General features: G+C 71.3%; 39 protein-coding genes and 1 tRNA gene (2 of these 40 running past the window's edge). 29 read left to right on the top strand and 11 right to left on the bottom strand.

Annotated elements, in window-relative coordinates:
- Positions 1-274 carry the end of an MBL fold metallo-hydrolase gene (locus JEQ17_RS25635; RefSeq protein WP_200397399.1) on the top strand. The gene continues 566 nt to the left of window position 1, outside the view, so only the last 274 of its 840 coding nucleotides appear in the window; its start codon lies beyond the left edge, outside the window; its stop codon occupies positions 272-274.
- 46 nt (positions 275-320) lie between these two features.
- Here the strand turns inward: JEQ17_RS25635 and JEQ17_RS25640 are convergent, their stop codons facing one another.
- Entirely contained in the window at positions 321-1,127 is an 807-nt protein-coding gene (locus JEQ17_RS25640; RefSeq protein WP_200397400.1) for a nucleotidyltransferase domain-containing protein, read from the bottom strand.
- Between the two features lie 202 nt (positions 1,128-1,329).
- Positions 1,330-2,004: a Crp/Fnr family transcriptional regulator gene (locus JEQ17_RS25645; RefSeq protein WP_016642758.1), complete on the bottom strand. Its 675-nt coding sequence runs from the start codon at positions 2,002-2,004 to the stop codon at positions 1,330-1,332.
- Between the two features lie 388 nt (positions 2,005-2,392).
- Here JEQ17_RS25645 and nth point away from each other — a divergent pair, with 388 nt between their 5' ends.
- The 3 genes from nth (at position 2,393) to JEQ17_RS25660 (ending at position 5,743) form a co-directional block, all read left to right on the top strand.
- Positions 2,393-3,667: an endonuclease III gene (nth, locus tag JEQ17_RS25650; RefSeq protein WP_200401714.1), complete on the top strand. Its 1,275-nt coding sequence runs from the start codon at positions 2,393-2,395 to the stop codon at positions 3,665-3,667.
- 52 nt (positions 3,668-3,719) lie between these two features.
- Entirely contained in the window at positions 3,720-4,424 is a 705-nt protein-coding gene (locus tag JEQ17_RS25655) for an NUDIX hydrolase (RefSeq protein ID WP_200397401.1), read from the top strand.
- 119 nt (positions 4,425-4,543) lie between these two features.
- On the top strand, positions 4,544-5,743 hold the full coding sequence (locus tag JEQ17_RS25660) for a MarP family serine protease (RefSeq protein ID WP_200397402.1): 1,200 nt from the start codon (positions 4,544-4,546) through the stop codon (positions 5,741-5,743).
- A gap of 72 nt (positions 5,744-5,815) precedes the next feature.
- Here JEQ17_RS25660 and JEQ17_RS50165 read toward each other — a convergent pair whose 3' ends face one another.
- The 6 genes from JEQ17_RS50165 to JEQ17_RS25685 form a co-directional block, all read right to left on the bottom strand.
- Positions 5,816-5,995 (bottom strand): hypothetical protein, encoded by a 180-nt coding sequence (locus JEQ17_RS50165; RefSeq protein ID WP_079053496.1) that lies wholly within the window; start codon positions 5,993-5,995, stop codon positions 5,816-5,818.
- Positions 5,996-6,160: 165 nt separating this feature from the next.
- Positions 6,161-7,111 (bottom strand): alpha/beta fold hydrolase, encoded by a 951-nt coding sequence (locus JEQ17_RS25665; protein ID WP_189843225.1) that lies wholly within the window; start codon positions 7,109-7,111, stop codon positions 6,161-6,163.
- On the bottom strand, positions 7,108-7,596 hold the full coding sequence (locus JEQ17_RS25670) for a phage holin family protein (RefSeq protein WP_200397403.1): 489 nt from the start codon (positions 7,594-7,596) through the stop codon (positions 7,108-7,110). The genes JEQ17_RS25665 and JEQ17_RS25670 overlap by 4 nt, the downstream gene beginning before the upstream one ends.
- Positions 7,597-7,740: 144 nt before the next feature.
- Positions 7,741-9,177 (bottom strand): Na+/H+ antiporter NhaA, encoded by a 1,437-nt coding sequence (gene nhaA / locus JEQ17_RS25675; RefSeq protein ID WP_407700082.1) that lies wholly within the window; start codon positions 9,175-9,177, stop codon positions 7,741-7,743.
- 211 nt (positions 9,178-9,388) lie between these two features.
- Entirely contained in the window at positions 9,389-11,386 is a 1,998-nt protein-coding gene (gene acs / locus JEQ17_RS25680) for an acetate--CoA ligase (RefSeq protein WP_200397404.1), read from the bottom strand.
- A 417-nt stretch (positions 11,387-11,803) separates the two neighbouring features.
- Positions 11,804-14,173 (bottom strand): bifunctional SulP family inorganic anion transporter/carbonic anhydrase, encoded by a 2,370-nt coding sequence (locus tag JEQ17_RS25685; RefSeq protein WP_200397405.1) that lies wholly within the window; start codon positions 14,171-14,173, stop codon positions 11,804-11,806.
- A 326-nt stretch (positions 14,174-14,499) separates the two neighbouring features.
- On the opposite strand from JEQ17_RS25685, the gene JEQ17_RS25690 reads away from it, so the two are divergent.
- A complete protein-coding gene (locus tag JEQ17_RS25690) occupies positions 14,500-15,804 on the top strand; it encodes a polysaccharide deacetylase family protein (RefSeq protein WP_200397406.1) in 1,305 nt (434 codons plus the stop codon).
- A 23-nt stretch (positions 15,805-15,827) separates the two neighbouring features.
- On the opposite strand, the gene JEQ17_RS25695 is transcribed toward JEQ17_RS25690, so the two are convergent.
- Positions 15,828-16,820: an ATP-binding protein gene (locus tag JEQ17_RS25695; RefSeq protein WP_200397407.1), complete on the bottom strand. Its 993-nt coding sequence runs from the start codon at positions 16,818-16,820 to the stop codon at positions 15,828-15,830.
- A 94-nt stretch (positions 16,821-16,914) separates the two neighbouring features.
- On the opposite strand from JEQ17_RS25695, the gene JEQ17_RS25700 reads away from it, so the two are divergent.
- Entirely contained in the window at positions 16,915-17,766 is an 852-nt protein-coding gene (locus JEQ17_RS25700) for a Fic family protein (protein WP_200397408.1), read from the top strand.
- 374 nt (positions 17,767-18,140) lie between these two features.
- On the opposite strand, the gene JEQ17_RS25705 is transcribed toward JEQ17_RS25700, so the two are convergent.
- The gene (locus JEQ17_RS25705; protein WP_200397409.1) at positions 18,141-18,965 is read right to left on the bottom strand and encodes an HAD family hydrolase; all 825 of its coding nucleotides are present in this window, start codon (positions 18,963-18,965) and stop codon (positions 18,141-18,143) included.
- A gap of 583 nt (positions 18,966-19,548) precedes the next feature.
- Here JEQ17_RS25705 and ssd point away from each other — a divergent pair.
- The 7 genes from ssd (at position 19,549) to JEQ17_RS50895 (ending at position 25,328) form a co-directional block, all read left to right on the top strand.
- Positions 19,549-20,652 carry a septum site-determining protein Ssd gene (ssd, locus tag JEQ17_RS25710; RefSeq protein WP_200397410.1) on the top strand — a complete coding sequence of 368 codons (1,104 nt, stop codon included), beginning with the start codon at positions 19,549-19,551 and terminating at the stop codon, positions 20,650-20,652.
- Between the two features lie 266 nt (positions 20,653-20,918).
- Positions 20,919-22,247 (top strand): TadA family conjugal transfer-associated ATPase, encoded by a 1,329-nt coding sequence (locus tag JEQ17_RS25715; protein WP_407700083.1) that lies wholly within the window; start codon positions 20,919-20,921, stop codon positions 22,245-22,247.
- Positions 22,248-22,279: 32 nt separating this feature from the next.
- The gene (locus tag JEQ17_RS25720) at positions 22,280-23,119 is read left to right on the top strand and encodes a type II secretion system F family protein (RefSeq protein ID WP_200401716.1); all 840 of its coding nucleotides are present in this window, start codon (positions 22,280-22,282) and stop codon (positions 23,117-23,119) included.
- Entirely contained in the window at positions 23,116-23,955 is an 840-nt protein-coding gene (locus JEQ17_RS25725; RefSeq protein ID WP_200397411.1) for a type II secretion system F family protein, read from the top strand. Before JEQ17_RS25720 ends, JEQ17_RS25725 begins: the two co-directional genes overlap by 4 nt.
- A gap of 119 nt (positions 23,956-24,074) precedes the next feature.
- Positions 24,075-24,311 carry a DUF4244 domain-containing protein gene (locus JEQ17_RS25730; RefSeq protein WP_200397412.1) on the top strand — a complete coding sequence of 79 codons (237 nt, stop codon included), beginning with the start codon at positions 24,075-24,077 and terminating at the stop codon, positions 24,309-24,311.
- The gene (locus tag JEQ17_RS25735; protein WP_200397413.1) at positions 24,298-24,696 is read left to right on the top strand and encodes a TadE family type IV pilus minor pilin; all 399 of its coding nucleotides are present in this window, start codon (positions 24,298-24,300) and stop codon (positions 24,694-24,696) included. The genes JEQ17_RS25730 and JEQ17_RS25735 overlap by 14 nt, the downstream gene beginning before the upstream one ends.
- A complete protein-coding gene (locus JEQ17_RS50895; RefSeq protein WP_200397414.1) occupies positions 24,693-25,328 on the top strand; it encodes an Rv3654c family TadE-like protein in 636 nt (211 codons plus the stop codon). Before JEQ17_RS25735 ends, JEQ17_RS50895 begins: the two co-directional genes overlap by 4 nt.
- A 149-nt stretch (positions 25,329-25,477) precedes the next feature.
- Here the strand turns inward: JEQ17_RS50895 and JEQ17_RS25745 are convergent, their stop codons facing one another.
- The gene (locus JEQ17_RS25745; protein ID WP_234048370.1) at positions 25,478-28,054 is read right to left on the bottom strand and encodes a DEAD/DEAH box helicase; all 2,577 of its coding nucleotides are present in this window, start codon (positions 28,052-28,054) and stop codon (positions 25,478-25,480) included.
- Between the two features lie 81 nt (positions 28,055-28,135).
- Here JEQ17_RS25745 and bldG point away from each other — a divergent pair, with 81 nt between their 5' ends.
- From bldG to JEQ17_RS25825, 16 genes are all read left to right on the top strand, one after another.
- Entirely contained in the window at positions 28,136-28,477 is a 342-nt protein-coding gene (bldG, locus tag JEQ17_RS25750) for an anti-sigma factor antagonist BldG (protein ID WP_003975386.1), read from the top strand.
- Positions 28,478-28,626: 149 nt separating this feature from the next.
- On the top strand, positions 28,627-29,070 hold the full coding sequence (locus JEQ17_RS25755) for an ATP-binding protein (RefSeq protein ID WP_200397415.1): 444 nt from the start codon (positions 28,627-28,629) through the stop codon (positions 29,068-29,070).
- A 376-nt stretch (positions 29,071-29,446) separates the two neighbouring features.
- On the top strand, positions 29,447-31,852 hold the full coding sequence (locus JEQ17_RS25760) for a sodium-translocating pyrophosphatase (RefSeq protein WP_200397416.1): 2,406 nt from the start codon (positions 29,447-29,449) through the stop codon (positions 31,850-31,852).
- A 215-nt stretch (positions 31,853-32,067) separates the two neighbouring features.
- A complete protein-coding gene (locus JEQ17_RS25765) occupies positions 32,068-32,658 on the top strand; it encodes a small secreted protein (RefSeq protein WP_200397417.1) in 591 nt (196 codons plus the stop codon).
- Positions 32,659-32,866: 208 nt separating this feature from the next.
- A complete protein-coding gene (locus tag JEQ17_RS25770) occupies positions 32,867-34,387 on the top strand; it encodes a DUF7059 domain-containing protein (RefSeq protein ID WP_200397418.1) in 1,521 nt (506 codons plus the stop codon).
- A gap of 440 nt (positions 34,388-34,827) precedes the next feature.
- Positions 34,828-35,025: a hypothetical protein gene (locus JEQ17_RS25775; RefSeq protein ID WP_200397419.1), complete on the top strand. Its 198-nt coding sequence runs from the start codon at positions 34,828-34,830 to the stop codon at positions 35,023-35,025.
- A 369-nt stretch (positions 35,026-35,394) separates the two neighbouring features.
- Complete coding sequence (gene topA / locus JEQ17_RS25780) at positions 35,395-38,223, top strand: type I DNA topoisomerase (protein ID WP_200397420.1); 2,829 nt, start codon at positions 35,395-35,397, stop codon at positions 38,221-38,223.
- Between the two features lie 177 nt (positions 38,224-38,400).
- Complete coding sequence (tmk, locus tag JEQ17_RS25785; RefSeq protein ID WP_200397421.1) at positions 38,401-41,730, top strand: dTMP kinase; 3,330 nt, start codon at positions 38,401-38,403, stop codon at positions 41,728-41,730.
- Between the two features lie 195 nt (positions 41,731-41,925).
- Positions 41,926-43,131, top strand: a complete 1,206-nt coding sequence (locus tag JEQ17_RS25790) for a DNA polymerase III subunit delta' (protein ID WP_200397422.1) — start codon at positions 41,926-41,928, stop codon at positions 43,129-43,131.
- A gap of 199 nt (positions 43,132-43,330) precedes the next feature.
- The gene (locus JEQ17_RS25795; RefSeq protein ID WP_200397423.1) at positions 43,331-44,935 is read left to right on the top strand and encodes an alpha/beta hydrolase; all 1,605 of its coding nucleotides are present in this window, start codon (positions 43,331-43,333) and stop codon (positions 44,933-44,935) included.
- A 102-nt stretch (positions 44,936-45,037) separates the two neighbouring features.
- A tRNA-Thr gene (locus JEQ17_RS25800) sits at positions 45,038-45,111 on the top strand.
- 307 nt (positions 45,112-45,418) lie between these two features.
- Entirely contained in the window at positions 45,419-46,822 is a 1,404-nt protein-coding gene (locus JEQ17_RS25805) for an MFS transporter (protein WP_200397424.1), read from the top strand.
- Complete coding sequence (locus JEQ17_RS25810) at positions 46,767-50,207, top strand: type I polyketide synthase (RefSeq protein WP_200397425.1); 3,441 nt, start codon at positions 46,767-46,769, stop codon at positions 50,205-50,207. The genes JEQ17_RS25805 and JEQ17_RS25810 overlap by 56 nt, the downstream gene beginning before the upstream one ends.
- Positions 50,208-50,503: 296 nt before the next feature.
- A complete protein-coding gene (locus tag JEQ17_RS25815; RefSeq protein WP_234048371.1) occupies positions 50,504-56,146 on the top strand; it encodes a MupA/Atu3671 family FMN-dependent luciferase-like monooxygenase in 5,643 nt (1,880 codons plus the stop codon).
- Positions 56,143-57,447, top strand: coding sequence for a M18 family aminopeptidase (locus tag JEQ17_RS25820; RefSeq protein ID WP_200397427.1), 1,305 nt, complete (start codon positions 56,143-56,145; stop codon positions 57,445-57,447). Before JEQ17_RS25815 ends, JEQ17_RS25820 begins: the two co-directional genes overlap by 4 nt.
- A 45-nt stretch (positions 57,448-57,492) precedes the next feature.
- Positions 57,493-57,671, top strand: the 5' portion of a protein-coding gene (locus JEQ17_RS25825; RefSeq protein ID WP_200397428.1) for a thioesterase II family protein. 604 nt of this gene lie beyond the right edge of the window; only the first 179 of its 783 coding nucleotides appear in the window; it begins with the start codon at positions 57,493-57,495; its stop codon lies beyond the right edge, outside the window.

Genomic DNA, 57,671 nt, shown 5'->3' on the forward strand with positions numbered 1-57,671 from the left:
GTCCCTGACGGTCGACGACGGCGTGCACACGGTCCTGCCGGGCCACGGGCCCGTCCTGGAGGACGCCCAGGGAGCCGTCGAGTTCTATCTCGCCCACCGCGCCCACCGCCTCGCCCAGGTCGAGACGGCGGTCGAGGACGGCTACACGAGCCCGTCCCAGGTCGTCGCCCACGTCTACGCCGACGTCGACCGCTCCCTGTGGCCAGCGGCGGAGCTGTCGGTGCTGGCGCAGCTGGACTATCTACGGGAGCACGGGCTCATCGGGGAGGCCTGAGAAGCCGGAAACGGCCCTCCTAGGGCACGGTTCGAAAACGCCCTCCCTAGGGGCGCGGTTTCTTGATGCCGTGCACGCGCGCGTACTCCTCGGCGAGCCACGGACCGAGATCGTCGACGTACGACCGCAAGGCAGCGGCATCGCCCCTCGGCTCGTACCCGAGGGCGGCCGCCTCCCGCAGTTGCGCCGCCCGCTCCGGGTAGTATGCGCCGAACGCCTCGGCCATCTCCGCCAGATCGCTCGTCCAGCCGTTCCAGCGGGGCATGACGAGGGTGAAGCCGGTGCGGACGAGATGACGTGACATGTGGCGCGCGAGGGGCCGCAGAGCCTCCTCCGAGTCGCCGGCCTCGGCGATCCGCTCACGCCACCGGGCGAGGAACAGCGTGAGGTCGCCGTTCGTCTCGCGGGCGAGGAGAGAGTCGGGCCGGTAGCGCGGCAGGTCCTCGGCGAGGTCCTCGCCCAGCAGTGGCGTACAGAGGCAGGCGACGAACCAGCCGAGATCGTGCCTCTCCAGGTCGCTCAGCACCTGCGCCCGGCCGACCAGCAGCGTCCCCGACCCGTCGATCTGCGGGAACTCCTTGTCGAGCGCCTCGTCGAGCGAGCGGGCGTCCGTACGGTCCGCGTCCGTGGGCTCCTCGCGCAGGGCGAGCAGCAGGTCGAGGTCGGAGCGGCCCACGCGCGCGGTGCCGCGCGGAATCGACCCGTACAGGTACGCGCTGTGCAGCCGCGCCCCGAAGACGTCCAGCACCCGGTCGCGGGCCGTGGCCACCACGGGCCGGAACGCGCGCGGGATCAGCCCCAGAGATCCCTCGCGTTCGATGTATCCCCGGGCGTCGAGCCCCTTGTTCGGCATGGGAACACTCTGCCTGGGCTGGGCCGCGGGTTCATGTCATTTCCAGCGGAACACGCGCGGCGGGCGGACGGAACGTGCCTCCGCGCGGACCGCGGCGACGCAGTCCCCGGCCGCGGCACCACCCGATGGGTCCCGTCCCGCGACGACAAGAAGGGCCCCACCGTGTGGCAGGGCCCTTCTTGAGAAGACGTAACGGCTGCGGTTAGCGCGAGCGCTTCGCGAGGCGCTCCACGTCCAGCAGGATGACCGCGCGGGCCTCCAGGCGGAGCCAGCCGCGGCCCGCGAAGTCGGCGAGCGCCTTGTTGACCGTCTCTCGGGAGGCGCCGACGAGCTGGGCCAGCTCCTCCTGGGTCAGGTCGTGCACGACGTGGATGCCCTCCTCGGACTGCACGCCGAAGCGGCGCGAGAGGTCCAGGAGCGCTCGGGCCACTCGGCCCGGCACGTCGGAGAAGACCAGGTCGGACATCTGGTCGTTGGTCTTGCGCAGACGCCGGGCGACGGCACGCAGCAGGGCGGCGGCCACCTCGGGCCGCGCGTTCAGCCAGGGCTGGAGGTCGCCGTGGCCGAGGCCGAGCAGCTTGACCTCGGTCAGCGCGGAGGCGGTCGCCGTGCGCGGGCCCGGGTCGAACAGCGACAGCTCGCCGATGAGCTCGCCGGGGCCGAGGACCGCCAGCATGTTCTCGCGGCCGTCGGGGGATGTGCGGTGGAGCTTCACCTTGCCCTCGGTGACCACGTACAGGCGGTCTCCGGGGTCGCCCTCGTGAAAGAGCGCGTCTCCGCGCGCGAGGGTCACCTCACTCATGGAGGCGCGGAGCTCCGCGGCCTGCTCGTCATCGAGCGCCGCGAAGAGCGGGGCGCGCCGCAGAACGTCGTCCACGAGTTCTCTCCTTGTCGACCTGCTCAGGGGATCTTGCTCCCCCGTGTGCCGGGGACCGTGTTCCCCATTTTGCCGGACGGTCCAAACAGTGTGATCAGTCACAAGTCTGCCGTACAGGTGTGTCCCACAGTGCGGCAGGGGGCCAATTGGGGGCCGATCTCCGAGGGCCGGGGCGGATGTCACTGGTGGGCTTTAGGCTGGCCGGGTGTCCAAATCGCCGGTGAGAGCACAGGCCAAGGGGGCTGGACGGGTGGTTGCACGTCGCGATTCCGCTGTGGGCGAACAGGACCCCGACGGAGCGAAGAAAACGACAAAAGCGGCAGGGGGCGGGCCGGCCAAGCGGTCGGCCGGAGCCGCCGGGAAGGCCGCGGGGGTCGCGGCCTCGGAGATGGCCGCGACCGCGAAGAAGGCTGCCGCCGTCAAGAGAGCCGCATCCGCCAGGAAGGCCGCCGCCCCGAGCCGGAAGACCGCTGCCGCGAGCAAGAAGGCGGCCGCCTCGAAGGGGGCCGCCTCGAAGGGGGCCGCCAAGAAGACCGCACCGGCGAAGGCGGTGGCCAAGAAGAGCTCGCCCGCGAAGGCGGCCGGCAGGAAGTCCACGCCTGCCGAAAAGCTCGCGCCCGCCAAGAAACCCGTACCCGCGAAGAAAGCCGTGCCCGCCGCAGTGACCCCCGCCAAACGCGCCCCCGCAAAAGCCACGCCCGCCAAAGCAGCCAAAGCGGTACCCGCCAAAGCCACCCCCACCAAAGCCACCCCCACCAAAGTCGCCCCCGCCAAGCCTCCCCGGAACGAGTCGCACACGGCTCTCGTCCGGCGGGCGCGGCGTATCAACCGTGAGCTCGCCGAGGTGTACCCGTACGCACACCCGGAGCTGGACTTCGAGAACCCCTTCCAACTGGTGGTCGCCACGGTCCTGTCGGCGCAGACGACGGACCTGAGGGTGAACCAGACGACGCCGGCCCTCTTCGGGAAGTACCCCACGCCCGAGGACCTGGCCGGGGCGAACCCGGAGGAGGTCGAGGAGATCCTCCGGCCGACCGGGTTCTTCCGGGCCAAGACCAAGTCGGTGATAGGGCTCTCCAGGGCCCTGCGGGACGACTTCGGGGGCGAGGTCCCCGGCCGCCTCGAAGACCTCGTCAAACTGCCCGGCGTGGGCCGCAAGACCGCCTTCGTGGTCCTCGGCAACGCCTTCGGCCGCCCCGGCATCACCGTGGACACCCACTTCCAGCGGCTCGTACGACGCTGGCAGTGGACCGACCGGACGGAGCCCGACAAGATCGAGGCGGCCATCGGCGGGCTCTTCCCGAAGAGCGAGTGGACGATGCTCTCGCACCACGTGATCTTCCACGGCCGCCGTATCTGCCACGCCCGCAAGCCCGCCTGCGGTGCCTGCCCGATCGCCCCGCTCTGCCCGGCGTACGGAGAGGGTGAGACGGACCCGGAGAAGGCCCAGAAGCTTCTGAAGTACGAGAAGGGCGGCTTCCCGGGCCAGCGCCTCAACCCTCCGCAGTCGTACCTCGACGCGGGCGGCATCCCCGCACCCCCGCTGGGAGCGACCATGCCAAGCGCCTCCGCGCCCAGCGCACCCGAGTCCGCCGCCTCCGCCCCCGGCGCACCCTCCTCCGCAGCCCCCGCGCCCGGTTCACCCGTGCGGGAGGTCGGATGACGGAACGATCTGTGGACCCGCGGGCGTTGAGAGCAGCAGAACGGGGGTGGCGATGACGCGCGCGAGTCGTACGCACGACATGCAGGACGGCGATCTGGTCCTGACCAAGGACGGCCTGCCGGGCTGGCTGGACCCGGTGGTGCGGGCCGTGGAGACGGTCGAGCCGCTCCAACTGAGCCGCTTCCTGCCGCCGGAGGACGGTGGCGGGCGCCAGTCGGCCGTGCTGATCCTGTTCGGTGAGGGCGAGTCCGGCCCCGAACTGCTGCTCATGGAGCGCGCGAGTTCGCTCAGGTCGCATGCCGGGCAGCCGTCCTTCCCCGGCGGCGCCCTCGACCCCGAGGACGGCGACCCGAAGGCCGACGGGCCGCTGCGGGCCGCTCTCCGCGAGGCCGAGGAGGAGACCGGGCTCGACCCCAGCGGTGTCCAGCTCTTCGGCGTGCTCCCGAAGCTCTACATCCCGGTGAGCGGCTTCGTGGTCACCCCGGTGCTCGGCTGGTGGCGCGAGCCGACACCGGTCGGCGTGGTCGATCCGGCGGAGACGGCCCGCGTCTTCACGGTCCCCGTGGCGGATCTCACGGACCCCGGCAACCGCGCGACGGCCGTGCACCCGCGCGGCCACGCAGGTCCGGCATTCCTGGTCGAATCCGCCCTGGTCTGGGGCTTCACGGCCGGAATCATCGACCGCCTCCTGCACTACGCGGGCTGGGAACGACCTTGGGACCGCGACAAGCAGGTCCCGCTCGACTGGCGCGCATGACAGGGTGGCACCCGTGCTGTGTCTTCCCGGGGGCCGTGACATGAGCGGCTGCGCCGGGTGTCCCCGGACCCCCGGCCGAGGCACGGCCACCGCAAAGTGATGAGGCGAGGCTTGAAGCAGTGAACGTGCTGGACATCCTGTTGCTGGTCGCCGCCGTGTGGTTCGCGATCGTGGGCTATCGCCAGGGGTTCGTCGTAGGCATCCTGTCGGTGATCGGATTCCTGGGCGGCGGTCTCGTCGCGGTCTACCTCCTGCCGGTCATCTGGGGCGCGGTGACGGACGACGCGGAGGTCGGCACGACCGCGGCCGTCGTCGCCGTGGTCGTCGTGATCGTCTGCGCCTCGGTCGGCCAGGCCCTCACCACCCATCTCGGCAACAAACTGCGCCGGTACATCACCTGGTCCCCGGCCCGCGCCCTGGACGCCACGGGCGGCGCCCTCGTCAACGTCGTGGCGATGCTCCTCGTCGCCTGGCTGATCGGCTCGGCCCTGGCCGGTACGACACTGCCGACGCTCGGCAAGGAGGTCCGCGGCTCCAAGGTGATGCTCGGCGTGGACCGGGCTCTGCCCAACCAGGCCGACACCTGGTTCGCCGACTTCTCCTCGGTCCTCGCGCAGAACGGCTTCCCGCAGGTCTTCAGCCCGTTCTCGAACGAGCCGATCAACGAGGTGGATCCCCCCGACCCGGCCCTCGCGAGCAGCCCGGTCGCCGCACGCGCCCAGCGCTCCATCGTCAAGGTCACCGGCACCGCCCAGAGCTGCGGCAAGGTCCTCGAAGGCACCGGCTTCGTCTTCGGCCCGCGCCGCGTGATGACCAACGCCCATGTGGTGGGCGGCGTGAACGAGCCGTACGTCCAGATAGGCGGCGAGGGCAAGCGGTACGCAGCGAAGGTCGTGCTCTACGACTGGGAGCGCGACATCGCCGTACTCGACGTGCCCGATCTGAACGCGCCCGCCCTGAAGTTCACCACCGAGGAAGCGACCAGGGGGGACGACGCGATCGTCGCGGGCTTCCCGGAGAACGGCTCGTACACGGTCAACCCGGCGCGGGTGCGCGGCCCCATCACGGCCAACGGCCCGGACATCTACCACCGGGGCACCGTGCAGCGGAAGGTCTACTCCGTGTTCGCGACCGTGCGCCAGGGCAACTCCGGCGGCCCGCTGCTCACCGCGAAGGGCGAGGTGTACGGCGTGGTGTTCGCGAAGTCCCTCGACGACGAGAACACGGGGTACGCGCTGACCGTGGACGAGGTCCAGGAGGACATCACCAAGGGTCGTACCGCCAACCAGCAGGTGGGCAGCGACAGCTGCGCGCTGTAGTCCGGGGCGCGGAGGGGCTCGGCCGGCGGTAGTCACGCGGGCGAGGTCCGAGTGTTCCGGCCGCGCGCGTCCTCAGTCGCGCGGGTGACGCAGGCGCGCCGAGACCCAGCGGGCACGGCGCTTCAGAATGTGCGGGATTCCCAGCCGAGGATCCGTGCCCTGCAGCTGCGGGGCTCCCCTCTGGTGGGAGCTCAGGCCACTGGCCGAGCGGCGGTTTCGTGCTGCGTCACTGTAGTCGTGCGTCCAGCCCATACCCCGACGTCTGCCCCTGCCCCAAGGTCGATAACCGCCCCCACGCCCCCCAATCGGCCTATGCGTCGGGCAATTGGCCGTTCGTAGAACAGGCGTTCCCGAGACGGGTGTGGCGTGTGGTGCCAGTGCCTCGCCGAACGGCCCCCGACCTGCGGCGCGATGCCCTCAGCGGTCCGGCTCGGGGTCCTTCAGCCAGTTCACCAATTCGGTGGAGAAGGCCACGGGATCCTCCTCGTGGGGAAAGTGTCCGAGCCCGTCGAACAGGCGCCAGCGGTACGGCGCTTCGACGTACTCCCCGGACCCCGCGGCACTCCGCGTGCGCATCACCGGATCGAGCGAGCCGTGCAGATGCAGCGTCGGCACCCGCACCGGCCGCTTCATCCGGCGGTTGAACTGGATACCGTCCGGACGGGCCATCGAGCGGACCATCCACCGGTAGGGCTCAAGCGAGCAGTGCGCCGTCGACGGGATCAGCATCGCCCGCCGGTACGCCTCCACGGCCTCGTCGTCCGGCAACCGCGGCCCTGACCAGTCCCGGATGAGTTCGCCGACCAGGGCCCCCTCGTCGGCGAGCAGTTGGCGCTCGGGGATCCAGGGCCGCTGGAAGCCCCAGATGTAGGAGCCGGCCGCGGTCTGCTTCATGTCCGAGAGCATCGCGGAGCGCCAGCGCCGGGGGTGCGGCATCGAGGAGACCACGAGCCGGCGGACCAGCTTGGGCCGCATCACGGCCGCGGTCCACGCCAGATAGCCGCCGAGGTCGTGGCCGACCAGCGCGGCGTCGGGCTCACCGAGGGACCGTACGACGCCGGTGATGTCGAGGGCGAGGTTCGCGGGGTCGTAGCCGCGCGGGGTGCGGTCGCTGCCGCCGATGCCCCGCAGATCCATCGCGACCGCGCGGAAGCCCGCGTCGGAGAGCGCCACCAGCTGATGCCGCCAGGTCCACCAGAACTGCGGGAAGCCGTGCAGCAGCAGGACCAGCGGCCCGTCGCCCATCTCGGCGATGTGGAAGCGCGCGCCGTTGGCCGCGACATCCCGGTGGGTCACCTGTTTCCCGCCGGGAACGTCGAGCCGTACGACCGAGGTGGGTTGCGCCGAGGATGAGGCGGGATCCGTCATGAGGACGAGCGTGCCACAGCCTTGACGGTGTCACCGACCGGGTCGGCCGCGGTCACCTGACGGGGGTGCGGCTTCACGTTCTGCAGTACGGCCGCCGATTCCTTGACCGAGGCGGCCGTCTTCTGCGGTCCCTGGCCCTTCTTGGCCTTCTTCGCGAAGACCACGCCGATCAGCGCGAGGACGCCCGCGACCACCACGTTCGCGGCGAACGACAGCAGGAAGCAGACCGCCAGGTTCCAGTCGCTCCAGGTGCGGATGCCGTACGCCAGGGCGAAGCTCAGCATGGGCAGGGAGAAGATCAGTACCGCACCGGCGGCCGCGAACGCGCCGCCGCCCACCGCTCCGCGTTTGACGTCCCGCTTGAGCTGCGCCTTCGCCAGTGCGATCTCGTCGTGCACCAGCGCGGACATCTCGGTCGTCGCCGAGGCGAACAGCTGGCCGATGCTGCGTTCGGCGCCGACCGGGCTGCCGTCGGGTGCGCTCATCGCGTTCTCCCTGTTGTCTTGTCGCCGTTGTCTGTGCTGTCCGGCGGTCTGTCGTCGTGGAGCTGTGCGCGTTTTGGGTACGTCTGGACCGTACGTGCCGGACCGGGCGTATCGGAACGTGCGTAACGGACCGTGCGTGTCAGATCATGCCGGACCGTCGTTCTCCTCGCTTGCCCCGCCCGTCACTTCGGCAAGCCTCCGGTGCTCGGCGGCCTTGCGCTCGTGGATCTCGGCCATCCGCAGGTGGTAGGCGGGGTTGTCCTGTTCGTAGATGTCGGGGATGCCGTCGAGGTCTTCGTCGCGCTCCTCGTCCTCCCACAGCCTGCGGTACTTGGCGTTGCGTATCTTCAGCAGGACGCACGACAGGACGGCCGCGATCAGGGAGCCCAGCAGGACGGCGGCCTTGACCTCGTCGGTGAGCGCCTTGTCGCCCGCGAAGGCGAGTTCCCCGATGAGCAGCGAGACGGTGAAGCCGATGCCTGCGAGCGAGGACACCGCGAAGACGTCGGGCCAGGCCAGGTCGTCGGAGAGCGAGGCCCTGGTGAAGCGGGCCGTCAGCCAGGTGCCGCCGAAGATGCCGACCGCCTTGCCGACGACCAGACCGAGCACGACACCGAGGGTCTCCGGCCGGGTGAACACATCGCCGAGCGCGCCGCCGGACACCGCGACCCCGGCGCTGAACAGCGCGAACAGCGGTACGGCGAGGCCCGCCGACAGGGGGCGTACGAGATGCTCGATGCGCTCGCCGGGCGAACGCTGCTCGCCTTCGTCCTTGTGGGTGGTGCAGCGCAGCATCAGACCCATCGCGACACCGGCGACCGTGGCGTGGATGCCGCTGTTGTACATCAGCCCCCAGATCACCAGGGCGAGCGGCACGTACACGTACCAGCCGCGTACGCCCCCGCGCAGCAGCAGCCAGAAGACGACGAGGCCGACGACGGCGCCGCCGAGCGCCGCGAAGTTCAGGTCCTCGGTGAAGAACACCGCGATGATCAGGATCGCGAAGAGGTCGTCGACGACGGCGAGCGTGAGCAGGAAGGCACGCAGGGCGCTCGGCAGCGACGTACCGATGACGGCGAGGACGGCGAGCGCGAAGGCGATGTCGGTCGCGGTCGGTACGGCCCAGCCGTCGAGCGAGCCGCCGCCGGTGACGTTGACCAGGGTGTAGACGAGCGCGGGCACGGCCATGCCGCACAGCGCGGCGACGACCGGGAGCGCGGCGGCCCGCGGGTCCCTGAGGTCACCGGCGACCAGCTCGCGCTTGAGCTCGATACCGGCGACGAAGAAGAAGACCGCGAGGAGGCCGTCGGCGGCCCAGTGCTCGATGGAGAGGTCCAGGCCGAGTGCGGCGGGTCCGACGTGGAACTCCCTGACCGACTCGTAGCTCTCCCGGATCGGGGTGTTCGCCCAGATCAGCGCGGCGATCGCGGCGGCGAGCAGGAGGACGCCGCCGACCGTCTCGGTGCGCAGCGCGTCCGCGACGAAGGTCCGCTCGGGCAGGGAGAGCCGTCCGAGGACCTTGTGGTTCTTGCCGGGCGCGGGCACGAGATCGACCTCCGGTCGGTAGGCATCACTGAGCACTTGCCGACCAGACTTCCCGGCGCACCTTTTGAGATCTCTGGGATCTCTGGGTTCTCTTTGTCGCGTTTCTCTTGTCGCGTTGTTTACGCGCTCCTCAGCCTACCCAAGATGCGGCCGGACCCATCCGGTGATCATCAGGCTAGACGCGGGAGGGGCACCCGGCGCAGGACGCGCCGGGTGCCCCTCTTCGAGCCGTACGTCAGCCCGTACGTCAGTCCTCGCTGGGCGCCGCCGGGAGCTTCGACTGGATGAGGTCCATCACCGTGGAGTCGGTGAGCGTGGTGACGTCACCGAGCTGACGGTTCTCCGCGACATCACGCAGCAGCCGGCGCATGATCTTGCCCGAACGGGTCTTGGGCAGCTCGGCCACCGGCAGGATCCGCTTCGGCTTGGCGATCGGGCCCAGCGCCTTCGAGACGTGGTCGCGCAGGTCGCCCACGAGGCTGTCGGTCTCCGACGCCGTACCGCGCAGGATCACGAAGGCCACGATCGCCTGGCCGGTCGTCTCGTCGGCCGCGCCCACGACCGCCGCCTCGGCGACCGACGGGTGCGAGACGAGCGCCGACTCGACCTCGGTGGTCGAGATGTTGTGCCCGGACACGAGCATCACGTCGTCCACCCGGCCGAGCAGCCAGATGTCGCCGTCGTCGTCCTTCTTGGCGCCGTCGCCCGCGAAGTACTTGCCCTCGAAGCGTGACCAGTACGTGTCGAGGAACCGCTGGTCGTCGCCCCAGATGGTGCGCAGCATCGACGGCCACGGCTCGGTGAGCACGAGGTAACCGCCACCGCCGTCGGGCACTTCGCGCGCCTCGTCGTCGACGACGGTCGCCGAGATCCCCGGCAGCGCGCGCTGCGCGGACCCCGGCTTGGTCTCGGTCACGCCCGGCAGCGGCGAGATCATCATCGCGCCGGTCTCGGTCTGCCACCAGGTGTCCACGATCGGCGTGCGGTCGCCGCCGATGTGCTTGCGGTACCAGATCCACGCCTCGGGGTTGATCGGCTCACCGACGGACCCCAGCACCCGCAGGCTGCTGAGATCGAACTTCGCGGGGATGTCGTCGCCCCACTTCATGAACGTACGGATGGCCGTCGGCGCCGTGTAGAGGATCGTCACGCCGTACTTCTGCACGATCTCCCAGAAGCGCCCCTGGTGCGGGGTGTCCGGCGTGCCCTCGTACATCACCTGTGTCGCGCCGTTCGCCAGCGGCCCGTACGTGATGTACGAGTGGCCGGTGACCCAGCCGATGTCGGCCGTGCACCAGTAGACGTCGGTCTCCGGCTTGAGGTCGAAGACGGCGTGGTGGGTGTACGCGGCCTGGGTGAGGTAGCCGCCGGAGGTGTGCAGGATGCCCTTCGGCTTACCCGTCGTCCCCGAGGTGTAGAGGATGAACAGCGGGTGCTCGGCGTCGAACGCCTCGGGGGTGTGCTCGGCGGACTGCCTGGCCGTGATCTCGTGCCACCAGACGTCACGGCCCTCGGTCCACGCGACGTCCTGGCCCGTACGGCGCACGACGAGCACCTTGTCCACGCCGTCGACCCGGGAGACCGCCTCGTCGACGGCCGGCTTGAGCGCGGAGGGCTTGCCTCGGCGGTAGCCGCCGTCGGAGGTGATGACCAGCTTGGCGTCGGCGTCCTGGATGCGGGTGGCGATGGCGTCGGCCGAGAAGCCGCCGAAGACCACGGAGTGCGCGGCGCCGATGCGGGCGCAGGCCAGCATCGAGACGACGGCCTCGGGGATCATCGGCAGGTAGATGGCGACCCGGTCGCCCTTCTCGACCCCGAGTTCCGTCAGGGCGTTCGCCGCGCGGGAGACCTCGTCCTTCAGCTCGGCGTAGGTGATGGCGCGGCCGTCACCCGGCTCGCCCTCGAAGTGGATGGCGACCCGGTCGCCGTTCCCCGCCTCGACGTGCCGGTCCACGCAGTTGTACGCGACGTTGAGCTTGCCGTCCTTGAACCACTTGGCGAACGGCGGGTTCGACCAGTCCAGCGTCTCGGTCGGCTCGGTGGCCCAGGTCAGCCGGCGGGCCTGCGCGGCCCAGAAGCCGAGCCTGTCAGCCTTGGCCTGCTCATACGCCTCCGCGGTGACGTTGGCGTTCGCGGCCAGGTCGGCGGGCGGCGCGAACCTGCGCTCTTCCTTCAGCAGGTTGGCCAGGCTTTCGTTGCTCACGACATCTCCCTTTCCCAGGGTGTCCGTTGTGTCCCAGGCCACAGCTCATCAGACGCGGACCCCTGGTGACAAGGGCCGTCCGGGAATTGGTTTAGACCTGTGGGCAGGATCATGTGTGCGTGCGGCTTCCCGCGGACACGGGGGGCCACACGTTCTCACGGACGGGGAAGGGCCGCGGTTCAGGCTCGCGGGCGGGAGGGGCCGGTGGCGGGGGTCCGGACGGCCCTGTGGGCGGGCGTCGAATGAACCCGCGGCGGGGCGCCGAACGGCCCCATGGCGGGGCGTCGAACGAACCCGTGGCAGGGTGCTGGACGGGCCTCCGGGAGTGGGGCCGCGGACCCTCGGGAGTGGCCTGCGGCTCCCAGGAGTGGCCTGCGGCTCCCGGGAGTGGCCCACGGACCGCCGGGAGTGGGCCCGCGGGCTTCTGGGAGTGGGCTCGCGGGCCCCGGAACGGGTGGTTCAGGCAGGTGTGTCGTGCAGTGCCGTCGCCGCGACCCGGTCGAAGACCTCGCCGTCCGGCTCCTCGTGGTGAACGCGCTCGTTGAGGAGGTACGCCTGGGCCTCGCCCACGTGGAAATACATCCCGTGCAGTTCGAGCGCGCCCTCCTTCAGCGCCCGGGCCACGGAGTCGTGCGCCCGCAGGTGCTCCAACTGCTGCACCACGTTGGTCAGACAGAGCTGCTCGACGGCGTCGGCGGGTGCGCGTCCGGCGATGCGCGTCCAGGGCCGGTCCTTGGCGGCCATCCGCTCCAGACTCGGCAGCCCGTGCCGCAGCCACCGCTTCAACGGCGTCTGCGCGCCACCCGGTTCGGTGTTCATCAGCGCCTGCATCGCCCCGCAGCCGGAGTGCCCACACACGGTGATGGACCGCACCTGCAACACCTCCACCGCGTACTCGATGGCGGCCGCGACCGAGTCGTCGGCGCTCTCCTCGCCGGGGGGCGGTACGAGATTGCCGACGTTCCGTACGACGAAGAGGTCGCCCGGGCCGCTTGAAGTGATCATCGACGTGACCAGCCGGGAGTCGGCGCAGGTCAGGAAGAGCTGGGAAGGCTGCTGCCCCTCCCGCGCGAGCCGGGCCAGCTCGCCGCGCACGAGGGGCGCGGTGTTGCGCTGGAACGAGCTGATGCCGCTGGCCAGTTGATGCCCGCTCCGACGCCCGCCCTGCGGGGCGCTCTCGGGGCGCTCGCAGTGGTGGTTGCGCCAGGGCGTCCAGGGCCGGCAGTGGCAGTGCGAGGTCTCTCCGGTGCCCCCCTGGACGTGGGGCGCGGCCAGCCGGGCCCCGGTGCGTCCGGTCAGCTCGACGGAGCCGCCCTGCGCGAGGTGCGTGCTCTGCCAGTCGTGCAGCGATTCGTACGCCGCGTGGTCCATGAAGGAGCCGTCCAGCTCGACCACGGCATCGGCGCTCTGGGGCACGAGATGCAGGGTCCGGCTGAGGCGCGGCACGGCGAGGAACGTCAACTGCCCGCGTACGCGGACGTGGTGGACGCCCGCCGAGTCCACGTCGTGGGTGATCCGGGTGCGGGTGAGCCGGTGAAGGGCGACTCCGACGGCCACGGCGACGCCCAGCAGGACGCCCTCCAGCACACCGAGGACGACGACGCCGAGGGTCGTGACCGCGTACACCAGCACCTCTCGGTGGCGGGTGACCGTGCGGATGTGGTGCAGGGACACCATCTGGATTCCGACGGCCATCACCAGGGCGGCGAGCGCCGCGAGGGGGATCAGCTCCAGGACCGGGACCATCAGCAGGGCGGCCACCACCACCCAGACGCCGTGCAGCATCGTGGAGTTCCGGCTGACCGCTCCGGCCTGCACGTTCGCCGAGCTGCGCACGGCCACGCCCGCGACGGGGAGCCCGCCGAGCGATCCGGAGACGATGTTGGCGGCGCCCTGTCCGAGGAGCTCGCGGTCGAGGTCGGAGCGCTTCTGCTGGGTCGGCCGCCCGGCCGTGAGCTTGTCCACGGCGACGGCGCCGAGAAGCGACTGGACGCTGCACACCAGCGTGACGGTGAGCACGGCGGCGGTGATCCCGAGCGCCGGGCCCTCGGGCAGCCCGGCGAGCGCGTGGCTCCGCCAGGACGGCAGGTCGACCTTGGGCAGGGTGAGCCCGGCGAGCACCGCCGTCGTCGTGGCCGCGGTGACGGCGACGAGCGCGGCGGGCACCTTGCGAAGGGCCCGGCCCACGCGTCCGGGGATCCGGGGCCAGGCCAGCAGGAGGGCCAGCGTCAGGGCGCTCATGGACAGCGCCGCCACCTGGGGGTGGGCCAACTGTCCGGGCAGCTCCCGCATGTTGGCGATGACGGAGCTGCGCGGGGAGCCGCCGAGCACGATGTGCAGCTGGGCGACCGCGATGGTGATGCCGATGCCGGCCAGCATGCCGTGCACGATCGCGGGGCTGACGGCGAGGGCGGAACGGGCCACTCGCAGGAAGCCCAGGCCGAGTTGGGCGAGCCCGGCGAGGACGGTGATGGCGCAGGTCGTGCGCCAGCCGAACTTCTGGATGAGATCGGCGGTGACCACCGTGAGCCCGGCGGCGGGGCCGCTCACCTGGAGCGGGGCGCCGCCGAGGCGGCCGACCACCAGTCCGCCCGCGGCGGCGGCGACGAGCCCCGCCTGCAGCGGAGCCCCGGTGGCGAGGGCGATGCCCAGGGACAGCGGAAGGGCGATCAGGAAAACGGCGATCGAGGCGGACAGATCGGCGCCGGCGATCCGAGGGATGTGGGGGAGCCGGGGCGTTCGGCGGCGGCGCTCGGGCGGGCTGTGCGGCCGCCCCTCCTCCGGCATGTGCGATGAGTCGTCGGTGCGGGTGGGGACGCAGGCAGGCATGGTTCCCGTCTTCCTCCGGGGCTACGCGGTCGCTTGGGGCGCGGCCGTGGGTCACGGCGTACAGCGGCGGGATTTCTCAACGCTCGGTAAATGAATCGTAATGGAGAGTAAAGGATGTGTGCGAAAAAGTGGCGCAAATGGGTCAGTAATTCACTCCAGGGAGTGATTAATCATTTTGATCGGCTTGTCGTACTAATTCATTCCCGAAACCCCTGAGATCTTGGGGGAGCTGTCGGTTTCTGTCCGTTTTCTCGGGGTTATCCGGGATTCCATCGCACGGAGTCCCTTCCGCTTTGGCCCGACTGAAGGAAGAAGGTGGGCGAAACATGGCCGCCACTCAGAGGATCGCCGCGGGCGTCACGGCCGCCGCGGCCTGCGCTGCCGCGCTCGCCGGCTGCGGTATCGGTGACACCGACGTCGAGAAGGGCGCGCACGGTGACGGCGCCCGCGGCGCGACGAAGGCCGCGGGCGCCCCGGCACCCAAGAACGCGGTCCGTCTGATCGGCGACGGCTCCACCGCCTTCACCGGCGAGCAGCCGCACCTGCCGCGGCCCGAGAAGCTGAACCCCGGTCAGAAACCGCCCCAGTTCGTGGTCTTCTCCTGGGACGGGGCCGGCGAGGACAGCCAGCGGCTCTTCTCGCACTTCCGCAAGGTGGCCAAGGCCAACAACGCGACGATGACGTACTTCCTGAGCGGTGTGTACATGCTGCCGGAGGCGAAGCGTGAGCTGTACCGGCCGCCGCGGCACTCACCGGGCCGCTCCGACATCGGCTTCAATGACGAGCAGGGCATCAAGGACACCGTGCGGCAACTGCGCGGCGCCTGGCTCGAGGGCAACGAGATCGGCACGCACTTCAACGGCCACTTCTGCGGCGGCGGAGGCGGCGTGGGCCAGTGGTCGGTCGAGGAGTGGAAGGACGAGATCGCCCAGGCCAAGTTCTTCGTCAAGTCCTGGAAGAGCACCACGGGTACGAGGAAGGCCTCACCGCTGCCCTTCGACTACGACAAGGAACTCGTCGGCGCCCGCACGCCCTGTCTCGAGGGCCGGAAGAACTTCATGCGCGCCGCCCGGGAGCTGGGCTTCCGCTATGACACCAGTGGCGTCAACAACCAGGTCTGGCCCAAGAAGGAGAAGGGCCTGTGGGACCTGTCGATGCAGCTCGTCCCCGTCCCGGGGCGCGCCTTCGAGACGTTGACCATGGACTACAACTTCCTGGTCAACCAGTCGGGCGCCACCACCCGGGGCAACCCGGCCAAGCACAGATACTGGGGCGACCAGATGCGTGACGGCCTGCTCAAGGGCTTCGCCCGCGCCTACAAGGGCAACCGCGCGCCCCTGATCATCGGCAACCACTTCGAGTCCTGGAACGGCGGCACGTACATGCGCGCCGTCCAGGAGACCATCGAGAGTGTCTGCACCGAGCCCGAGGTGCGCTGCGTCTCGTTCCGTCAACTCGCCGACTGGCTCGACGTCCAGGACCCCAAGACCCTGGAAAAGCTCCGCACCCTCAAGGTGGGCCAGGCCCCGAGGGACGGCTGGACGTCGTTCCTCTCCGACTTCTCTGCCCTCTCCGAGCCGCCCGCCCCGGCCCCGAAGGGCGTCCCGGGGGCACCGGCGGTCATGCCGTAGCCCCCAGGGCGGGGTGGTCGGCCTCAGGCGTGCTGGGGCAGCGGCGCCTGCTCGCGCAGGACGAACTCGGGGTCGACCTGGGCGGCCAGGTCGGCGCCCGTTCGTTCGTTGCCCCAGGACTGGGCGTTCTTCAGATGGAAGTGGACCATCTGGCGCGTGTAACGCTCCCAGTCGCGCTGATCGTACGTGGCGTCGGCGGCGGCCTGGAGGGCGCGCAGCGCGCGGCGGTTGCCGTCCTCCAGCTGCTCGAACCTGGGCGGGCGGCCTTTCTCCATGGCGCGCACCCAGTCCGAGTGACCGACCGTCAGCAGCAGGTCGTCGCCGACCTCGCCCCTCAGGAAGTCGATGTCGTCCTGCCCCTGCACCTTGTTGCCGACGACCTTCAGGGTGACTCCGAAGTCTCGCGCGTACTCCTTGTACTGGCGGTAAACGGAGACTCCCTTCCGGGTCGGCTCGGCGACGAGGAACGTGATGTCGAATCGGGTGAACATGCCGGACGCGAAGGAGTCCGAGCCCGCCGTCATGTCGACGACGACGTACTCGCTCCGGCCGTCGACGAGATGGTTCAGGCAGAGCTCCACTGCACCGGTCTTGGAGTGGTAGCAGGACACTCCCAGGTCGGCCTCGGTGAACGGGCCGGTGACCATCAAACGGACAGCGTCGCCGTCAAGTTCCACCGGCCTCGCGCAGGCCTCGTACACCGGGTTGTCCTCGCACACCCGCAGCAGACGGGAGCCCTCGCCGGGCGGGGTCGTCTTGATCATCGTCTCGGTGGACGTGATGCGGGGGTTGGAACCACGCAGGTAGTCCTTGATGAGCGCGAGCCGGTCGCCCATGGCGGGCAGCCGCTGGGCCTCCGCGTCGTCCAGGCCGAGCGCGGGCCCGAGGTGCTGGTTGATGTCGGCGTCCACCGCCACGACAGGCGATCCGGTGGACGCGAGGTGGCGCACGAAGAGCGAGGACAGGGTGGTCTTGCCGCTGCCGCCCTTCCCAACGAAAGCAATTTTCATGTTCATTAAGGTACCGGCGCGGCGAGGTCCGAGGGCCGCCACACGTGAAGAAGACCACTCATTAGTGGGGCGCGGGCCTGGTGTGCGTAGGGTCGTACTCATGAGTACGACAGGTGGGAACGCCGACCCGCTCGCGGCGCTGGGGTCGCTGCCCGGCGTGGCCGAATCCGTGGAGTCCGTGCGCAAGGCCGTGGACCGGGTCTACGGGCACCGCATCATGCGGCGCCGCAGCAACGCGATCACCTCGGAGGCGGCGCTGCGCGGCGCGCGCGGTTCCGCGGCGCTGTCCGGTGCCGACTGGGCGCTCGAAGAGGTGCGCCGGCGGGCCGACTTCAGCGGCGACGACGAGGCGCGCGTGGTGGGCTCCGCTCTCAGGCTGACCGCCGAGGCGGGCCAACTCCTGTCCATCTGGCGACAGTCGCCCCTTCGGGTACTGGCGCGGTTGCACCTGGTGGCCGCCGCGGACAAGGGGGACGTGGTCGGGCGTCCACGGCGGGACGGCGAATCCGTCATCGAGACACCCGCGGCCGCCGCCGCGGGACCGCCGTTGATCGGGCTTCCGCTGCCGGACGCGGCCGAGGTCGAGGGCCGTCTCGACGGCCTTGCGCGGCTGGTGATCGCGGGGGGTTCCGCACCCGCCCTGGTGACCGCCGCGATCGTGCACGGCGAACTCCTCGCGCTGCGCCCCTTCGGTTCCCACAACGGCCTGGTCGCGCGCGCGGCCGAACGCATCGTCCTGGTCGGCAGCGGCCTCGACCCCAAGTCCGTCTGCCCGGCGGAGGTCGGTCACGGGGAACTGGGCCGCGCGGCCTACGCCTCGGCCCTCGAAGGCTATGTCTCCGGCACTCCGGAGGGTGTGGCGACCTGGATCGCCCACTGCGGCAGGGCGATCGAACTCGGCGCCAGGGAGTCGACGGCGGTGTGCGAGGCGCTTCAGCGAGGGGCGGCGTAGGCCTGTGGCCCTTTGATGGGCCGGCTCTGAATACCCCTGAACAGGGTTGCGGCGGTACGGGGTCCGTACCGCCGCTGGCATGTTCACCCGGTTACCAAGCGTCCTCGAGATATTGCCCATCAGGTCGGGAACTGTTGCCCGTCGCCTGGTGCGGCTGGCCCGTAATCGACGGGTCGACGTCGCGTGGGTGCCCGGTGTTCATGCGCGGTCCGTGGGGCCTCGGTTGCGTTTGAAGGTGATCCTCTCGGATGTCCTTGGTCTCGCGGGCCGTTAACCCCTTTGTACTCCAGGTCCGGAGGAAGCGGAACCCCTCGCTGTACTTCTTTACTTTTGGGCGCAAAGGTAGCGAATCGGGCGCGCTCGCGGCCCGTGGATCACACGGTTGCCGCGCGCCGACGGCTCGCGTACCAGACCAGACCCGCCGTGGCCGCCGCCGCCCCTATCGCCGCCGCGGCGACGAGGGCCGGTCGCGGCGGCACCGACAGCCGCTGCTTCAGCCGGACCGGGTGGTGGAAGTCGAGGATGGGCCACGCGCGCGCGTTGGCCTCGCGGCGCAGCGCGCGATCGGGGTTCACGGCGTGCGGATGGCCGACCGCCTCCAGCATCGGGATGTCGGTCGCCGAGTCGCTGTAGGCGTAGCAGCGCGAGAGGTCGTACCCCTCGGACGCGGCCAGCTCCTTGACGGCCTCGGCCTTCGTCGGGCCGTACGCGTAGTACTCCACCTCGCCCGTGAAGCAGCCGTCGTCGCCCACGATCATCCGGGTCGCCACCACCCGGTCCGCGCCGAGCAGTTCGCCGATCGGTTCGACGACCTCGGCCCCCGACGTGGAGACGATCACGACGTCCCGTCCGGCGATGTGGTGCTCCTCGATGAGGGAGGCGGCCTCGTCGTAGATGATCGGATCGATCAGGTCGTGAAGGGTCTCGGCGACTATTTCCTTCACTTGTTGGACGTTCCAGCCGCGGCACAGCGCTGACAGGTACTCGCGCATCCGCTCCATCTGGTCGTGGTCGGCGCCGCCCGCGAGGAAGACGAACTGGGCGTATGCGGTGCGCAGCACGGCCCGGCGGTTGATCAGACCGCCTTGGTAGAACGACTTGCTGAAGGTGAGCGTGCTCGACTTCGCAATGACCGTCTTGTCCAGGTCAAAGAAGGCCGCTGTGCGGGGCAAGGAGTGGTTTTCCACGGGGTCGAGCATATGCGCCCGCCATTCGGGCTAGTGTGGGGCGCGTGGGTTTGCCTGAGAGGGCTCTCGGGTACACCATGGAAGTCACGGATCGTTCGCGACCGTGCTAACCCGGTCCGGCTCCTCCCCCCCCGAGTCAGACCGTGGGGACGACCCCCGCTCTCCCCCCCGGCGGGGGTCGTCGCATGTCCGGGTGGGTTTTCAACCTTACTTTTTCGAACGCCGGGCCCTGTTGTACGGGCACCGGCGTTCCTCTGTGTCTGCACAGGATTCGTAACTGTCGGTAGTCGTCGTGCTGCTCTAAGAGAGTCGTACAACACTCACTCATCGGTCACTGGTTTGGGTGAAGGCGATATTCACAACCGTCGAGTTGTCCACAGTTATCGACCAAGATCCACACGATTTCCCGGATCGCTGCACCGTGATTCCAACGCGCACCGCTCGCGGAAGTTCATGGCCGGTTCCGATTGTCCGGCGGCTATGGCCGGTTCGTATCGGCGGTTCATATGGAGGGCCGGTTGCCGGTTCTTCGCGCGGGCGGGAATCGCGGGGCCGCAGGGGCGCCGCGAGGAAGCAGCGAAGGGGGCTGGAGATCGTGGCGGGAGCCATCACACACGACCGGCTGTCGGCCGCCGAGGGGCGGCAGGGCGGACCGTTGATCGTCACGGAGGACGTGGATCTGCTGGACGACCTGCTGCGGCTGTGCGCCGCGGCCGGCGCCAGGCCCGAGGTCCACCACGGGGTGCCGGAGCGCGGCGGTGGTTGGGAGACGGCGCCCCTGGTGCTCGTCGGTGACGATGCCGCGCGGCGGGTGCGTGGAGCCGCGCGCAGACGCGGAGTGGTCCTGGTGGGGCGGGATCAGGACGATTCCGGGGTCTGGCGGAGGGCTGTGGAGATCGGCGCCGACCATGTTCTGCTGCTGCCGGATGGCGAACAATGGTTGGTCGACCGGATCGCCGACGTGGCCGAGGGAGTCGGCCCGCCCGCCCTCACCGTCGGCGTGATCGGCGGTCGCGGCGGCGCCGGATCCTCCACGCTCGCCTGCGCGCTCGCGGTCATCTCGGCGCGCCAGGGAAGGCGCACGCTCCTCGTCGACGCGGATCCGCTGGGCGGCGGACTCGATGTACTCCTCGGCGGAGAGGCCGCAGAGGGGCTGCGCTGGCCGGACTTCGCCGCGTCGCACGGCCGGGTCGGCGGTGGCGCCCTGGAGGAGTCGCTGCCCTCGCTGCACGCCCTCCGAATCCTCAGCTGGGACCGCGGAGACCGCGTCACCATCGCACCCGAGGCCGTCCGGGCCGTGCTGGCCGCTGCCCGGCGCCGAGGTGGGGCGGTGGTCGTGGACCTGCCGCGCCGGATCGACGAAGGCGTCGCGGAAGCCCTCGCCCAGGTGGACCTCGGCCTGCTCGTGGTCCCGGCCGAGCTGCGCGCCGTCGCGGCGGCAGGGCGGGTGGCGTCCGCGGTCGGCATGCTCCTGAAGGACCTGCGCGTCGTGGTGCGCGGACCGTACGCGCCCGGTCTGGACGACAGGGAGGTCGCCCGACTCCTCGGGCTGCCCCTGGCCGGCGAAGTCCCGGTGGAGACAGGGCTGTTGGCGGCCCAGGAGCGAGGCGCACCGCCCGGCGCGGACGGCCGGGGGCCGCTGGCCCGCTTCTGCTCGACGTTCTGGGAGCGGACCGCTGCCGCGGGAAGGGCCGTATGAACGGGGGCACGCGCGTGCGTGGTGCCGCGCCGGGGCAGGCGGGGGCCTTGGGCGGGCGTATGGGGGCGGCGGGGTTGCCTTCGGATGTGGGGGCGGTGGGGTGGCGTACGGGTGCGGGTCCGCCTTCGCCTGCGGATGTGGGGCCTGCGGGTCGCCGTGGGAGTGGGGGTCTGGCTGCGGGTGTGGGGTCGGTGGGTCGGCGTACGGGCCTGAGTGGGCCCGCGGGGCGTCGTACGGGCCTGAGTGGGCCTGTGGATGCGGGCTCGGTGGGGCGGCGTGCGGGCGGGGATGCGGTTTCGGCTTCCGACACGGGGCTGTTGGTCGGGGTCCGGCAGTGGCTTGCCGAGAGCGGGGCCGAGCCGACTCCCGCGCGTGTGGCGCAGGCCCTGCGGGAACAGGGGCGGGTGCTCGGGGACGCCGAAGTCCTCGGGGCGGCCGAGCGGTTGAGGTCGGAGCTGGTCGGCAGCGGGCCGCTGGAGCCGCTGCTCGGTGATCCCTCGGTGACCGACGTGCTGGTCTCGGCGCCCGACCGGGTGTGGGTGGACCGGGGCGGCGGCCTGGAGCTGACGACCGTCTCCTTTCCGGACGCGGCGGCCGTACGACGCCTCGCGCAGCGCCTCGCGGCCGTGGCCGGGCGACGACTCGACGACGCGCACCCCTGGGTGGACGCCCGGCTCCCGGACGGCACCCGTCTGCACGCGGTACTGCCACCGGTGGCAGTCGGCTCGACGTGCCTGTCGCTGCGGGTCGTAAGGCCACGGGCCTTCACGCTCCCCGAGTTGGTGGCGGCGGGGACGGTACCGCCGGGCGGGGACCGGCTGTTGCGGGCGCTGCTCGACGCGAGGCTGTCCTTCCTGATCAGCGGGGGCACCGGCAGTGGCAAGACGACGCTGCTGAGCGCCCTGCTGGGCCTCGTCGGACCGGGCGAGCGGATCGTGCTCGCCGAGGACTCGGCGGAGCTGCGCCCCGACCATCCCCACGTCGTACGACTGGAATCCAGACCCGCCAACCAGGAGGGCGCCGGACTCGTCACGCTCCAGGACCTGGTGCGCCAGGCACTGCGGATGCGGCCCGACCGGTTGGTCGTCGGCGAGGTGCGAGGGCCTGAAGTGGTCGCCCTGCTGGCAGCCCTGAACACGGGTCACGAAGGCGGCTGCGGAACCGTCCACGCCAACGCGGCCTCAGGAGTGCCGGCCCGGCTGGAGGCGCTGGGCACGGCCGCGGGGCTCGACCGGGCCGCTCTGCACAGTCAGGTGGCGGCCGCGCTCTCGGTGGTCCTCCATCTCGTACGCGACCGGGCCGGGCGGCGGCGGATCGCCGAGGTGCATGTGCTGGAGCGGGATCAGGCGGGGCTGGTGGTCACGGTGCCGGCGTTGCGGTGGGGCGCGGAGGCTTTCAGGTACGAGCGGGGGTGGGAGCGGTTGCGGGGGCTGCTGGGCGGCATGGGGGACGGCTGGGAGTCCGGGGACTTGGGGGACTCCGGGGGCTCCGGGCGTCCTGGATCCTCCGGGACTTGGGGACGGCGGTCCGGCATCGGTGGGGTCGGTCAAGTCGGTCAAGTCGATGAATTCGGCGAGAGGGGTGAGGGGTTGTGACGGGGGTCGGTGAGGTGTCCGTGAGTGCGGCGATGGCGTGTGCCGGGGCGGCGGCCTGGCTGATGGGCGGGCAGGGGCCGGGGGCGCGGCGGGCGCGGTTGGTGTGTGCGGGTGGCGGAGCAGTGGGAGCCGGGCCACCGGCGTGGGAGCGGGCCGTGAGGGTTGGAGAGCGGCTGCGGCGGTGGCACCGGATGCGGGGCGAGTGGTGGGTCCTGGTCGCCGGGGCGGTGGTCGGTCTGCTCGGGGCGTCCGTGGTGCCGCTCGTCGCGGGGGCACTCGGGGTGCCCCTGGTCCGCCGGGCAAGGCGTGCCGGGGCGGCACGGCGGGCGCGGGAGCGGCGGGCCGACGCGGTGATCGCGCTGTGCGGGGCGCTCGCGGGAGAGGTGCGCGCCGGGCGTCAGCCGGGTGAGGCACTGCTCGGCGCCTCCCGTGACTCGGGCGGGCTCGGCCGCGCGCAGGCGGTGGTGATGGCGGCGGCCCGGTTCGGCGGGGACGTGCCCGGCGCACTCACCGACGCGGCACGACGACCGGGAGCCGAAGGACTGCTGGGCCTCGCCGCCTGCTGGCGGGTCGCCGTGGACAGGGGCGCCGGACTCGCGGCCGGGCTCGACCGGCTGGAGGGAGCGTTGCGCGCGGAGCGGGACCAACGAGCCGACCTGCGTGCCCAGTTGGCCGGGGCGCGGTCGACGGCCGTGCTGCTGGCGGGTCTGCCGGTGCTCGGACTGCTCCTCGGTACCGCGCTCGGCGCCGATCCGCTGCATGTCGTGCTGCACACCGGCGCGGGGCTGGGCTGTCTGTTCGTCGGCGGGGTCCTGGAGGGCGTCGGGCTGTGGTGGGTGCTGCGGATCGTACGGGGAGCGGAGGCGGGATGAGCGTGGAAGTTGTCCACAGGCTGGGGGCGGCGCTGTGCGTCGTGGTGGCGGTGTGGGCGCTCGCCCGGGCTTTGGGTGCGGCGCGGCGGAAGCGGAGGACGCAAAGGCGGTTGAAGGCTGTGGTGACCGGGGGCGCGAGGGCTGCAGTGGGTGCCGTGGGCACAGGGTCGGCCCTGGGCACGGGATCGGCCGTGGAGTCGGCGTCCGGCGGGCGGCGGCTGGTGATGCGCGGTGAGTTGAGGCGGTGGCTGCCGGTCTTCGGTGCGCTGAGCGTCTGTTGGGCCGTCGTCGGAGGTGCGGCCGGGGTCGTGGTCGGGCTCGTGGCCGGCTTCGGGATATGGCGGTGGCAGCGGAGACCGGCGCCGGTGGAGGAGTTCGACGCGGGGCTGGCCACGCGGCAACTGCCCCTCGCCGCCGATCTGCTGGCCGCCTGTATCGCGGCGGGTGCCAGTCCGGCGATGGCCGCCCAGGCGGTGGGGGAGGCGCTCGACGGGCCCGTGGGTCAGCGGCTGGCGCGGGGTGCGGCCGAGGTGCGGCTCGGGGGTGAACCGGCCGAGGCATGGCGGGGTTTGGCCGCCTTGTCCGGGGCTCGGGCGCTGGCCCGGTTGCTGGAGCGGGCGGGCGAGTCCGGCGTACCGGCGGCGGGTCCCGTCGCACGAATCGCCGCGGAGGCCCGCGCGGAGTGGGGGCGTACCGCCACGGCCCGTGCCCGGCGGGCGGGTGTCCTGGTCACCGCGCCGGTGGGGCTGTGTTTCCTGCCCGCGTTCATCGCCATCGGGGTTCTGCCTGTGGTGATCGGGCTCGCGGGCGGGGTGCTGGGCGGAGGTGGTGGGTGACGTACGGAACGGGGTGAACGACGAGTGGTCGGGGCCGGCCATGGGGCCAAAGGGCCGATGGGCAAAAGCCCGAGGTCCAACTTCAAAAGCCAACGGAACAGAGCTGTACGGGGGTTCGGATGAGCAAGGCAATGTGGCGAGTACGAGTACGAATGCTGGAGTCGGTGCGGGCGTGGGTCCTGGCGGGCCGGGGCTGGAAGGCGCGGAGGGATGCCGGGATGGTCACCTCCGAGTACGCGATGGGGTTGATCACGGCGGTGGGGTTCGCCGTGGTGCTCTACGAGGTGCTGACCAGCGGGCAGGTGCGGGGTGCTCTGCAGGACATCGTGGGGCGGGCGCTCAATGGGCAGTTCTGAGGCTGGGGCGTCCGGTGCGGACGTGTCTCTGGCGATGTCCCGGGACCGGGGTTTCGTGACGGCGGAGGCGGCCGTGGTGCTGCCGGTGCTGGTCGCGTTCACGATGGCGTTGGTCTGGGCGTTGATGGCGGCTGCCGCGTTGATCCAGTGCGTGGACGCGGCCCGGGCGGGGGCTCGCGCGGCGGCTCGGCAGGACCCGCCTGGCACGGTGCTGGCGGCGGCCCGTGACACGGCGCCGAGCGGCGCGCGGGTCACCGTCCGGCGAGAGGGCGACCTGGTGCACGTACGGGTCGAGGCGAAGGCACCGGGTCCCGACGCGCTGACCCTCGACCTGACACACGAGGCCGCGGCCCTGGCCGAGGAGACGGTGGGGGTGGGCGGATGAGGAGGGCAGGACTCCGGTTGCCTACGAGGGCCGCTACGAGAGCGAGTGCGCGAGTGGGTACGAGACCGCGTGGGCGGGCGCGTACGAGGGCCTTCGGCAGGGCGCCCGCGAAGGTCTTCGCGTCGGATCGTGGGTCGGCGACCGTCTGGACCGTGGGTGCGATCGCCGTGCTGTGCGTCGTGTTCGGTGCCGTCCTGGCGATGGGGCAGGCGGTGGTGATCCGTCACCGCGCTGGCGGGGCGGCCGACTTGGCGGCGCTCGCGGCGGCGGACCGCTGGATGGACGGCGGGACGGCAGCCTGCGCACAGGCGGACCGGGTTGCACGCGCCCAGGGCACCCGGGTCGTGCGGTGCGCCGTCCAGGGCGAGATCTCGGACGTCACGGTCGCGGCGGGACGGGGACCGTTGACGGCGGAAGTGCGGGCCAGGGCGGGCCCGGCGGGGCCGGTGGGGCCTGTGGTTCCGGCCGGTCCTTCCGGATCGGTGGCATCGGCGGGGTCGGCCAGGTCGGCGGGGTCGGAGGGATCAGCGGAATCGACGGGGTCGTCGGTGGGATCGGCCGGCCCCGGCGCACCTGCCGCGTCGGCCGGAGTGGCTGGCCGAGCTGGCGAGGAGGTGGGGCCGCAACCCTGAGCCCCCAGCCCCAGCCCCAGCCCTCAGCCCCGAGCCCTCAGCCCCAGCCCCCAGCCTCAGCCCCGAGCCCTCAGCCCCAGCTCCCAGCCTCAGCCCCGAGCCCTCAGCCCCAGCTCCCAGCCCGAGCTCCCAGCCCTCAGCCTCAGCCCTCAGTCCTCCGCCATAGTCCGGCGGGCGACGCCTCCGCTCGCCCTGCTCTCGCCGCTCTCGCCGCCCTTCCCGGGCTCCTCGGGCTTCTCGGCCTCGGTCGGCTTCTCCGGTGCGCCCTTCAGCAGCACCGTCAGCAAGCGCACGGCCCCCCGTTTGTGCAGCGGCTCGTTGCCGTTGCCGCACTTGGGGGACTGGATGCAGGACGGGCAGCCGGCGTCGCACTCGCAGGAGGCGATGGCCTGGTGGGTGGCGGTGAGCCACTCGCGGGCCGTGTGGAAGGCGCGTTCCGCGAAGCCCGCGCCGCCGGGGTGGCCGTCGTACACGAAGACGGTGGGCATCAGGGTGTCCGGGTGCAGCGGGACGGAGACGCCGCCGATGTCCCAGCGGTCGCAAGTCGCGAAGAGCGGCAGCATGCCGATCGAAGCGTGTTCGGCGGCGTGCAGTGCGCCGCCGAGGATCTCGGGGTTCACGCGGGCGGCGTCGAGCTGGTCCTCGGTGACCGTCCACCACACGGCACGGGTGCGCAGCGTACGAGGAGGGAGGTCGAGCTTCGACTCGCCCAGCACTTCACCGGTGATGACACGACGACGCAGGAAGGAGACGACCTGGTTGGTGACTTCGACGGAGCCGTAGCACAACCGGCCGTCGCCCCAGGGGACTTCGACGTCCGTCTCCAGGACGGAGATGGCGGTGGTGTCGCGGGCGACCGTCGAATATGGGGGGTTGGCCTCCTCGACCAGGGCGACCGAGTCGTCCAGGTGCAGCTCCTTCACCAGGTACGTACGGCCCTGGTGGAGGTGGACGGCGCCTTCGTGGACGGTGGCGTGTGCGGCCGCCGCGTCGACCGTGCCCAGCAGGCGCCCGGAACCGGTCTCCACGATCTGTACCGGACTGCCGCCCCCGCCGCGGATGTCGGCCAGATCGGCGGCCCGCTCCCGGCGTGTCCAGTGCCATGCCTTCGTACGGCGGCGCAGCAGCTTCGCGGCCTCCAACTGCGGCAGCAGCCCGGCGGTGGCGGGACCGAAGAGAGGCAGGTCCTCGTCGGTCAGCGGCAGTTCGGCGGCTGCCGCGCACAAGTGGGGTGCGAGGACGTACGGGTTGTCGGGGTCGAGGACGGTGGATTCCACCGGCTGGTCGAAGAGGGCCTCGGGGTGGTGGACGAGGAACGTGTCCAGCGGGTCGTCGCGGGCGACCAGGATCGCCAGCGCCCCCTGCCCGGAGCGGCCGGCGCGGCCCGCCTGCTGCCACAGGGAGGCCCGGGTGCCCGGGTAGCCGGCGATGACGACGGCGTCCAGTCCGGAGACGTCGATACCGAGTTCGAGGGCGGTGGTGGCGGCGAGGCCGAGCAGTTCGCCGGAGTGGAGGGCCTGTTCCAGGGCGCGGCGTTCCTCGGGGAGGTAGCCGCCGCGGTAGGCGGCCACGCGGCGGGCCAGGGAGCGGTCGCCCGCGGCGCCAGCCGCTGATGTCACTGCGGCGAGGCGTTCCTGGGCGATCACCGAGATCAGCTCGGCGCCGCGGCGGGACCGTACGAAGGCGACCGAGCGGACACCCTGCACGGTCAGGTCGGTGAGGAGGTCGGCGGTCTCGGCGGTGGCGGTTCGGCGGACGGGAGCGCCCTTCTCGCCGTGGAGTTCGGTGAGGGGCGGTTCCCAGAGGGCGAACACCAGTTCACCGCGGGGTGAGGCGTCGTCAGCGACCTCCAGTACCGGCAGGCCGGTGAGACGGGAGGCCGCGATCGAGGGCTCGGCGGCGGTGGCCGAGGCCATGAGGAAGACGGGAGAGGAGCCGTAGCGGGCGCACAGGCGGCGCAGCCGGCGCAGCACTTGGGCGACATGGGACCCGAAGACGCCCCGGTAGGTGTGACATTCGTCGATGACGACATAGCGCAGGGCGCGCAGGAAGGAGGACCAGCGGGGGTGTGAGGGAAGTATCCCGCGGTGCAGCATGTCGGGGTTGGTGAGGACGTAGTTGGCGTACTGGCGTACCCATTCGCGCTCTTCGACGGGCGTGTCCCCGTCGTAGACCGCGGAACGTACGGCATTGCCCAGAGGTTGTGAAAGTTCCTTCACCGATCGACGCTGGTCCGCTGCCAGTGCCTTCGTCGGGGCGAGGTACAGAGCGGTCGCGCCACGGCCGTTCGGCGCCTCGGAGCCGTCGAGGAGCGTCGAGAGGACCGGGACGAGATACGCCAGGGACTTTCCGGAGGCCGTGCCCGTGGAGACGACCACCGAGTCGCCGTCGAGGGCGTGCTCGGCGGCGAGTGCCTGGTGGGCCCAGGGGTGTTCGATTCCCGCGGACTGCACGGCGGCGATGACCTCCGCGCGGATCCGGTCGGGCCACACGGCATGACGACCCTCACGTGGGGGCAAGTGCTCCGTATGAGTGATGCGCGAAGCCCGGCTCGGCCCCGAGGCGAGCCGGTCCAGGATCTCGCCCGGCGAGGGGCGGGATGCGGTGTCCGTCGAGGTTCGATCGGATCGGTGATTCTTGGCCATCGGCATCGAGTGTGTCACTGGCGTGACGGACAATGGACCCAAGGCGTCGTGCACGCCTGCCGGTAAGTGATTGAATGCCATCGCGGCTGGCGAACCGTCCCGGGGGCTCTGCCGAGGTGTCCCTTGGGATGACCGCTCGATTAGCAAGGTGCTGGAGGATCCGTGGACCTGTCCCTGTCGACCCGTACCGTCGGCGATCGTACGGTCGTCGAGGTCGGTGGCGAAATCGATGTATATACCGCGCCCAAGCTGCGCGAGCAGTTGGTCGAGCTGGTGAACGACGGCAGTTTTCACCTCGTCGTAGACATGGAGGGCGTGGACTTCCTCGACTCCACCGGGCTCGGCGTTCTGGTCGGCGGCCTGAAGCGGGTGCGTGCCCATGAGGGTTCGCTCCGGCTCGTCTGCAATCAGGAGCGCATTCTGAAGATCTTCCGCATCACCGGCCTCACCAAGGTGTTCCCGATCCACACCTCGGTCGAGGAAGCGGTGGCGGCCACCGACTGACCGGCCGTGGACCGGCCCGTCCCTGACTGGCCGGTCAGCGGCCGACAGCCGGATCCCGGGCCAGGCCCGGGAGGCAGAAGTCAATGGAGGGGGGCCGGGTCTCGGCGACCCGGCCCCCGACCGCACGCCCGTAGTTCCGAGGGGGATGCATGGCCACCGTTGAACTCCGCTTCAGCGCGCTGCCCGAGCACGTCAGGACCGCCCGACTGGTGGCGGCAGCGGTGGCGCGCAGGGCCGGAGTGGACGAGGCCGTTCTCGATGAGGTCAGGCTCGCCGTCGGCGAGGCCTGCACCCGGGCCGTCGGCCTGCACCAGAGTGGCGGAATCTCGGCGCCGGTGCGGGTGTCGCTGATCGAGGAGGAGAAGCAGTTCTCCATCGAGGTCGGCGACGAGGCCCCGCACACGGTTCCCGGCGACAAGACGTCGGGCGCCCATGGTGGAGCCAGTGACGCGGACGTCGAGACCGAGGAGGACGAGATGGGCCTCGCGGTCATCAGCGGCCTCGTGGACGACGTCGAAGTCACCGCCGGTGAGAACGGCGGCCTGATCAGGATGAGCTGGCCCACCACGCCGCCGGCTGCGCTCGTTACCTGATCCACCCCCTGGTACTGCCTCAACATGTGCGAAAGGGCCCTGCTCAGCAGGGCCCTTTCGCATGTCAGGACCGGCTCGACGCCCTGCCCGGACCTGATGCGCGGTCATCTCCGGATCAAGCTCCGCCTTTTCGTGAATGAATTCACTATCCGGATTACGATCAACAATACGATCGTCTTTACGCCACGCCGGGCGCCAATGGATCACGGTCAATGCTTTTGAGGCATTACCACTTTCGGGTTCGGTGATGGTCCGCGGATCATTTGCTGAAGAGCACGTGAAGGCTGATTCCACTTACCGCGCACTGTTTTGATCAGGTTCCGGTACCTACAATCCGTCCACATCTTGAGCTCGGTCCAAGCGTCAAGGAGGACGAATGGCGGGGCTTTCTACCCCTCATCAGTTTGACCAACCCACAACCTTCGCAGCCGCAGTACTGACCGACGACAATCGTCTCATCGTGATGGTCATCGCGGCCGTCGCCCTTGCGGCGCTTGTCGTCGCCGGGGTCCTGGTACGCCAGGTACTCGCGGCGGGCGAGGGCACCGAGAGCATGAAGAAGATCGCGGTGGCGATCCAGGAGGGCGCGAATGCCTACCTGGGCCGGCAGATGCGCACGCTCGGCGTTTTCGCCGTCGTGGTGTTCTTCCTGCTCATGCTGCTGCCCGCGGACGACTGGAATCAGCGCGCCGGACGATCGGTCTTCTTCTTGATCGGCGCGGCGTTCTCGGCGACCACCGGCTATATCGGCATGTGGCTCGCCGTGCGCAGTAATGTCCGCGTGGCCGCCGCGGCCCGGGAAGCGACTCCGGCGGAGGGTGAGCCCGAAAAGGATCTCACCGCCGTCTCGCACAAAGCCATGAAGATCGCTTTCCGCACGGGCGGCGTCGTCGGCATGTTCACCGTGGGGCTCGGACTCCTTGGTGCGTCCTGTGTGGTTCTCGTCTACGCGGCCGACGCGCCCAAGGTCCTGGAGGGCTTCGGTCTCGGCGCCGCGCTGATCGCCATGTTCATGCGTGTCGGCGGTGGCATCTTCACCAAGGCCGCCGACGTCGGCGCCGACCTGGTCGGCAAGGTCGAGCAGGGCATTCCGGAGGACGACCCGCGCAATGCCGCGACCATCGCGGACAACGTGGGCGACAACGTCGGCGACTGCGCCGGCATGGCCGCCGACCTCTTCGAGTCGTACGCCGTCACGCTCGTCGCCGCGCTGATCCTCGGCAAGGCGGCGTTCGGTGACTTCGGGCTCGCCTTCCCGCTGATCGTGCCCGCGATCGGCGTACTCACCGCCATGATCGGCATCTTCGCCGTGGCTCCGCGCCGTGCGGACCGCAGCGGGATGAGCGCCATCAACCGCGGGTTCTTCATCTCCGCGGTGATCTCGCTTGCGCTCGTCGCGGCGGCGGTCTTCGCCTATCTGCCGTCCTCGTACGCCGATTTGGACGGCGTCACGGACGAGGCCATCCTCGGTCATGCCGGCGACCCGCGGTTCCTCGCGCTCGTCGCGGTGGCCATCGGCATCGTCCTGGCCGCGCTGATCCAGCAGCTGACCGGCTACTTCACCGAGACCACCCGGCGTCCTGTCCGGGACATCGGCAAGACCTCGCTGACCGGCCCGGCCACCGTCGTCCTCGCCGGTATCTCGCTCGGTCTCGAATCGGCCGTCTACACCGCCCTGTTGATCGGCCTCGGCGTGTACGGGGCCTTCCTGCTCGGCGGTACGTCCATCATGCTGGCGCTCTTCGCGGTGGCCCTGGCCGGTACCGGTCTGCTCACCACGGTCGGCGTCATCGTCGCCATGGACACCTTCGGTCCGGTCTCCGACAACGCGCAGGGCATCGCCGAGATGTCCGGCGACGTCGAGGGCGCGGGCGCGCAGGTGCTCACCGACCTGGACGCCGTCGGCAACACGACCAAGGCCATCACCAAGGGCATCGCCATCGCCACCGCGGTACTGGCGGCGGCGGCGCTCTTCGGCTCGTACCGCGACGCGATCCTCACGGCCGCGAACGAAGTGGGCGAGAAGGTCTCGGGGCCCGGCGCGCCCATGAACCTGATGATGGACATCTCACAGCCCAACAACCTGGTCGGGCTCATCGCGGGCGCCGCGGTCGTCTTCCTCTTCTCGGGGCTGGCGATCAACGCGGTCTCGCGGTCCGCCGGGGCCGTGGTCTACGAGGTGCGGCGGCAGTTCCGCGAGCACCCCGGGATCATGGACTACACCGAGAAGCCCGAGTACGGGCGCGTCGTCGACATCTGCACCAAGGACGCGCTGCGCGAGCTGGCCACACCGGGTCTGCTCGCCGTACTGACGCCGATCGCGATCGGCTTCACGCTCGGGGTCGGCGCGCTCGGCTCGTTCCTCGCGGGAGCCATCGGCACCGGCACGCTGATGGCGGTGTTCCTCGCCAACTCCGGTGGCGCGTGGGACAACGCGAAGAAACTCGTCGAGGACGGCCACCACGGCGGCAAGGGCAGCGAGGCCCATGCCGCGACGGTGATCGGCGACACGATCGGCGACCCCTTCAAGGACACCGCGGGGCCGGCGATCAACCCTCTCCTGAAGGTGATGAACCTGGTGGCGCTGCTCATCGCGCCCGCGGTCGTCAAATTCAGCTACGGCGAGGACAAGAGCGTGGGCATGCGGGTTCTCATCGCGGTGCTCTCGCTCGCCGTCATCGTGGGCGCGGTGTACGTGTCCAAGCGGCGAGGCATCGCCGTGGGTGACGAGGGCAACTCCGAGCGGGTGGCCAAGTCGGTGGATCCGGCGGTGGTTTCGTAGCCATCGGGTAGCCGGCCGGGGCATCGCCCGGTCGGGTTCCGCTCAACGGACGGGCGGACGGCGCGTATTGACGTGCCGTCCGCCCGCCCGTGTGTGTCCACGCCCTGTTCGTGAGCCTTATCTCGCTTGGTGCAAATGGCTTCAATAACGGATGAAGTGGACCTTCGTCACGCAGGTGTCGCCCACTTGGCGTGTATGTTCCGGGGCCGAGAGCCATGGAAGGGACCAATCCGGTGAACAAGAAGCTCGCGGCCGCACTGTCCGGCGGTGCGGTACTGGTACTGGCGCTGTCGGGATGCAGCAGTGACGACAGCAGCGACAAGCTGAACTCCTGGGCCAAGCAGGTGTGTGACGCGGTGCAGCCGCAGGCGGTGAAGATCGAGGCCGCCAATACCGCGATCCAGAAGCAGACCTCGGACAACAGCACCCCGGCGGACGTCCAGAAGACCGACTCCAAGGCCTTCCAGGACATGTCCGACGCCTACAAGGCGATCGGCGCAGCCGTGGACAAGGCCGGGGCCCCCGACGTCGACGACGGCGAGAAGAAGCAGAAGGACGCCGTCACGGAGCTCAACACGATCTCCTCCTCGTACGCCGACCTCAAGAAGCAGGTCGACGGCCTCGACACCAAGGACCAAGCGAAGTTCGCCGACGGTCTCAAGGGGATCGCCACCCAGCTCGACAAGCTCAGCCAGAGCGGCAACGACGCCCTCAAGAAGCTGGAGGAGGGTGACGTGGGCAAGGCGATGGCCAAGCAGGAGAGCTGCAAGTCCGCCTCGACGTCGCCGTCGGCCAGCAAGGCCTGAGAAGGGCCTGAGCAAGGCCTGAGAGACGGGACCTGCCCCCCTGGGGCATTGATCGTTCGTCAACCGAAAGAGGGCCCGGTACGCGTGCGTGCCGGGCCCTCGGCCTGTCCGCACGGACACCGCCCGCGGACGCCGGCTCCGGTTGTCCGGCCGATCCGTCCGTCCACAGGGCGCGCGCCACGGCGGCGGGAGCGGACACAATGGAGACGTGAGTAACAGCAGCCTGGCACCGTTGCCCTCGTCCGACCGCACCGACGTCACCGCCCGCCTGCGGGAGGCCCTCCTGGGCGCCTCCTTCAGCGCCGACGGGCTGCTCGACCTGCTCGGCGCCCCCGCGTACGCGGCGCTGGCCCGCAGCGAGACCGTGCCCGCGCTCCGGGCCACCCGGGGCGACTCACCGCTGGAGGCGCTCGTCCGCCTCTTCCTGCTGCAGCAGCCGGTGCCCCGCGCGCGCGTGGCGGACGTCCTGCCGGTGGAGGACTGCCTGGAGAGCGGCTGGCTGGCCCAAACCGGCGGGGACGAGCTCGCGGCGACGGTCGACGTACGGCCGTACGGCGGCCCGGGCGGCGAGGACTGGTTCATCGTCTCCGACCTCGGCTGCGCGGTCGGCGGGGCCGGCGGCATCGGCAGCCATGACGAAGGAGTCGTACTCGGGGTGGGCGGTGCGTCCACGACGCTCGCGGGCATCACGGTGCGCAAACCGGTGGGCTCGGCCCTCGATCTCGGCACCGGCTCCGGGATCCAGGCCCTGCACGCCGCGCAGCACGCCACGCGCGTGACCGCGACCGACCTCAACCCCCGCGCGCTGCACATCACCGCGCTCACGCTCGCCCTGTCCGGTGCCCCGGCGGCGGACCTGCGCGAGGGCTCCCTCTTCGGACCGATCGCCGACGACGAGACGTACGACCTGATCGTCTCCAATCCGCCCTTCGTGATCTCTCCCGGCGCCCGGCTCACCTACCGCGACGGCGGGATGGGCGGGGACGATCTGTGCCGCACGCTCGTTCAGGAGGCGGGCGACCGGCTGAACGACGGGGGGTACGCGCAGTTCCTCGCCAACTGGCAGCACGTGGAGGGCGAGGACTGGCAGGACCGGCTGCGGTCCTGGGTGCCGCGCGGCTGTGACGCGTGGATCGTGCAGCGCGAGGTCCAGGACGTCACGCAGTACGCCGAACTGTGGCTGCGGGACGCGGGCGACCACCGCTCCGACCCGATGGAGTACCAGGCGCGGTACGACGCGTGGCTGGACGAGTTCGAGGCGCGGAAGGTGAAGTCCGTCGGCTTCGGCTGGATCAGCCTGCGCAAGTCGGCGGCCGCCGAGCCCTCGGTCGTCGTGGAGGAGTGGCCGCACTCCGTCGAACAGCCGCTCGGCGACACCGTCCGCGCGCACTTCGACCGCGTGGACTATCTGCGGGCGCACGACGACGCGGCCCTGCTCGCCGGGCACTTCATCCTCGCGGGCGAGGTCGTGCAGGAGCAGGTCGGACTGCCCGGCGCCGAGGACCCCGAGCACGTCGTGCTGCGCCAACACCGCGGGATGCGGCGGGCCACCAAGGTGGACACGGTCGGTGCGGGCTTCGCGGGCGTCTGCGACGGCACGCTGAGCGCGGGCCGGATCCTGGACGCCATCGCCCAACTCGTCGGAGAGGACCCGGTCCTGCTGCGGGACCGAACCCCGTCCCAGATCCGGCTGCTGGTCGAGCAGGGGTTCATCGAGCCCGCACGGTGAGCCTTCCCGGGCCGGCGGGGGAGTTTCCCGGTCCGCCTCTCGTACGACGAGGAGTTGGCCCGCATGCGGCCACCGTGCGCGGCGTGCTGATGTACGAGGGGTCCGGGCAGGGCTCGGCGTGTTCGATCCCCATGAAGCCGTGGGACACCCGATCGGGATCCCGCACCGGGACGTGAAACCGGCCAACATCCTTCTGGCACCGGCGCTTCCGTGATCCGTACGCGCTCCTGCCGGTCACAGGCCATGGCTTCGCGCCGAGGCCCGAGCCCTCCGGGCCCGGGCTCACCGGCACACCGTCATCGACGTCCGGGGCGGTGTGACGGATTCCGCATCCGGGCGCTCGGAGCTGTCCGCCCCGCGTTCACCCGGGGTTGGTGTTCCGGCTGCCCGGAGGTGTCAGCGTCCCGGTGCTGGGTACCACAGGCCGGAGGAGACGAACCATGGAGAGCGGACCGGCGATCTTCACGGGATCGGTGTTCGCCCTGTTCGGAGGCGGGCTCCTGCTCTGGACGGCCGTCCGGCTGCGGCAGCGCGCCCCTGTCGCCCACGGGGTGCATCCCATGGCCTCCGCGGCGGTCGCGGCCTTCGCCGGGACGTCCGCGCTGCTCCTCGCCGTGTGGTGTTTCACTCGTACCTGAGCGTCGCTCCCTCCGGCGACACCCCCGGCGTCCCCGCGGCCGAGTCGGCCGTCCTGGCCGGGAACGGTCACCTTCGGTGTCCGGGAATCGACGGCCGGCGGCCGTCGTGGACAAGGCCCGGAGCCCCGCGGAACGCGGACCTCCAGTAACTGAGAGGTCACCCTCCGGATAGGCCGGAAACGGCAGGTCGGCACTCCGGGCGGCAGGAATGGCGGGAGTCGGGTTACCGTTCGAGTGGCCGTTGCGGGCTTTTCCCGTTTGACACGGGGGCGGGATGTACCGTCACACTCCGCAGCGTCAGCATGACCCGACCCCCGGGTTCCAGGCCTGGGGCGAGACCCCCTGCGTCGACCGGAGAGAAGAGCGAAGTTGTCCCCGACCAGCGAGACCGCACACGGCGGCCGCCGACTCGTCATCGTCGAGTCGCCCGCCAAGGCGAAGACGATCAAGGGCTATCTCGGCCCCGGCTACGTCGTCGAAGCGAGCGTCGGGCACATCCGCGACCTCCCCAACGGCGCCGCGGAGGTGCCCGAGCAGTACACCGGCGAGGTGCGCCGCCTCGGTGTGGACGTCGACAACGACTTCCAGCCGATCTACGTGGTCAACGCTGACAAGAGGGCCCAGGTCAAGAAGCTCAAGGACCTGCTCAAGGACTCCGACGAACTCTTCCTCGCCACCGATGAGGACCGCGAGGGCGAGGCCATCGCCTGGCACCTCCAGGAGGTGCTGAAGCCCAAGGTCCCGGTCAAGCGGATGGTCTTCCACGAGATCACCAAGGCCGCGATCCAGGCCGCCGTCGCCAACCCGCGCGAGCTCAACCAGAAGCTGGTCGACGCCCAGGAGACCCGCCGCATCCTCGACCGTCTCTACGGCTACGAGGTCTCGCCGGTCCTCTGGAAGAAGGTCATGCCGCGTCTGTCGGCGGGCCGTGTCCAGTCCGTGGCGACCCGCCTGGTCGTCGAGCGGGAGCGCGAGCGCATCGCCTTCCGCTCCGCCGAGTACTGGGACCTGACCGGCACGTTCGGCACCGGCCGCGCCGGTGACGCGAGCGACCCGGCCTCCCTGGTCGCCCGTCTGACCGCGGTCGACGGCAAGCGCGTCGCCCAGGGCCGCGACTTCGACTCGCTCGGCCAGATCAAGGGCGCGAACACGCTCCACCTCGACGAGGCCAACGCCCGCGCGCTGGCCGCCGCCCTGGAGAACACGAACTTCTCCGTACGGTCCGTCGAGTCGAAGCCGTACCGCCGTTCGCCGTACGCGCCGTTCCGTACGACGACGCTCCAGCAGGAGGCCAGCCGCAAGCTCGGCTTCGGCGCGAAGGCCACGATGCAGGTGGCGCAGAAGCTGTACGAGAACGGCTTCATCACCTACATGCGTACGGACTCCACGACCCTCTCGGACACCGCGATCACCGCGGCCCGGGCCCAGGTCACGCAGCTCTACGGCGCGAGCTATCTGCCGGACAAGCCGCGTACGTACGCCGGGAAGGTCAAGAACGCGCAGGAGGCGCACGAGGCGATCCGCCCCTCGGGTGATCGTTTCCGCACGCCGGCCGAGACGGGTCTGACCGGTGACCAGTTCAAGCTGTACGAGCTGATCTGGAAGCGGACCGTCGCCTCCCAGATGAAGGACGCGGTCGGAAACTCCGTCACCGTGAAGATCGCGGGCACGGCCTCCGACGGCCGTGACGCCGAGTTCAGCGCGTCCGGCAAGACCATCACCTTCCACGGCTTCCTCAAGGCCTACGTCGAGGGCGCGGACGACCCGAACGCCGAGCTGGACGACCGCGAGCGCCGCCTTCCGCAGGTCAACGAGGGCGACCCGCTGTCCGCCGAGGAGATCTCGGTCGACGGCCACGCGACCAAGCCCCCGGCCCGCTACACCGAGGCCAGCCTGGTCAAGGAGCTCGAAGAGCGCGAGATCGGCCGCCCGTCGACGTACGCGTCGATCATCGGCACGATCCTCGACCGCGGCTATGTGTTCAAGAAGGGCACGGCACTCGTCCCGTCCTTCCTGTCCTTCGCCGTGGTCAACCTCCTGGAGAAGCACTTCGGGCGGCTCGTCGACTACGACTTCACCGCCAAGATGGAGGACGACCTCGACCGCATCGCGCGGGGCGAGGCCCAGGCCATTCCGTGGCTCAGGCGCTTCTACTTCGGCGAGGGCGACGCGACCGGCGCCGCGGAGGCCGGCAACGGCGACGGGGACCACCTCGGCGGTCTCAAGGAGCTCGTCACCGACCTCGGTGCCATCGACGCCCGCGAGGTCTCGTCGTTCCGCGTGGACGGCAGCGACATCATGCTGCGCGTCGGCCGCTACGGCCCCTACGTCGAGCGCGGCGAGAAGGACTCCGAGAACCACCAGCGCGCCGACGTGCCCGAGGACCTGGCGCCCGACGAGCTGACCGTCGAGCTCGCGGAGGAGCTGCTCGCCAAGCCGAGCGGTGACTTCGAGCTCGGCGCCGACCCCCAGTCGGGCCACCAGATCATCGCCAGGGACGGCCGCTACGGCCCGTACGTCACCGAGGTGCTCCCCGAGGGCACCCCGAAGACCGGCAAGAACGCCGTGAAGCCGCGTACGGCCTCGCTGTTCAAGTCGATGTCCCTCGACACGGTGACGCTGGCCGACGCCCTCAAGCTGATGTCGCTGCCGCGCGTCGTCGGCAAGGACGCCGAGGGCGTGGAGATCACCGCACAGAACGGGCGCTACGGGCCGTACCTGAAGAAGGGCACCGACTCGCGCTCCCTCCAGGCCGAGGACCAGCTCTTCACGATCACCCTCGACGAGGCCCTGGCGATCTACGCACAGCCCAAGCAGCGCGGGCGCGCCGCCGCCAAGCCGCCGCTGAAGGAGCTCGGCGCGGACCCGGTCAGCGGGCAGCCCGTCGTCGTCAAGGACGGCCGCTTCGGTCCGTACGTCACCGACGGCGAGACCAACGCCACCCTGCGGTCCGGCGACAGCGTCGAGGAGATCACTCCGGAGCGCGGCTTCGAGCTGCTCGCGGAGAAGCGCGCGAAGTCGCCCGCCAAGAAGACGGCGAAGAAGGCGGCCGCCAAGAAGGCCCCGGCCAAGAAGGCGCCGGCGAAGAAAACCGCCGCCAAGAAGACCGCGGCCACGAAAACGGCAGCAAAGAAGACCACTGCCAAGAAGACGACCGCAAAGAAGGCGACGGCTTCCCGGGCGACGGCCGAGGACTGAGGCCGCCGAGGGCTGAGACCGTCGGGACCGCGGCTCTCGGGTCCCGTCTCCGACGGTGGGACCGAGTTCTTCACCTTTGGTTCGTGAAACGAACGCCCCCGCACCACTTGGTGTCGGGGGCGTTCACATGTTCGGGGGCCTATTCGGGGAGTCAGTCCCTCCCGATAGGCTGGCAGGATGACGCGAGCCGAGCAGCCAACGGCCCACAACCCGGCCCCCGACGACGCCCTGGTCGCAGATTCACGGGAGCGCGCCGTCCGGGCGCTGCTGCGTGTGCCGCAACTGAGGCGCCTGTGGAGCGCCCAGCTGGTGGGCGGCATCGGCGACGCCCTCGCGCTGCTCGTGCTGGTGCTGCTCGCCCTCCAGGCGGCGGTCTCCGACGGCTCCTTCGGAGGCGGCTACCGCGGAGTGGCCCTCGCCGTGTCGGCGGTCTTCGGGGCACGGATTCTCGCCACCCTGCTCTTCGGGGCGGTCCTGCTAGGCCCGCTCACGTCCCTCACCTCCCAGGAGGGGCCGCTCGACCGCCGCTGGACCATGGTCGGCGCGGACGGTGTGCGGGCGGCGCTGCTGATCATCGCCCCCCTGTGGATCGACTGGACGCCGGAGAACGCGCTGGCCGTGCTCCTGGTGACGGCCTTCGTGATCGGGGTCGCCGAGCGCTTCTGGATGGTGTGCCGCGAGAGCGCGGCGCCCGCGCTGCTGCCCGCGCCGCCGCTGGAGGGCGCGACGGTACGCCCGCTGCCGGACCACATGGACGCGCTGCGGCGCCTTTCACTGCGTACGGGATTCGTGGCGGTGCCGCTCGCGGCGGCCACGCTCCTCGTCGCCGCGCTCGTCAACAACCTGCTGGGCGCCGGCATCGCGTGGTTCGAGCTGCACCAGGCGGCGCTCGCCTCGTACGTCTCGGCGGGCCTGTTCGCCGCCTCCCTCTCGGTGCTCACCTTCCTCGAACTGCCCAATACGCGCACCCCCCGCGCGCGGTCGCCGCTCGAAGGGCTGCGCCGTCCCAAGACGGGCACCGGCATCGACAAGGGCCGTACCGGGGCCATCCCGCTCCTGGTGCTCGCCTGCGCGGCCGTCGCCGGGGCGATCGCGGCGGCCGTCGCCGTCTCCGTGCTGCACGCCAAGGACCTCGGCGGCGGGCCGGTGACGTACGGACTGCTGGTGCTCGCGCTCACCGGCGGTGTCGTGATCGGCATCCGTACGGCCGCAAAGCTGCTGCCGTCCCTGTCCCGGCGCCGGCTGCTCGCGCTGGCGATCGCCTTCACGGGGATCGCGCTGCTCGCCGCGGGCCTCGTCCCGGACGTCACCACGGTCATCCTGATCGTCGGCCTGGCCGGCGTCGGCGCGGGCGTCGCCGCCAACACCGGCCACGCCCTGCTGGACCAGGAGGCCGAGGAGTACCGGCGCACGCGTACGACGGAACACCTGCACGCGGTCGTACGGGTCTTCGTCGCCCTGGGCGCGCTCGTGGCCCCCCTGGTGGCCGCCGCCATCGGCCCGCACCGCGTGGAGAACGGCAAGTTCGTGTTCGCGCACGGCGGCGCGGCCTTCACGCTGATGCTGGTCGGCGCGCTGCTGCTGCCGGTGGCCGCGCTGGTGCTGGCCAAGGCCGACGACCGCTCCGGAGTGCCGCTGCGGCACGACCTGCTGGACGCGCTGCGCGGCGGGGACGACCCCGTGCAGGCGGCTGCCGTGAAGGGCTTCTTCATCGCCCTGGAGGGCGGCGACGGGGCCGGGAAGTCGACCCAGGCCGAGGCGCTCGCGGAGTGGATCCGCGCCAAGGGGCACGAGGTCGTGGTGACGCGCGAGCCGGGCGCCACACCCGTCGGGAAGCGGCTGCGGTCGATCCTGCTCGATGTGTCGTCGGCCGGTCTCTCGCACCGCGCGGAGGCACTGCTGTACGCCGCTGACCGCGCGGAGCACGTGGACACCGTCGTGCGGCCCGCCCTGGAGCGGGGCGCGGTGGTCGTCTCCGACCGCTACATCGACTCCTCCGTGGCGTACCAGGGGGCCGGGCGTGACCTGTCCCCGACCGAGATCGCCCGGATCAACCGGTGGGCGACCGACGGCCTTGTGCCTCATCTGACCGTGCTGCTCGACGTTCCGCCGGAGACCGCCCGTGAGCGGTTCACGGAGGCGCCGGACCGGCTGGAGTCGGAGCCCGCCGAGTTCCACGCGCGCGTGCGGTCCGGTTTCCTGACGCTCGCCGCCGCCGACCCGGGGCGCTATCTGGTCGTCGACGCCGGGCAGGAGCCCGAAGCCGTCACGACCGTGATCCGGCATCGGCTCGATGTGGTGCTCCCGCTCTCCGAGGCCGAGATCAAGGCCAAGGAGGAGGCCCGCAAGGCCGCCGAGGAGGAGGCACGTCGGCGCGCCGAGGAAGAGGCCGCCCGCAAGGCCGAGGAGGAGCGGCTGGAGCGCGAGCGCCAGGAGCAGCTCGCCCGGCTGCGCGCGGAGGAAGAGGAGCGCAAGCAGCGCGAGCTGGAGGAGGCCCAGCGGCGCGAGGCCGAGCGGCAGGCCGAGGAGGCCAGGCAGCGCGCCGAGGCGGCACGCGTGCGTGCCGAGCAGGAACAGGCGCGGCAGCTCGCGGAGGAGCAGGCCCTCGCGGCCGAGGAGGCGCGCAGGCGCAAGCAGGCCGAGGAGGAGGCGCGGCTCCGGGCCGAGGCCGAGGAGCGGCGCCTGGAGAAGCAGCGGAAGGCCGAGGAGGCGTTGCTCCGGGCCGAGCAGGCTCGGCGGGCGGCGGAGGCGCAGAGGGAGGCGGAGGCTTCCAGCGCGGCTGCCGCGGCTGCTGCCGCTGCGGCGGCTTCGGATTCGGCTTCGAGTGCGGCTACTGGTGTTGCGGATTCCGGGGCTTCTGGGGCTGCCGGTGGTTCCGGCGCTTCCGGTTCCGGGGGTTCCGGAGGGGCTGGTTCAGGTGGTTCGGCGGCGGGTCGTGACCACGAGAGCACGGTGCCGACGCCCGTCGTGACACCCACGAACGCGTCCGGAGGGCCGGCCGACGAGACGGCGGTGCTTCCTCCGGTGCCGCCTCGCGGGGCCGGGCCGGACGATACCCGGCCCGACGACGCCGAGACGACCGTGCTGCCGCAGCCTCCGGCGCCGCAGGGAGCGGCCGACGAGACGGCTGTGCTGCCGCCGGTGAGGCCCGGTTCCGCCGTGGACGAGACGGCTGTGCTGCCGCCGGTCGGGCGTGGTCCCGCCGCGGATGAGACGGCTGTCCTTCCTCCCGTACGGGAGGACCGTGGTGGCGGCGAGCAGGGGAGCGGCCCGGCGGATCGGGTGCCCCCGGGGTACTTCCGTGACGAGCGGCCCGGGAGCGACGGCACCGACGCCCGTACGCGCGAGTTGCCTCAGGTCGACGAGGACGGCACGCCTCGGCGACGGCCCCGTTCGGACTGGGCGGAGGAGACTCCGCTGGACGACCTCCCGACGCTGGCGGACGAACTGCTGGGTCCCCGTGACGAGGACGAGCCGGACGAGGGGCGGGGGCGCCGCCGTCGCTGACGGCGGTTGAGGGCCCCTGGCCGGGTGGGGCGGGCGTCGGCGGTGATGCTCGGCGATGCGCGGTTAGGCGACGTGTGCGGCGGGCACCGGTGGCGGGCGCGATGGTGAGCGCGGGGGTCGTGTGGACCGCGTTGTCAGTCCCCTCCCGCACAATGGGATGCGCAAGGCACCGGTGAGACGGAAGGGCGGCATCCCATGACCGTGTGGGACGACCTGGTGGGCCAGGAGAAGGTGAGCGTGCAGCTCGACGCCGCCGCCCGGGACGCCGACGCCCAGGTCACGGCGGTGGCGGACCACACCCCGGTGGCCGAGGCGTCGAAGATGACGCACGCCTGGCTCTTCACGGGGCCGCCGGGCTCGGGCCGTTCCACCGCCGCGCGGGCCTTCGCCGCGGCCCTCCAGTGTGTGAGCCCCGACCGGGCTCTCGGCGGATCCCCCGGCTGCGGGTTCTGCGACGGCTGTCACACGAGCCTGATCGGCACCCACGCCGACGTGCAGATCATCCGCACCGACCTCCTGTCCATCGGCGTGAAGGAGACCCGCGATCTCGTCCGCCGGGCACAGATGTCCCCGGCGGGCCGCCGCTGGCAGGTCATCATCGTGGAGGACGCCGACCGCCTCACGGAGGGCGCGGGCAACGTCCTGCTGAAGGCCATCGAGGAGCCCGCCCCCCGCACGGTCTGGCTCCTGTGCGCACCCTCCATCGAGGACGTGCTGCCCACCATCCGCTCCCGCTGCCGTCACCTCACGCTCCGGACGCCTCCCGTGGACGCGGTCGCCGATGTCCTCGTACGCCGCGACGGCATCGAGCCGGACGTGGCGGCCGCCGTGGCCCGCGCCACCCAGGGGCACATCGGGCGCGCCCGCCGCCTCGCCACGGACGAGCGTGCCCGCGCGCGGCGTGCCGCCGTCCTCAAACTGCCCCTCCGTGTCGACGACGTGGGCGCCTGCCTCAAGGCGGCCCAGGAGCTGATCGACGCGGCCTCCGAGGACGCCAAGCAGGTCGCCGAGGAGACCGACGTCAAGGAGACCGAGGACATGAAGGCGGCGCTGGGCGCGTCCCAGGGCGGCCGGATGCCGCGCGGCACCGCGGGGGTGATGAAGGAGCTGGAGGACAAGCAGAAGCGCCGCAAGACGCGTACGCAGCGCGACAGCCTGGATCTGGCCCTGATCGACCTCACGGCCTTCTACCGCGACGTACTGGCTCTCCAGTTCGGCACCAACCTCGCCCTCGCCAACACGGAGATGCGGGACACCCTGGACCGGCTGGCGCGTGGCTCGTCCCCCGAGACCACCCTGCGGCGGATAGAGGCGATCGCCGCCTGCCGCGAGGCCCTGGACCGGAATGTGGCACCGCTGCTGGCGGTGGAGGCGATGACGATGGCGCTGCGGGCCGGTTGACGCCGCGCGCCTCGCGTCCCGCCGCAACATCCTGTCTCGCCGCCAGCCGCCAGCCGCCAGCCGCCAGCCGCCAGCCGCCGGTTGCCTGGCGCGCGTCTTGTCCGCTGCGCGTCCCGTCCGGGGTTGACGGCGTCACTCGTACGAGGTCGGGTTGACGACTCTGGGCGACTGATTCGTCGCTCAGGGTTACGCTCGCTCGATGTACACCAGGCGCCGGCCAAGGTCATCTCGGGCCAACCGATCCCTTCGCGCGTGCGGCACGTTGCTCGCCGTCGCCGGACTGCTCGTCTCCGCCTGCTCCGCGGGGAGTTCGACGAGTTCCGCGAGCCCGGCCGGGGCGGCGGCCGCACTGCGTGCGCTGCCCGAGGCCACTCCCTCGGCGCTGGCCTCGTACTACGGTCAGCGGCCGGCCTGGCGTGCCTGCGGTGTCTCCGGCTTCGAGTGCACCACGTTGAAGGCCCCGCTCGACTACGCCGAGCCGGCCAAGGGTGACGTCAGGCTGGCCGTCTCCCGCAAGAAGGCCACGGGTCCGGGCAAGCGGCTCGGTTCGCTGCTGGTCAACCCGGGCGGGCCGGGCGGTTCGGCGGTCGGCTACCTCCAGGCGTACGCAGGAATCGGCTACCCGGCGAAGATCCGCGCCCGCTACGACATGGTCGCGGTCGACCCGCGCGGCGTCGCCCGCAGCGAGCCCGTCGAATGCCTCACCGGGCGCGAGATGGACACGTACACGCAGACGGACACGACCCCCGACAACGCGCGTGAGACCGGTGAACTGGTCGATGCCTTCAAGGAGTTCGCGGAGGGCTGCGGGCGGCGCGCGGGGAACCTGCTGCGCCATGTGTCCACGGTCGAGGCGGCCCGTGACATGGACCTCGTGCGCGCGGCGCTGGGCGACGAGAAGCTGACGTACGTGGGTGCTTCGTACGGCACGTTTCTCGGGGCGACGTACGCGGGCCTGTATCCGGAGCGGGTCGGCCGGCTCGTCCTGGACGGCGCGCTGGACCCGTCGCTGCCCGCGCGCAAGACGAACCAGGACCAGACGGCGGGCTTCGAGACGGCGTTCCAGTCCTTTGCCAAGGACTGCGTGCACGAGTCGGACTGCCCGCTGGGCGGCGCGGGCACGACGACCGAGCAGGTCGGCAAGAACCTCAAGGCCTTCTTCCGGCAGCTGGACGGCGCCCCCATCGAGACGGGTGACGCGGACGGCCGCAAGCTGGGCGAGGCGCTGGCCACGACGGGCGTCATCGCCGCGATGTACGACGAAGGGTCCTGGCCCCAACTGCGGGACGCCCTCGACATGGCCATGAAGGACAAGGACGGCGCGGGCCTGCTCGCCCTCTCCGACAGCTATTACGAGCGCGACTCGGACGGCAAGTACGAGAACCTGATGTTCGCCAACGCGGCGGTGAACTGCCTGGACCTGCCGGCCGCCTTCTCCTCCCCCGAGGAGGTGAAGGACGCGCTCCCCTCCTTCGAGCAGGCGTCCCCGGTCTTCGGTGAGAGCCTCGCCTGGGCCTCCCTGAACTGCGCGTACTGGCCCGTGAAGGCGACCGGCGAAGCCCACAGCATCGAGGCGCGGGGCGCCGCCCCCATCGTCGTCGTCGGCACTGTCCGTGACCCCGCGACCCCCTACCGCTGGGCCCAGGCCCTCGCCGCCCAGCTCTCCTCCGGCACCCTCCTCACCTACGACGGCGACGGCCACACGGCGTATGGGCGGGGCAGTGCCTGCATCGACTCCGCGATCAACGAATACCTCCTCGAAGGCACCCCTCCGAAGAACGGAAAGCGCTGCTCAGGGGCGTGATCACGAGGTCCGTCGGGGGTGCTCCCATGGGCTGTGCGGAGCACCCCTCGAAACTGTGTAGACTTACGCACGTTGCCGATCGCACCATAGTTCTGGCAGCACGCCGCCTTAGCTCAGATGGCCAGAGCAACGCACTCGTAATGCGTAGGTCTCGGGTTCGAATCCCGAAGGCGGCTCTGTGGAAGCCTCAGGACTCACTCGCCGTGACCTGGGGCTTTTGCTTTTGGTGGGTGGGCTTGCAGTGCCGGGCAGGCGGTCGGCGTTGTCCTGAGAAGTCGCTGCCCTGAGAGCACTGTTGTCGTGTGGCGCGGAAGTCGTCATGCTTCGCAACTGGCGCATAACAATCATGAGTTCGGGCTTCTGCCTGCGGACGGTGGGCCCGGTTGCCTATGGTGCGCGGAGCCCCTTCGCCCATGTGTTCGCAAAGGATGCCGCCATGCCCGACTCTGTACGACACGAGGACGTCCTGGCGCAGGTTCGTTCGTGACGTCCGGTACGGCAGCGCTTCAGGAACGCCGGTACCGGATCCTGGTCACCGGCTACGCGATCTCCTCGTACGGCACCTTCCTGAATGTCGTGGCGCTCAGCCTGTACGTCTACGCGGTCACGGACCGGGCGCTGGCCGTCGGTGTGTTCATGGCCGTACGACTGGCCGCGGGGTTCGTCGCAGGGCTCGCCGCCGCGGCCGTCCTGGCCCGTTGGTCCGCGAAGGGCGTCATGTTCTGGGCCAACGTGGCCCAGGCGGCCGCCCTGCTCCTGCTGGTGCTGGCGCCCGACGGATTCCGTACGGGCGCGCTGTTCGCCGTCTCCGCGGTGGTCGGGGCCTCGGGCACCCTGTTCATGGTCACGCTGCGCAGCTCCATCCCGGACATGGTCGGCGAGGGGCGGCACACCTGGGCCAACTCGCTGATGGTCAGCGGGCGTTCGATGGCGATGGTGGCCGGGTTCGCGTCGTCGGGCGTGGTCGTGTCCTTGCTCGGCTACACCGCGGCCTTCCTCGTGGACATGGCCACCTTCCTGGTCTGCGCCCTGACCGTCCTCCTCCTTCCGATGCCCATGGGCCCGGCCCGCAGCGACGACGGCAAGGACAAAGACGACAAAGACAGCAAGGGTGGGCAAGAAGAAGAGAGCGCCGATGGGTCGGGGCGGCGGCGGGTGCCCGCCGCTCTCGTCGCGCTCGGTGCGGTTCCGGTGCTCGGGCTGATGGTGGCGCTGCGCGGTATCGACGCGCTGGGGTCCTCCTCGCACAACGCGGCGCTGCCCGTGTACTCCACCGAACTCGACGCCGACAACCCGGCCGTGTTCGTCAGCGTCTTCTGGTGCGTCTGGGCGCTCGGGAACGTCCTTGTCCAGCAGGTACTGCAGAGATACACCAAGCGGACGGGACGCTCGGTTGGTGCCCTGGGCTTCGGGCTCGGCACCGTCGCCATGTCGGGCACCTTCATCCTGGCCTTCGCCGGGCTCCCCTGGGCCGCGACGGTGCTGGTCGCCCTGCTGGCCGGCGCGGCCGACGGCCTGACCGAGGTGTCGTACACCTCGCATCTGCAGACCCTGCCGAGCCCCCTGCGCACCCACGCCTTCGGGCTCTCCGCCACGGTGGAGAACCTCGGGTTCGGCGTGGGCATGATCGTGGTCGCCGCGGCCCTCGACGTCTTCACACCGTTGTCGGTCGTCGGCGTCGCGCACGGTGCCGCCATCGTCCTCGCCCTGGTGTACGTGGCCCGGGCGCTGCGGGGGCGCGGAGCGGCGCAAGCGCAGGAGGCGCAGGAAGTGCAGGAAGCCGTGCCCGGGAGCGAGGAACGGGAGGGGAAGAACGGGGAGGGGGAGAGCGGTGCAGGACCCGCGAGTGGCGGTCATCGGGATGGCGCTGAGGTTTCCGGGGGCTGACACACCCGAGCAGTACTGGCACGACATCCGGTCCGGCGTGTCCCACGTACGGCCCTTCACCGACTCCGAGTTCGCCGCCGCGGGCCTGCCCGAGGAGCTCTACCGGGACCCGGACTTCACCGGAGCGAGCGCGCTGCTGCACGGCGTCGACGGCTTCGACGCCGCGTTTTTCGGGATGAGCGGCCGGGAGGCCACCCTCACCGATCCCCAGCAGCGGCTGTTCCTGGAGTGCGCTCACCACGCGCTGGAGGACGGTGGCTACGCCGGCAGCGAGAGGGGCGGAAGCAGCCGGTCCGGGAGCGTACGGATCGGGGTCTACGCCAGCGTCGGCTATCGGCTCTACTCGCTGCACAGCTATCTCGCCTCCAACATCGGCGAGTCGAGCCGCGGCGACGACTGGACCACGGTGAAGCAGATCCAGGTCGGCAACTACCCGGACTTCACGGCCAACCGGGCCGCGTTCCGGCTCGGGCTCGACGGTCCGGCGGTGAATGTCGCGACCGCCTGCTCCAGTGGGCTCGTCTCGGTCCATCTGGCCTGTCAGGCGCTGCTCGCGGGAGACGCCGACCTCATGGTGGTGGGATCGGCCGCCCTGCATCTGCCGCAGGTCACCGGTCACCGCCATGTGAAGGGCTCGACGATCTCCAAGTCCGGTGCGGTACGGGCCTTCGACGCCGCGGCGGACGGCACGGTCGGCGGCAACGGGGTGGCCGCCGTCCTCCTCAAGCCGCTGGCGAACGCGCTCGCCGACGGCGACACCGTGCACGCCGTCATCCTGGGCTCCGCGGTCACCAACGACGGTGCGGGCAAGGCGGGCTTCGCCGCGCCGGGTGTCGCGGGCCAGCGGGATGCCGTGCTCGGCGCGTTGGACCGCGCGGGTGTCGGGGCCGGGACGATCGGCTACGTGGAGGCGCACGGCACCGGCACCTACAAGGGTGATCCGATCGAATTCGCCGCACTCAGTGAGGCGTTCCGGCGGCACACGGACCGCAAGGGCTTCTGCGCGCTCGGGTCCACCAAGCCCGCCATCGGGCACCTGGACAGCGCGGCGGGTCTCGCGGGGCTGGTCAAGGCCATCCTCGTGCTGCGGCACGGCGTGGTCCCGCCGCTGGTGAACCTGACCCGGCCCAACCCGCAACTCGGGGTCGAGGAGAGCCCGTTCACGCTCCCGCGGCGTGTCATGCCGTGGCCGTTGGCAGGTGATGGGCCGCGGAGAGCGGGGGTGCACTCCATCGGGATGGGGGGCACCAATGCGCATGTGATTCTGGAAGAGGCCCCGGTGATCCCGGCGGTCCCGGTGATCCCGGAAAAGACCCCGGCCGCCCCGGGCCGGACCGCGGACACCGCAGTGCCCGTACTCCTGCCTCTCTCGGCGCACAGCCCCAAGGCGCTGGAGGAGTACGCCCGTTCCTTCCGCGACGCCCTGGTGCGGCGCCCGCACATGGCACCGGCCGATCTCCTCACGACGGCCGCGCTCGGGCGCCGGCACCTGCGCCACCGGCTTGTCGTCACCGCGCCCGCAGCCACTCCAACCGCCATCACCCCAACCGCCGTCAGCCGGACCGCCATCACCCCAACCACCGTCAGCCCGACAGGCTTCACCCCACCCGTCGATGGCCCGCCCGACAACCTTGTCGACAACCTTGTCGGAGGGCTCGTCCGCGGCCTGGACGCCTTCCTGGCGGATCCGGGACGTCCCGCGCCGCCCACGGCCGCGTACCACACCGGAACTGTGGACACCCCCGTCACACCCGCGTACGTCTTCAGCGGGCAGGGCGGCGGTCGGCCCGGAATGGCCGCGGCGCTCGCCGCCCGCTTCCCCGTGGTGGCCGAGGTCCTGGAGCGGTGCGCCCGCATCCATCAGGAGGAGACCGGGGAGTCGGACTTCCTCGACCGGATCGTCGGTGGCCGGGGTCCTGAGCGGTGGGACACCGACTTCGCGCAGCCCGCGCTGTTCGCCCTGCAAGTGGCACAGGCCCGGCTCTGGCAGGGGTTCGGTGTGCGCCCGTCGGCCGTCGCCGGGCACAGCGTCGGCGAGTACGCGGCCCTGTGCGTCGCGGGAGCCCTGTCGCCGGAGGACGGCATGCGGCTCGTCTGCCGCAGGGGCCGGCTCATGCAGGACACCGAACCCGGCGCGATGCTGGCCGTGTTCGCCCCGCCGGAACACGTACGGCGGCTGCTCGGGGACATCGACGCGACGCGGTACGGGCGCCTCGAACTGGCGGTGTCCAACGGTCCCGCGCACCATGTCGTCGCCGGTCCGCCGGCCGCGGTCGAGGCGGCCCGGGCCTGGCTGGCCGAGCACGACGTGGCCGGCGAGCCGCTCCCCGTCGACCGCGCCTTCCACACGGCGCTGCTCAACCCGATGCTCGACGAACTGCGCGCCGCCGTCGGCAAGACCGAACTCCGGCCCGTACAGGTGGAGTTCGTCAGCGGACTGGACGGTACGACGCATCCCGTGGGCTGGCTGCCCGACGCCGACCATCTCGTACGGCAGGCGCGGCACACCGCGGACTTCCACGCCGTGCTGCGCACGCTCGCGCCCAGGGCCGTCCTGGTCGAACTGGGGCCCGGCGCGCCGCTGACCGGCATGGCCCGCCGTGCCGTGCCGGAGACCCTGTGCGTGCCGACGCAGGGCCGTGGCGGCGCCGACACCGACGGCCTGTGGACGGCGGCGGCCCGTCTGCACTGCGCCGGGGTGGACCTCGACTGGGCGGCGCTCCTCGACGGCTCCGGGGGACGCCGGATCCCGCTGCCCCTCTACCCGTTCCAGCACCGGTCGTACTGGACCGGCCCGCCACCGCATCCCGGTCCCGCAGTGGACCGATTACCTGCAAAGGAAGGTTCAGTGGAGGACGGCATGACCGAACAGGCAGTACTCGAACGGGTACGGGAACTCACGGCCCGGCATCTCGGCTACCGCGCCGACGAGCTCGGCGCCGGGCAGACGTTCGTCGGCCTCGGCGCGGACTCGTTGCAACTCATCGGGTTGCTGCGGCAGTTGGAGAGCGAGTTCGGCGTGCGGACGTCCGTCCGGGAGATCCTTGAGGAGGCGGGCACGCCTGAACTCACGGCCCGTCTGATCGCCGCGAGGGCGGGGCGGCCGGCTTCGGGGCCGGAGGGTGGGCAGCCCGTCGATGTCGGTGCGGGGCCAGCGCCAGCACCAGCGCCAGCGTCCGTGCCTGCGCCCGTGCCTGCCGCAGCGCCCGCGGCGGCGACCGACCCGGCGCCTGTGGGCCCGGCGTCCGTGGGCCCGGAGTACGCACTCCGCTCCGAAGTCGCCGAGCTGCGTCGGCAGATCGATCTGCTCGCCGAGACGCAGGCGGTCATGCTGACCCAGCTCTCCGAGGCGATAGCCCTGCTCGGCGCCGAGCGTGTCCGATGAGTACGACGGCGGCGGACCGGGCCGCGGAACTCTCCCGGCAGCTCACGGAGCAACTCGCGGCGGCGAAGCGGCATTCGGCGGCGGGGCCGCCGCCCGGAGCAACCTCGACGCACCCTCAGGCCCAGGCCCAGGCCCAGGCCCCGGTCCCGGTCCCGGCCCCGGCCCCGGCCCCGGCAGCACTCGCATCCGCAGCCCCGCCCCCCGTCGCACCCGCCTCCACACCAGTCCCCCTCTCCGCTCCCGCCCCGCAACCCACCCTCCACGGCCCCCGAGTAATCCTCCCCGAGGGCTCAGGCATGGTCGGCGACGGTGTCGGCGTCGATGCCGGTCAGCGGGCGCACGCCGTAGAGCTCGGGCGCCATCTCGCCGAACGGACCCGTACATCCAAGGAGTTGGCCCAGCGGCAGCGTGCCGTTCTTGCCGACAGCCGGGCCGTCGTCGGGTTCCGTCGTTCCACGAAGGAGACGCTGTACCCCCTCACGGCCCGCTCGGCGCGGGGCGCGCGCCTGACCGACGTGGACGGCAACGAGTACACCGACATCACCATGGGCTTCGGCGCACTGCTCCTCGGCCATGAGCCGGAGATCGTCACCGAGGCCGTACGGGAGCACCTCGCGCAGGGCCTGCGCTTCGGCCCCCGGCCGGTCGAGGCCGGTGAAGTCGCCCAGCTGCTGGCCGACTTGACGGGCATGGAACGTGTGGCGTTCGCGGGCTCAGGCACCGAGGCCAACTCCGCCGCCATCAGGCTGGCCCGCGCCGCCACCGGACGAGACCGCGTCGTCATGTTCCGCGGCTCGTACCACGGCCACATCGACTCCGTGCTCGGCCGCCCGGGACCGGACGGCACCCACGCCGTACCCGTCTCGCACGGCATCCCGCACAGCGCGGTCTCCGAGCTGATCGTCCTCGAATACGGCAGCCAGGAAGCCCTCGACACCGTCGACGCGCTCGGCGACACCATCGCGGCGGTCCTCGTCGAGCCGGTCCAGTGCCGCAACCCCGCCCTGCGTCCCGTCGCTTTCCTGCGGGAACTGCGTGACCTCACGCGGCGCCGAGGCATCGTGCTGCTCTTCGACGAGATGCTCACAGGGCTGCGCCCCCATCCACGCGGCGCACAGCACCACTTCGGCGTCGTCCCGGACCTCGCGACCTACGGCAAGGCGCTCGGCAGCGGCTTCCCGATCGGTGCGATCGCGGGCCGCGCCGACATCCTGGACGGGGTCGACGGCGGCTTCTGGCGGTACGGCGACGACAGCCGCCCGGAGACCGAGACCACCTTCTTCGGCGGTACGTACATGCAGCACCCGCTGTCCATGGCGGCGGCCAAGGCGGTCCTCACCCATCTCATCGCCGAGGGCCCCGCCCTCCAGGAACGGCTCAACGCCCGCACGGACTTGCTGGCCGAGGGTCTGAACGAGTTCTTCAGGGCCGAGGAATTCCCCCTGGAACTCAGCCACTTCGGTTCCATGTTCCGGTTCACGCACCGGGCCGACATGGAACTGCTTTACCAGCACCTGCTGTTGCGCGGCATCTACGTGTGGGAGTGGCGCAGTTTCTATCTGTCCACCGCCCACACCGACGCGGACGTCGAGCGCGTCTCGGACGCCGTGAAGGACTCCCTGCGAGCCCTGCGCGAGGGCGGTTTCTTCCCCACGACCCGCACGAGCCCCCGCACGCTCTCCCGCCCGCGGCCGAAGGCGACGCGTCCCAGGCCGGCCGCCGGTTTCGGCCTGTACTTCTTCGGCGACTACCCGGACGAGGCAGAAACGGCGGCCGAGGGCGGAGCCGTGGACGGGCCTCGGCGCACCCCCCGCCCCTCCGACGCCTACGACCAGATCATGGAGACGGCCCGCTTCGCCGACGAGCGGGGCTTCAGTTCCCTCTGGGTGCCGGAGCGGCACTTCCACTCCTTCGGCGGGCTCTTCCCCAACCCCTCCGTGCTCGCGGCCGCGTTGGCCCGGGAGACCGGCCGGATCCGGCTGAACGCGGGTTCCGTCGTACTGCCGCTGCACGACCCCGTCCGGATCGCCGAGGAGTGGTCGGTCGTCGACAACCTCTCCGGCGGCCGGGTCGGCATCGGCTGCGCCACCGGCTGGCACGCGCAGGACTTCGCCCTCCACCCGGACCGCTTCGCCCGCCGCAAGGAGATCGGCTTCGCCCATCTCGACGACGTACGGACGCTGTGGGGCGGCGGCACGCTGTCGCGGCGGACCGGGGACGGCGGGGAGACCGCGGTACGCATCCACCCGCGCCCGGTGCAGGACATGCCGCCCATGTTCCTCGCCACCTCGGGACGGCGTGAGTCGTACGAGGAGGCCGCGCGGCGCGGTCTCGGCATCGTCACCAACCTGATGAACCAGACGGTCGCCGAACTCGCCGAGAACATCGGCCACTACCGCAAGGCCCGCGAGCAGCACGGTCTCGACCCCGACACCGGCCGGGTGACCGTACTCCTGCACACCTACCTCGGCGACGACCACGCGACGGCGCGTGCCCAGGCGCTGGAGCCGATGACCCGCTATCTGCGCTCCTCGCTGCAGATGCGCTCCGCGGCAAGAACGCTGGGCACGCTGGGCGGCGATCCTCGGGACGTGGCCACGGCGAGCGAGGAGGACCTGGAGTACCTCTTCCGCCGGGCGTACGACGGGTACTGCGACGAGCGGGCCCTGATCGGTACGCCGGAGACCTGCGCGCCCGTGGTGGACGCGCTGTACGAGGCGGGCGTCGACGAGATCGCCGCCCTAGTCGACTTCGGCATGCCCGCCGACCTGATGCGCTCCGGGCTCGAACACCTCGACGCGCTGCGCGAGCGCCACCAGGACGCGTCTGGGTCCGCGGCTTCTCCGGGCACCGATGTCTCCGCGCCCGCGACCGACGCCCAGCGCCGGATCTGGCTCGCCTCCCAGCTCATCGGCGACCCGGCCGCGTACAACGAGATCCAGGCGGTGCGGCTGCGCGGCCCGCTGGACGGGGAGGCGCTGGCCGCCGCGGTCGACGGGCTGGTCGAACGGCACGCCGGCCTGCGGACGGTGTTCCGCCCGGGCGGTGGCGACGAGACCGTACGGCAGGTCGTACGGCAGGGGATGCGCGTTCCGTTGCGGGTGACCGACGCCCGGGAGCAGTTGACCGATGCCCGGGGGCAGGTGACCGATGTCCAGGGGCCGGAGGCCGTCGCGGCTGACGAAGCCGTCGCGGCCGTGCTGCGGGAAGAGAGTTCGCGGCCGTACGACCTCGCCGAGGGGCCGCTGTTCACCCCACGGCTTCTGACGCTCGCCGACGACGACCATGTGCTCGTACTCGGGCTGCACCACATCATCACCGACGCCCACTCGGCCACAATCCTCGCGGCCGACCTGGAGGAGCTCTACAAGGCCGCGGTCGAGGGCCGCCCCGCGCGGTTCGCGGCGCCCGCGGGGAGCACGGTCGGTGCCGCCGAACCCGACCGGGACCCGGCCGACCTGGAGTGGTGGCGGCACTACCTCGACCCGCTGCCACCGGTGCCCGCGCTGCCCACCCGGCGCCCGCGCGGCCGTCGTGTGGCGGGCGGCGGGGCCGCCGCCGAGATCCGCCTGGACGGCGTTCGCACGTCGGCGCTGCAGGAGTGGAGCGGCCGGCAGGGCGTCACGCTCTTCGCCACGCTCCTCACCGCCTGGCAGTTGGTGCTGCGCGAGCGCTCGGGCCAGGACGAGTTCGTCGTGGGCTCGACCTTCGGGCGGCGCACTCCGGAGACCACCGGCACGGTGGGATTCCATGTCGCGCTCCTTCCGCTGCGGGCCTCGCTGACGGAGTCGACACCGCTGACCGATGCCGTACGGGCCACCAGGGACGCGCTGTTCGCGGCGGACGCCCATCAACATGTGGACCTGGACGCGCTCCTCGCCGCCGTTAACCCCGACCCCGGCAACCCGCGCCCCCTCATCACCGTCTCGGCGGACCTGGACACCGCTCCGCTGGCCGGGATCCGGCTGCCCGGGCTGTACGCCGAGGAGATCGACGGCGGCTCCGAATCGGCGCCGCTGGAAATGGGGTTGATGGCCGTCCGCACCGGGTCCGGGCTGCGGCTGCGCATCCGCTACGACGCCGATCTCTTCGACGCGGCGACGGTACGGGACTGTCTGGGCGACCTCGACCGGATCCTGGGTGCCATGGTGTCGGGCGGTGCGGTGCTGGTGCGGGACACCGCCGTGCGGCCGAGGACCGTGGACGTGACCATGTCCGCCCCGTCGGCCCCTTCCGTCCTGGAGACACTCCGTACCGTCTGGAAGTCGGTCCTCGACGTCGACGACGTGGCGGACGACTCCAACTTCTTCGATCTCAGCGGCAATTCGATCGCGGCGATCAGGCTCGTCAACCGCGTACGCGACGCGTTGCACGTGGACATCGGCCTTGCGGACTTCTTCGCGGACGCGACCTTGGGCGCGATGGCACGCCAACTCGGCGGCGGCCCTCAAGCGCCCGCCCACACCATCGCCCCCGAGCCTCCGCCCGCCCACGCTCCCGCCCCCGAGCCCCCGCCCGCCCCCTCCGACCACGCCGAGCTCGTCGACCGCGCCCCCGCCAGTGACCAGCAGAACCGGATGATCGCGGGCCACTACGCCGTGCCCCAGGCGCAGGTCTGGAACGTGCCGACCCGGATCCGTTTCCGGGGCGCCCTGGACCCGGACGCCCTGCGCTCGGCCCTCGCCGAACTGATCGAGCGCCACCACTCGTTGCGTACGCGCTTCGTGCGGGAAGCCGGAGCCGGAGCCGGGACCGGAGCCGGAGCCGGAGCCGGCGAAGGAGTCTGGTGGCAGGAAGTGGTCGCCGCACCCCCGCTGCGGCTGCAGATCGACGACCTCACCCGGCTCGAACCCGGGAAGCGTGCCGCCCGCGTCGACAAGGTGTGCCGGGCGATGGCCGCAGCACCCGTCGACCTCACCCGCCCGACGCTGCCCCGGCTGAGGCTGCTGCGGGTCGAGCGCGACGAGTGGGTGCTGATGTTCGTCATGCACCACATCTGTGCCGACGGCTGGGCCCACTCCGTGCTGCTGGCGGAGCTGGCCGCGCTCTACACGGCGGCCGCGGCCGGTACCGCGCACACACTCGAAGCGCCCCCGGTCCAGGCCACGCACTACGCCCGCCGTCAGCTGGAGACGAAGGACCCGTCCGCCGATGACCGGCGGGCCGCACACTGCGCCGCCTATCTGAAGGGGGTGCCGTGCCGGCTCGACACCCCGACCGACCGCCCCAGACCCGAGCGGCTGAGCGGCGACGGCGGCACGGCACGCGGTTCCGCCTCCGGTGAACTCCGCGCGGCCATGGAGAAGTTGGCGGCCGACCGGCATGTGACGCCGTTCGCGGTCGCGGCCGCCGCGCTCGGCATCCACCTCGCCCGGCTCTCCGGGGAGCGGGACGTCCTGCTCAGCGTCCCGTACGCCAACCGCGAGGACCTGGACTGCGAGTCGCTCGTGTCGGTGACCTCCACGGCCGTCCTGGTCCGGGTGCGGATCGACCCGGCCGAGACCGTCGCCGAGCTGGTCACCCGTACCGGCGCGGGCGCCCTCGGAATCATGGCGAATGTGCTGCCCACCGCCCGCATCCTCCAGGCGATGCGCGACGCGGGGGCGACCGAGGTTCCCGACCGGGTGCCGAACGGCCTCGCCTTCCAGAACTACGCCGACTCCGACATCGGGATCCCCGGCCTCGACGTCGAAGTGGAGGACGTGGCTCCGCCGGTCGCCAGGGCCGAACTCGTCTTCGGTCTCGCGCCGCGTCGTGATCCGGACCTCGGCTACCGGACCTTCCTCGAGTATTCGGCCGATCTCTGGGATCGGGAATCGGCCGAAGACCTGCTCGCCGAGTACGTCTCGATGATCGGAGACTTGTGCGCGCAGCCCGACCGTCCGGTCGCCGCACTGCTCGACACGCACACAACGCCCCGGAAGGCGGACGCCGAATGACCCTGGCCACCGACCCCAGCCACACCGAGGACCTGCTCGCCTTCCTCCAGGGCAGCTCCTCGCCCTACCACGCCGTGTCCCAGGCGGCGCGCCGCCTGGAGAAGGCGGGCTTCACGGAGCTGAGCGAGACCGAGGAGTGGACGGGGCGCAGCGGCGGCTGTTTCGTCGCCCGCGGCGGTGCGCTCATCGCCTGGTACGTCCCCGAGGGCGCGCCTGCCCACACCCCCTTCCGGATCGTCGGCGCGCACACCGACTCGCCCAACCTGCGGGTCAAGCCGAGGCCCGACACCGGTTCCGCGGGGTGGCGGCAGGTCGCCGTGGAGATCTACGGAGGCGTCCCGCTCAACACCTGGCTCGACCGGGACCTGGGCATCTCGGGGCGTCTCACGCTGCGCGACGGCAGCTCCACCCTCGTCAAGGTCGACGAACCGCTGTTCCGCGTACCGCAGTTGGCCATCCACCTGGACCGCTCGGTCAACGAGTCCATGGCCCTGGACCGCCAGCGCCAGACACAGCCGATCTGGTCCCTCGGCAGACCGGAACAGGGCGCGCTGCTGCGCCGGATCGCGTACGAGGCGGATCTGGAGCCCACCGAGATCCTCGGCTGGGACCTGATGCTGCACGACATCCAGGCGCCCGGACACCTGGGCGCGGAGCGGGAGTTCCTGGTGTCGTCGCGTCTGGACAACCTGGTGTCCGTGCACGCGGGCGTCACCGCGCTGACGGCGGCGACCGAGGCCTGGGCGAAGGACGCCGGCGCCGAGTCGTTCCGGGTTCCGGTGCTCGCCGCCTTCGACCACGAGGAGGTCGGCAGCGGCTCCGAGACCGGCGCCCAGAGCCCGCTCCTTGAACGCGTACTGAACCGCTCGGTGGGCGCCCGCGGCGGCAGCGGCGAGGACTGGTCGCGGGCGCTGGCGGGCGCGCTCTGCGTCTCGGCCGACATGTCCCACGCGGTCCACCCCAACTACAGCGAGCGGCACGACCCGGACAACCACCCGCTGCCCAACGGCGGACCCGTGGTGAAGGTCAACGTCAACCAGCGGTACGCCACCGACGGCACCGGCCTCGCCGCGTTCGCGGCCGCCTGCGAGCGGGCCGGGGTGCCGTTGCAGCGGTTCGTGTCCAACAACGCCATGCCCTGCGGGACTTCGATCGGGCCGATCACCGCGGCCCGGCTGGGCGTGACGACGGTCGACGTGGGCGTGCCCGGTCTGTCCATGCACTCCGCCCGGGAACTCGTCGGGGCCAGGGACCCCGGCCATCTGGCGCAGGCGCTCGCCGAGTTCGTCACGACGAGCTGAGAGCGGGACCCGCACCACACCCGCATCAGGTACCGAGGACCAACCATGGAGAGTGACAGAACGTTGCCGGCAAAGACCTTCGCCCTCAAGGGCGCCGACCCGCAGGACGCCTCGTTGCGCGTGCTGATCGTTCCGCACGCCGGCGCCGGCGCGGCGAGCGGCCAGGGCTTCGCGGAGCACGCGCCGGCCGACTGGCTGGTGGCCACGGCCCGGCTGCCCGGCAG

The sequence above is a fragment of the Streptomyces liliifuscus genome (assembly GCF_016598615.1).
Taxonomy (GTDB): Bacteria; Actinomycetota; Actinomycetes; order Streptomycetales; family Streptomycetaceae; genus Streptomyces; species Streptomyces liliifuscus.

What these genes read in the sequence shown, in the direction of transcription:
- JEQ17_RS25640 (WP_200397400.1), bottom strand. Translation starts at nt 1,127, where the DNA reads ATGCCGAACAAGGGGCTCGACGCCCGGGGATACATCGAACGCGAGGGA.
- nth (WP_200401714.1), top strand. Translation starts at nt 2,393, where the DNA reads ATGGCCGCGACCGCGAAGAAGGCTGCCGCCGTCAAGAGAGCCGCATCC.
- JEQ17_RS25655 (WP_200397401.1), top strand. Translation starts at nt 3,720, where the DNA reads ATGACGCGCGCGAGTCGTACGCACGACATGCAGGACGGCGATCTGGTC.
- JEQ17_RS50165 (WP_079053496.1), bottom strand. Translation starts at nt 5,995, where the DNA reads ATGGGCTGGACGCACGACTACAGTGACGCAGCACGAAACCGCCGCTCG.
- JEQ17_RS25665 (WP_189843225.1), bottom strand. Translation starts at nt 7,111, where the DNA reads ATGACGGATCCCGCCTCATCCTCGGCGCAACCCACCTCGGTCGTACGG.
- JEQ17_RS25670 (WP_200397403.1), bottom strand. Translation starts at nt 7,596, where the DNA reads ATGAGCGCACCCGACGGCAGCCCGGTCGGCGCCGAACGCAGCATCGGC.
- JEQ17_RS25685 (WP_200397405.1), bottom strand. Translation starts at nt 14,173, where the DNA reads ATGCCTGCCTGCGTCCCCACCCGCACCGACGACTCATCGCACATGCCG.
- JEQ17_RS25690 (WP_200397406.1), top strand. Translation starts at nt 14,500, where the DNA reads ATGGCCGCCACTCAGAGGATCGCCGCGGGCGTCACGGCCGCCGCGGCC.
- JEQ17_RS25695 (WP_200397407.1), bottom strand. Translation starts at nt 16,820, where the DNA reads ATGAACATGAAAATTGCTTTCGTTGGGAAGGGCGGCAGCGGCAAGACC.
- JEQ17_RS25700 (WP_200397408.1), top strand. Translation starts at nt 16,915, where the DNA reads ATGAGTACGACAGGTGGGAACGCCGACCCGCTCGCGGCGCTGGGGTCG.
- JEQ17_RS25705 (WP_200397409.1), bottom strand. Translation starts at nt 18,965, where the DNA reads ATGCTCGACCCCGTGGAAAACCACTCCTTGCCCCGCACAGCGGCCTTC.
- JEQ17_RS25720 (WP_200401716.1), top strand. Translation starts at nt 22,280, where the DNA reads ATGGCGTGTGCCGGGGCGGCGGCCTGGCTGATGGGCGGGCAGGGGCCG.
- JEQ17_RS25725 (WP_200397411.1), top strand. Translation starts at nt 23,116, where the DNA reads ATGAGCGTGGAAGTTGTCCACAGGCTGGGGGCGGCGCTGTGCGTCGTG.
- JEQ17_RS25730 (WP_200397412.1), top strand. Translation starts at nt 24,075, where the DNA reads ATGAGCAAGGCAATGTGGCGAGTACGAGTACGAATGCTGGAGTCGGTG.
- JEQ17_RS25735 (WP_200397413.1), top strand. Translation starts at nt 24,298, where the DNA reads ATGGGCAGTTCTGAGGCTGGGGCGTCCGGTGCGGACGTGTCTCTGGCG.
- JEQ17_RS50895 (WP_200397414.1), top strand. Translation starts at nt 24,693, where the DNA reads ATGAGGAGGGCAGGACTCCGGTTGCCTACGAGGGCCGCTACGAGAGCG.
- JEQ17_RS25745 (WP_234048370.1), bottom strand. Translation starts at nt 28,054, where the DNA reads ATGGCATTCAATCACTTACCGGCAGGCGTGCACGACGCCTTGGGTCCA.
- JEQ17_RS25755 (WP_200397415.1), top strand. Translation starts at nt 28,627, where the DNA reads ATGGCCACCGTTGAACTCCGCTTCAGCGCGCTGCCCGAGCACGTCAGG.
- JEQ17_RS25760 (WP_200397416.1), top strand. Translation starts at nt 29,447, where the DNA reads ATGGCGGGGCTTTCTACCCCTCATCAGTTTGACCAACCCACAACCTTC.
- JEQ17_RS25765 (WP_200397417.1), top strand. Translation starts at nt 32,068, where the DNA reads ATGGAAGGGACCAATCCGGTGAACAAGAAGCTCGCGGCCGCACTGTCC.
- JEQ17_RS25775 (WP_200397419.1), top strand. Translation starts at nt 34,828, where the DNA reads ATGGAGAGCGGACCGGCGATCTTCACGGGATCGGTGTTCGCCCTGTTC.
- tmk (WP_200397421.1), top strand. Translation starts at nt 38,401, where the DNA reads ATGACGCGAGCCGAGCAGCCAACGGCCCACAACCCGGCCCCCGACGAC.
- JEQ17_RS25790 (WP_200397422.1), top strand. Translation starts at nt 41,926, where the DNA reads ATGACCGTGTGGGACGACCTGGTGGGCCAGGAGAAGGTGAGCGTGCAG.
- JEQ17_RS25795 (WP_200397423.1), top strand. Translation starts at nt 43,331, where the DNA reads ATGTACACCAGGCGCCGGCCAAGGTCATCTCGGGCCAACCGATCCCTT.
- JEQ17_RS25815 (WP_234048371.1), top strand. Translation starts at nt 50,504, where the DNA reads ATGGTCGGCGACGGTGTCGGCGTCGATGCCGGTCAGCGGGCGCACGCC.
- JEQ17_RS25820 (WP_200397427.1), top strand. Translation starts at nt 56,143, where the DNA reads ATGACCCTGGCCACCGACCCCAGCCACACCGAGGACCTGCTCGCCTTC.